The following is a 56312-nucleotide window of genomic DNA, read 5'->3' as shown; positions in this document are numbered from 1 at the left end:
GCTGGTCCCCGGTCTTCGACGGGTCGATGGTCATGGTCCTCTGAGCTTCGCCCGTCCGATAACACCGGGCATAGTGCCGAAAGGCCCCTCGGATGCATCCGCGTGAGGCGTCCGCCGCCACGCCCCGGATGCCGCGTGTCCGCCGAACGGCGGGAGAATGGACTGGATCCGGCCGCGATCGGCGGTTCCGACCACCCCAGCGCCCGCCTGAGGATCGGAGCAGACGTCACGACGAGGTGATGCACGATCGAGGAGTTCCCCCATGACCGACACGCTGGCCCGACCGCCGTTCGATCCCGAGTTGGAGGCCGTGCTCGGCCTCCTCGGTGAGACGCTTCCGCCGTCCATCACGCCCGAGATGATCCCGTTCATGCGAGACGCCACCGTGGTCGCGCCCGTCGACGACCTGCTGACCGAACGCGGGATCTCCCGCCGCGATGTCACGATCGCCGGCTACGAGGGCGCGGACATCGTCGTCTCGGTGCTCGCCCCTGAGGGCCACACCGGCACCGGGCCCGGCATCTATCACACCCATGGCGGGGGCATGATCGTCGGCGACCGTTTCGTGGGCATCGCCGCCATCTTCGACTGGATCGAGCGGTTCGACGCCGTGTGCGTGACCGTGGAGTACCGGCTCGCCCCGGAGTTCCCCGACCCGTTCCCGGTCGAGGACTGCTACGCCGGCCTCGTCTGGACCGCCGAGCACGCCGAGGAGCTCGGGATCGACCCGGCCCGCCTGATCATCGCGGGTGGGAGCGCCGGCGGCGGTCTGGCCGCGGGGGTCTCCCTGATGGCCCGCGACCGCGGTGGTCCCGCGCTCGCCGGGCAGGTGCTCATCTGCCCCATGCTCGACGATCGCGACGCCTCAGTCTCGACGCGCCAGATCGACGGGGTCGGCGTGTGGGACCGCACGAGCAATGTGACCGGCTGGAGCGCCCTGCTGGGCGACCGCCGCGGCACCGACGCCGTGTCGATCTACGCCGCGCCCGCCCGCGCCACAGACCTCTCGGGCCTTCCGCCTGCGTTCATCGACTGCGGCAGTGCCGAGGTGTTCCGCGACGAGGACGTCGCGTACGCCTCTCAGATCTGGGCCGATGGCGGGCAGGCCGAGCTGCACGTGTGGCCCGGCGGATTCCATGCCTTCGACATGATGGCCCCGCACGCGGCGATGTCGCAGGCCGCGCTGGCCGCGCGCGACAACTGGGTCGCCCGCATCCTCGGCGCCTGAGCTTCCGCGGCCGCGGGCGGGCCCCCCGCAACGCCTGCCCACCCGTCCGCGGCCGCGGAGACATCGCGCCCCCGCTCGATTAGGGTGGGGCGCAACAGGTGCGATGGAGCCCCGGCATGCAGGAACTGGTCGGTCGACTGACCGCGCTGGACCCAGAGGCGAGCGAGACCCTGAAGGTCGTCTCGTACTTCGACACGCTCGTCGCAGGCGGCGTGGGCATCGAGACGCTGCTCCGCGGGGCGGCGGTGCTCTCGGGCACGGTCGCCGGCCACGCGGTCGCAGGGCGTGCCCCGACGCGCATCGGCCCTGCAGGCGACCGCCTCGACCCGGGCACGGATGACGCGGCATCCGCCTGGCCCTCGCGGGTCACGAGCGACGGATCGCGCGTGTGGATCGAACGCGACGGCGCCGCCCACGCCAACGACGCGATGGTGCTGGAGCGGCTCGCCCTCGCCGTGGCGATCACCACCGCGAGGCGCGCGAGCACCGCGGATGCCGCGGTCGAAGTCGTCATCACCGCGAGCGCGTCCGTCGATGAGCGTGCCGTCGCCGCCTCGCGACTGCGGCTCGATGGGACTCGCGACGTACGTGCCGTCGCCTTCCATCCGGATGCCGCGGCGCTCACCCCCGGCCCGACCGCGGTCGTCGCGACGCCCCGCGGGCTCGCCCGCGTCGTGCTCGTCGACGGCGTGTTCCACGTGCCGCCCGGGATACGTGCCGGCATCGGCATACGCGGCCCGGCGGAGCGGTTGCCCGAGTCGTGGGCGTCGGCGCTCATCGCCCTGCGGCTCGGCACCGCCCGGGAGCCCGTGGTCGACGCCGAGGGCCTCGGCGCGCTGCTGCTCGTCGCAGAGGCGGCCGACCGGCCCGGCGCGGCGCATCCCGATGTCGCCGCGCTCGACGCGCTCGATGCACGCTCGCGCCAGGTGCTCGAGGCGTTCGCCGATGCGGGCAGCGTGCGCGCCGCGGCATCCGTGCTGGGGATGCACCACTCGAGCGTGCAGGCCCGGCTCGACGCCCTCACCGCGCAGCTCGGCTACGACCCACGTTCGCCAAGCGGACGCACGCGTTATGCGCTCGCACGCGCGCTCGCCGCGCTGGAGCAGCCGGGGCTCGGCTGAGCGGGGCCGTGTGTCAGTCGTCGCCGCGCAGGCCGAGGGATCGGCCGCCGTCGACGGCGAGTTCCTGCCCCGTGATGAACCGGGCACGGGGACTCGCCAGGAAACCTACCGCTTCGGCGACGTCTTCCTCGTGACCGATCGCCCCGAGAACATTGGTTCGCTTCAGGCGCTCCAACTCTTCCTGAGTCGGCCGGCCTCTGGGCACGATGCCGGGAGACACCAGGTTGACGGTCACGCCGAATGGGCCGAGTTCGATGGCTGCGGACTTCATGTACCCCGTCAACCCAGCTTTCGCTGCCGCATAGTCGGCGAAACGCGCCTTGCCGGCGCTCCCGATGATCGACCCGACACTGATGATCCGACCTGAACGCTGCGCGATCATCTTCGGCGTCGCTGCGCCGACACAGGTGATGGCCGCCCGAAGGTTCACGGAGAGGACGCGGTCGATGACCTCAGGGGATTGATCCCAGACCGGGGCGTGGTCGGCACGGGCGCTTCCACCAGCGCAGTTCACGAGGATGTCGACCGTCGGGAGGGAGGCGAAGAACCTCGTCACGGCCTCGTCGTCCTCGAGGTCGACCTGCGCGACATGCGCCGTGCCGCCGTGTTCGCGGATCTCACCGACCACCGCGTCCAGCCGTGCGGTCGAGCGTCCGAGTACGTGGACCTCGGCTCCACTGAGTGCCAGTCGGAGCGAGATCGCCCGGCCGACGGCTCCGCTTCCGCCCGTCACGACCGCGAGCAGGCCAGCCAACTCTGGCGGCGGATCGACACGGACCACGTACGGGCGCGCCATCTCGACCTTCGTCAGTCGCCTTCTGACCCTCGTCAGCACCCGATTCGCCAACGCTCTCACCCCGCTCATGTGTCCCCTGCTACGAGAACGCTAGAAGACCCTGCCGCTAGCGCAAGCCGAGCCGTCGCAGGACCCGGCCGCCGCGACGTCGGATCCGTTGGTAGGCACTCGGCTCGACTGCGCCACCGGTCAAGGTCGAGTAGTAGGCCTTCAGCTGTGCGATGTCCGTGATCTTCTTCGAGAACACCTCGAGCACCCGCGGTCCGTGCTCGTCCAGGTCCGTCAGCCAACCGATCCCGGTGGCCGTCTCCTCGGAGGTATGGGCCGCCGAATACCCGATCCCGAGCGACTCCACCCAACCGCGGGCGCTCATGCCGTGCTCCGCGCTGACGTGGCGACCTGCGACGGTGTTCGAGTACTCCTGCGGCAGTGGCACGTGCATCACCGCACCGCCCTCGTTGTTGAGCAGGAGGATGCGCAGATTGTCGGGCAGGTTGCGGATCCACAGTGAGTTCATGTCGTAGAAGAAGGTGAGATCTCCGATGATCATGAACGTCGGTTTCGCGGTCGCCGCTGCATAGCCGATCGCCGTCGACAGGCAGCCATCAATGCCGTTGACCCCCCGGTTGCAGAAGACGTCGATCGAGTGATCGATCGCGTGGAGCTGGGCCATCCGGATAGGAGCGCTATTGGCGATGTGGAGGGAGCTGCCATGGGGAAGTGCTCGCATGAGACCCCCGATTGCCGCCAGTTCGCCATGTTCCGACGACGGCGCCGGTATCGAGTCCGCGGCCTCGAGCATGCGACCCGCGTACGTCCCGCCGGCCACTGGATCAGCGTGGGCCGCGACGATGCGTTCGAGGAAGTACTCGGGTCGGCACTGGATGACGTCGGTGAGCGTTCGGAAGGGGTCTGCGATCGCGCCGTCGAGGTCGACACGCCAGTGTTCGTGATCCGACCCGTTCAGGAATCCCTTCAACTCGTCCTTGAACACGACGTTGCCCCCGAACGTGATCACGACGTCCGGCTTGAGTTCGGGGCGAGTCGCCCCGGCGACGCGCAGGAATGCCAGTGGGTTGTCGATGCGCCCGTCGAGGTGCAGGTTGGCGAGGTGGTCGGCGATGACGGCAACGTCGAACGACTCGGTGAAGGCGGTGAGCGCGGCAGCGGCGCGTTCGCTCGGGCGCGCTCCCTGCCCCCAGACGAGGAGGACGCGCTCGCGTCCGAGGCGTTCCGCGAGCGCGGTCCAGTCGGGTTCCCCGAGCTCGAGACGATGCCGGGTGATCACGCGGACGTCAGGAAGCTGCGGCTCGGTGAACCGCACGCCGCTGTGGCTCTCGATCGGTATGTTGAGGTGGACCGGACCGCCGCCGCCCTCCCGGGCTGCGACGAGCGCTTCGTTGATCACCCGATTGCAGTACCAGCGGTCGCGCTTGTTCGCGATCGGGCGGAGATCCCCCGCGTAGCGAACGAACCCGTCGAAGAGTCCGCGCTGATCGATCATCTGGTCTTCCATCTGACCGAGGAACTCAGGAAGCCGGTCAGTCGTGATCGCCACCAGTGGGAGCTTCTGGGAGGCGGCCTCGGCAATGGCTGAACCGTAGTTGAGTGCGGCCGTGCCGGAGGTGCAGATCGTCGCAGCTGGCTCGCCGGTCGCCTGGATGAGGCCCAGGGCGAAGAACGCCGCTGACCGCTCGTCGACCACCGAATGGAGGCTGAAGTCCTGGTCGTTCTCGAAGGTCCGCGTGAAGGCGTAGTGGCGGCTGCCCGGGGAGATGACGATGTTCCTGACCCCGTGCGCCTTGAGCAGCGCCGTCAGTTCCAGAACGAGCGGTTCACTCGCGTACATCGATCGGCCCCACTTCAGTCCGAGGTTCAAAACCGGCCCCGCGTTCGAGCCGAGGCGGCTCGCGCGATCTCACCGGTTGTGCTCTGCCGGATGTGACCTCTCGAGTAACGAACGAGAGCCCACCGAGATACCGTGATCCAGTGTCTCGCAAGGTGCTGATCACGACGTTGCCGCTCAACGCGAATTATGGCGGAATCCTGCAAGCGTATGCCTTGCAGCGTGTCGTGCGTGATCTCGGATTCCGGCCGGTGACGGACACCTCGAGGCCGAAGCCGCTGCTGAAGCGTCTCCGGTGGCGACTGTTGCGGCATCCCTACCGGTGGGTTCGGCTGGCGTCTCCAGCACGGGTCGACTGGAATTGGAGGATCTCGAGGCGTGTCACCGCGCCGTTGCGCACCTTCATCGCACGGAACATCGAGACCGGATCGTTCATGGAGGTCGGGGGGACGCCTCGCGGCAGCGTCAGGCTGGCGAGGCGGTTCCGCACGTTCGTCGTAGGCAGCGACCAGGTCTGGCGCGCCGCCTATGCGAACATCCCGGCGCAGTTCCTCGACGTACTCGAACCCATCCAGGGGGATCGGCCTCGTCGGATCTCGTTCGCGGCATCGTTCGGCGTCGATGACATCGCGGAATACAGTGACGACGACCGCGCTCGCGCCGCCGCACTGATCCGGCGATTCGACGCTGTCTCGGTGCGCGAGAAGTCGGGCGTGCGCATTTGTCACGACGAATTCGGCGTGCACGCCGAGCACCATGTCGATCCGACGATGCTGCTGACCGCCGAGCACTACCTGCAGCTCGTCTCGCGCGCAGGCGGCGCGATGTCTCCCGCGGCCGGTCGACTGCTGATCTATCGACTCGACGCGAACGCCGAAGTCCCCCGCGTCGAGGGAGCGCTCCGCGAGCGACTGGGGATTCCTCCGCTCGATCTCCTCACCCCGTGGCCGCCGTCCTATCGTGCGTACACGGCGAATCCTGCCGATTTCGTGAGGCCGTCGGTCGAGCACTGGCTCGCCAGCTTCGCCTCGGCCGACTTCGTCGTGACCGACTCCTTCCATGGCTGCGCGTTCTCGATCCTGTTCAACCGTCCATTCGTCGTGTACGCCAACGCAGACCGCGGCGCGGACCGCTTCGACTCGCTCCTCGGAGTCTTCGGGCTCGAGCACCACCGAATCGGTGCGGAATCGCCGCTGATCGACGACCGGGTCTTCACACCCGACTGGACGAGGGTGAATCGCGTGCTCGACACCGAGCGCGCTCGCGGCTTTTCGTACCTCAGGGCGCACCTCTAGCGGCGGACGTGCGGGGCCGACGTGCTCGCCAGAGCGCTCGAACATCCGGAACCGGACAGAGCGGGAGGCGTAGGATTCGGCAGACGTCACACGGAGAGGGGGTGCGGTGCCCGACATCATCCTCGCCCACGACTACCTCGTGCAGGTCGGCGGAGCCGAGCGCGTCGTCGCCGAATGGGCCGCCGGATTCGGCTCGCGCACTGTGGTCACGCTCGCCTACCGGCCAGAGGCGACCTTCGAGGAGTTCCGGGGGCTCAGGGTGCAGGCGACCATCCCGCACGCGCTCGCGACGCAGGTCGAGCGGATGCTGCCCCTGCTGCCCTCGATCGCGGCGCGCACGAGCGTGTCGGGGGGCGATGTCGCGCTCGTCTCCAGCAGCGGGTGGGCGCACCGCTTCCGCTTCGCGATCCCGCACGTCGTCTACGTCCACAGTCCCGCCCGCTGGCTCTACGCCGCCGACGACTACCGGATGCGACTCAGCCCGCTGCGTCGCGCTGGTCTCCGCGTGAGCACGCCGCTCCTCCGGCGCGGCGATGCCGAGGCGATGCGGCGGGCCCGTGCCATCGTGGCGAACTCGGCGGCGACCCGGGATCGAATCCGCGCCGCCTACGGCCTGGACTCGATCGTGGTGCATCCGCCGGTGGAGCCCGTCGCCGCCGATGCCGCTCCGCCTGCGCGCGCGCTGCCCGACGCGTTCGCTGTGGTCGTCGCGAGGGACCGCGGCTACAAGAACGTGCCGCTCGCCGTCAAGGCGGCCCGGGACGCCGGCCTGGCCATCGTGGTCGTCGGCGCCGGGTCGGAAGCGCTCGACGATCCCGGGCAAGGCGTCCACGGGCTCGGACGGGTGGCAGACGACGAGCTGTGCTGGGTGTACCGCAACGCCGTCGTCGTCGTCGGGGCCGGACGGGAGGACTTCGGGCTCACGGTCCTCGAGGCCGCGCTCGAGGGCACGCCCGCCGCGACCGTGGCCGAGGGCGGCTACCTCGAGACCGTCAGCCCGGGGGTGAGCGGAGCCCACGCGGCATCAGCGACGCCCGACGACCTGGCACGCGCGATCCGGAGCGCCCGCGAGCTCGACCCCGAGTCGACCCGGGTGTGGGCGCGCGGATTCGGACGCGACGCGCACGTCGCCCGCCTCGCTAGAGTGATCGAAGGGGTGGTGCAGCGGGCGTGAACGGATCACAGGTCAGCGTGCCGCTCTCGGTGCGCCTGCGGCTCGGACACGCCGCCGTGCAGCACCTCGCCGACCAGATCGGGGTCGACCTGCTGCACATCAAGGGCGCAGCCGTCGATCCGTCGCTTCGCCCTTCGACTTCGTTCGGTTCCGACGTTGACGTCTTGGTGCGGCCCGACCACGTCGCGCGGCTCGACCGGACGCTTCGCGACCACGGCTGGCGACTCTACAGCACCTTCGAGTTCGGCTCGCCGTTCGGCCACGCGCAGACCTATACGCACGACGCCTTCGGCTACGTCGACATCCACCGGTTCTTCCCCGGCATCCGCCTCGCTCCCGGGCCCGCGTTCGATCGGCTTTGGTCCGATCGCGGGGTGGTCGACATCGCAGGCGTCGGATGCGCCGTACCGAGCGTGCCCGCGCAGGCTACGCTGCTCATCCTCAACGCGGCGCGATCGAGCCGCGTGCACCAATGGGACTTGCCTGCCGTGTGGAACGACGCGACAGACGAGCATCGCGCAGAGATCGAGGCGCTCATCGCCGAGCTCGACGCGCCCGTCGCGTTCGCGGCGGCGACCGGTGGCCTTGAGCGCTACCGTGGCGAGCGCGACTACCGCCTGTGGAAGGTCATCTCAGAGGGCGGGAGCCGATCGGCGGAGTGGAGGGCGCGGGTGCGCGCCGCCCCAAATCTCATCGCGGCGGCGGCAGTGGTGGCCCGGGCGCCCCTCGTGAACGTCGACCATCTCGCCCACCGGCTCGGGCGCCGTCCCACCCGACTCGAGATCGTGGCCGAGTTCTTCGTCCGGCCCGCCCGCGCGATCGGCGAGGCCTGGCGAGCACTCCGCCGTCGAGGGGCGAGCGGATGACCCGCCTGCGGCCCGCGTCGGGAGTGGCCGTCGTCGAGGAGGGCGGCGTGGTGTACGCGGCATCCCTGCCCGACGGCCCGATCGTCGTGCTCGATGGCGGCGCGGCCGCCATCTGGGTCGAGGCGTTGGATGGGCCGCGGTCGACGCTCGCAGATCGAGTGGCCGCCATCACTGATGCCGCAGTAGGTGACATCCGTGCCGATGTGGAGTCATTCGTCGACGAACTCGTGCGACGTGGCCTCCTGACGGAGCGGGAGCCTGATCGCGACCGCTCCGCAGCCGCGCGGGGATGAGTCAGTCGCGCGGCTATGATGCCGAGAGGCCCGCCCGCCCGAGGTTCCGGGCGCCTGCGGTGCGGAGGAGAACGATGGCACGTGCGGAACGCGAGCGGAGCCTGAGCGAGCAGCTGCGGATGATGCTCGCCATGGCGGGTGCAGACCCGGCGCGATGGGTGTTCGGCACGATCGCAGCGTCGCTCGTGCTCGCCGGCCTCGACACGCTCGGCGTCGCCGCCATGGTGCCGCTCACACAACTCCTCACCGGCGACACCGACAGCTGGTTCGTCACCTGGATCTCGGAGACGCTCGGTACGACTGAGCTGTCCACACTCATCCCCGTTGTCGCGCTCTTCATCACTCTGGTGTTCATCGTCAAGAGCATCGGGTCCATCATCTTCCGCTGGTGGCTGCTTGGCCGTACCACGCGCGTATCGGCGCTCTCATCGGCGGAACTGGCGCGTCGGTACGCGCTCGCACCGTACGCCGACCATCGTTCGCGCCGAATGAGTGAGGTATACCGCAATATCAACGACGCCACGAACCAGTCTGCGAGCGTCCTGCTCGGCGTCGTCAGCATTGCCACCGACGGGCTCGTGCTCATCGCGATCACGGCCGTGCTCGCGATCGTCTCGCCCGCGGTAACGCTTTTCACGGTCGTCCTGTTCGGTCTGTTGGTCTTCGGCGTGCAGCGGCTCCTGCGCCGCCGGCAGTACCGAATCGGCGAGGAGATGGCGGAGGCGGGGCTGCAAGCGTGGCAGTTCCTCCTGCCGGGACTCGACGGCTTCCGCGAGGCCCGGCTCACGTCGAGCGCGAATGCGTTCATCGACGGCTTCCGACGCGCCCGGCTGCGGCGGGCCAGAGCGGCGCGCCAGATGGGCATCGTCTCCGACGCACCGCGATACCTGATCGAGATCGGCTTCATCTTCGCGATCATGGGGATCTCGGTGTTCCTGTTCACCACGACCACGCCCGCGGCCACGCTCACGGTGCTGGGGGTCTTCGCCGCCGCCTCCTTGCGAGCGCTCCCGACGCTGACCCGCATTTCTGCGAACCTCGCCACGGTCCGCACCGGTCGTGCGGGTCTCGAGATCGTCTCCGACGTGGTCGACGAGCTGGACGCAGGAGGCACGCACGAAGAGCGCCCACGGGGCGACACGAGCTACGCGGGCGACATCATGCTTCGCGAGCTGAGCTTCCGGTATCCGGACGCGGAGCAGTACGTGTTGCGCGGGATCTCGCTCCGTATCGCTGAGAACCGCACGACCGCGTTCGTCGGTTCGAGCGGCGCCGGCAAGAGCACGCTGCTCGACCTGGTGCTCGGCCTCCTCGAGCCTACCGAGGGCTCGATCGAGTGCGGCGGGCGATTGATCTCCGACGACCTCGCTGCGTGGTACTCCGAGTTGGGTGTCGTGCCGCAGGACGTCTTCCTGCTCAACGACACCCTTACGGCGAACATCGCCTTCGGCGTGCCCGCAGAACGGGTCGATCGGACGCGCATCGACGAGGTGCTGACCATGTCGCAGCTCGACGATCTGTTGGCGGAGCTCCCCGAAGGTCTAGACACCGTGGTGGGTGAGCGTGGCGTGCGCCTATCGGGCGGGCAGCGGCAGCGCATAGGGCTCGCCAGAGCGCTCTACCGCAGGCCGAGCGTGCTGGTGCTCGACGAGGCGACGTCCGCGCTCGACAACGTGACCGAACACGAGATCGCCACGACGCTCCGCGGGTTGCAAGGCAGCATGACGATCCTGATCGTCGCCCACCGTCTGTCGACCGTCCGGCATTCTGACACCCTCGTGTTCCTGAAGGACGGGCGCATCGAGGCGGAGGGCAGCTTCGCGCGGGTGCGGGCGGAGAGTGCGGACTTCGCCCGCTTGGTCGAGCTGGGTGAGCTCGACTGATGATGCGGCATCCGCCTGACATACTGGAGCCGATTCCGAGAGGGCTGGCGATGGACTACACGCATCCGCTCCGTCGGCGGGCGCGCGGGCTTCGGCAGATCGCCATCGCGGCGACCCAGCCGGCAACCCTGAGGCACGGCGTGGTCGTCGGAGCGCACTGGTGGGTGGGGCATCCGAACTTCGGCGACGACATGACGCAATGGCTGCTCCCGCGGTACGGCGTCGTCCCGGTGCACCGCAGGTCGGCCGAGGCGAGCCTGGCCGGAGTTGGCAGCATCCTGGAGTCCCTGCCGCCGAACTTCGACGGCGCGATCTGGGGAAGCGGACTCATGCACGACCGCCCGTACCCGCTCCCGAGGGCAAAGGTACTGGCGGTTCGCGGACAGCTCACCCGCGAGCACATCGGCGCCCCCGACCGCGTTGCGCTCGGCGACCCGGGCCTCCTCGTCGCCAGGCGGATCCGACGGCCAGCGTTGCGCTGGGACGTCGGGCTCGTCCCTCACGCCGACCATCGCTCACAGGCGGCGTTCCTGGCGCTCGCCGAGACGCCCGGCCTCAGGGTGCGGATGATCGACGTGCACCGCTCGGCTTCGCGCACCGTGCGCGAGATCGGGGCGTGCGCGGCGGTAGTGACGACATCGCTGCACGGTCTCGTCACCGCTGACGCGTTTGGCATTCCGGCCGTGTGGACGAGTCCGGAGCCACCGCTCAGCGGTGGTGCCTTCAAGTTCCTCGACTACGAGTCGGTGATCACCCCGAACGACTCCCGTTTCCTCGCGTTCGATAAGCGCATGAGGCTGCCGGAACTGCTGGCCCACGCCGCCCCGGCGCCGCGGGCGACCGTCGAGACCGCCGTCGACGCGCTCGAGGCTGCGATCGGCCGCCTGACCGAGGTGCTCGGCGAGCTGCCTCGATTCCCACAGGGCGTCTCGCAGGTCATCGCCGGCCGGGCAGGAGGGGGGAGCCGATGATGGCGCGGCCCACCGCGAGCGTCGTGATCGCCACGTATCAGCGCCCGGAGTACGTGCGCGAGTGCCTCGAGCATCTGGCTCGCCAGACCGTGCCGCCGGCAAGGATCATCGTGGTTGACGCCTCGCCGGACACGCGTACGCAAGAGGTCGTCGCGGGCTTCACCGGGGTCGAATTCCGACGCAACGAGCGGGGGATCGGCTCGACCGCCACCTCTCGGGCGATCGGCATCTCGGATGTCGCAGAGGACATCGTTGCATTCGTCGACGACGACGCCTACGCCGAGCCCGAATGGCTGGAGAAGCTGCTCCGTCCCTACGCGGACGAGCGGGTGACGGCAGTCGGCGGCCGCGCCCGCAACGGGCAGCCCGGCGAAGAGCGTGAGGGAATCGGGCAGATCGGCCAGTTGCTGCCCGACGGGCGGCTCACCGGATTCTTCGCGGCCGACCCGGGCAAGGCGGTGGAGGTCGACCATCTCCTCGGTGCGAACATGTCCGTCCGCATGAACGCGGTCCGCGAGCTCGGCGGCATTCGCGACTTCTATCCCGGGACCTGCCTGCGCGAGGAGACCGACATCGCGCTCCGGATGCGGCGCGCCGGCATGACGATCGTGTACACGCCCGACGCAGTGGTCCGTCATGTGGCAGGTGATTATGCACGAGGCCGTCGCTTCGACGCCCGCTACCGATATTACGGAGCCCGCAACCATGTCGTCCTGCTTGCGACGACGCTCGGGTACCGTGATCCTCACCTTCGCCGCTACCTTCGCAGGGTGGTCTCCGGCGCGGGCCGCGATCTCGCGCTCGGGTTCCGCTCGATCGGCGACCCGAAGCGTCGTGGTCTGGGTTCGAAGGCACGCGGCGTCGCGGGCGGTGTGCGGCGCGCCGGTCTCGACCTCACCGGCACCGCCGCCGGCCTCGTCGCAAGCCTTCGAGCCGTCGCACAGCTGCGCAGATCACTGCGTGAGGCCGCGCGGTGAACCAGGGCACGGTGGATGTCGTCGTGCCGACGAACCGGGTGAGCCGCTTCCTCCCAGCTGCTCTCGCGTCGGTGCGGGAGCAGCGGTATCCCCTGTGGCGGATCGTGATCGTCGACGACGGTTCGGGTGCTCCCGAGGAGCTCGAACGGCTGGCATCCGATCTGCCGTCGACCACGGTGATCCACCAGCAGCACGCAGGAGTGTCGGCGGCTCGCAACGCCGCGATCCGCAGCGGCTCCGGCGAGTTCGTCGCCTTCCTGGACGACGATGACCTCTGGCCGCCCGAGCGGTTGGGCCAATTGGTCGCGACGCTCCAAGCCAGCCCCGACGCAGCCGGGGTGTTCGGCAACGGCCGGTACATAGACGCCGACGGGCGTGTCTTCGGGCAGTGGACGACCAAGCCGGCTACGCGTGAGGAGTTCCTCAGCCGAGCGACGCCGATCCCGAGGATCGTCGCACTTCTCGTACGACGGTCGGCGCTCGAACGAGTCGGCCTCTTCGACGAGCGGCTCGCCTTCTCGGAAGACGATGAGCTCATCCTGCGCCTCCTGCGCGACGCCCCGCTCGTGAGTTCGATGACTGTGGTGGTCGACTATCGGCGTCATGACCATAATGTGACGCGCGCGGACTGGCGTGCCAGGCACCGGTCAGCGCGGGCTGCCATCCTGGCGAACATCGCCTCGGCGCACCAGTTCGGACACGAGGAACAGGTCACGCTGCTCCAACGGTATCTCCGGCGTCAGGATGCCTGGACCGCGGAGGGTTCCGCCGGCCGGGTTATCGGCGACCTCAAGGCGCGACGATTCCGAGCCGCGGCACTCGACTTACGGGACTCGGTGCGCATCGCGCCGCTGGGCTTCCTGCGTGGCGCAATTCAGACGGTCGTGTCGAAGCTACGCTCGCGGGTGAGGCGCCGACGCAGCTGACGTCGGCGGACAGACGCCGGTGTGAGCATAGGGCAAACGGCCAGCGAAGTAGTACCGGCCGATGGCTCCCCCAGGAGAGAAGCCGCGCGTTCGAAGGGTGCGGGTCGTCCTCTCACGGCGTATACGCGGCTTCGACTCCGCGGCTATGCCTTCGCGGCGCCGGTCATTGCCGATTCGGGCGGCTCCTGCCTGCGGGGACGCTTCGCCCAGTTGATGCACGGGCGTTCCACCGTGACGAAGAGCAGCTGTCCGACGGCGAAAACGACCCCGAAGCCGAGGGTCCACAGGAGCAGGAGCAGCGTGGTCCCTTCGGGGACACCGGCGAACTTCTGGAGGAACTCGGAAACGTACCAGGCCGTCGGCTGGTGGATGAGGAACATGCTGTACGACCGATACCCGAGATACGCCAACGGCTTCCACGCGAAGAGGTGTCCCGCGGCCGGAACGTTCAAGACGATGACTATGAGGCTCCCGAAGAGGGTGCCCAGGCTGAGCTCGCGGATCGGCAGCACCGAGGTCTGGAAGAAGGGGATCGTCGCGACCGTGTAGGACACGGCCATCACGGCCAGGAGGAGGACGATGTGCGGCCTGCGGATGCGCTCGCTTACGCGGAAGGCGATTATGGCCGCCAGCATTCCTGCCGCGAACTCCATCAGGCGACCCATGCCGGATGCGCTCCAGAGGAACTGGTCCGGGAAGTCGGAGCCAGGTACGAAGATGACGACAAGGACGCGGAAGACCACGGACAGGCCGATCGCCCACACCAATGCCCGCGCTCCCCAGCGGTTGGCCGCGATCAGCAGCAGCGGGAACAGAAGATAAAGCTGCATCTCCAGGGACATCGTCCACAGGCTTCCGTTCACGGAGGCCCAGTGGTCCTCGAAGAACAAGTGCGTGAACGTGAGGTGGCTAAGCATGTCACCCAGGGTTGGAATCGGCTGCCACGATGCCTCGCGCCCGAGGAGGCGTATCAGCACCACGAGCAACTGCGGCAGGAAGATGGCATAGGCCAGTGCGACGTAGTACGGCAGTACGATCCTTCGCATGCGCCGCCACAAGTAGGAGCGGGTCTGGAAGCCGTCCATTCGCTCGGGGCGGCGAGCGAACGGCAGGAAAAGCACGAACCCCGTCAGCACCACGAAGAAGTCGGGACGGATGTTCTGGCTGACCATGAACGAGAGGACCGGAATCTCGGGACGGCCCGCGAATTCCCAGGTATGGAAAGCGAACACGGCGAGGAAGGCCAGGGCCCGCAGGCCGTCAACGGAATGGATGCGCACGCTTGCGCCCGCCGTCGCCTCCGAACCACTCACAGCCATCAGCGTAGAGTGCCGCCGCCGCATCGGGTCGCTGAGTGAATTGAGGGCGACTCTGGCAATTCATTGTGCGCGACCGGACATCGGGCAGCGGAAGTCGACGGACCGGCTTGCGGAGTGCGGAGTGCCGCCCTCCAGCCGCCTCGGCGCCGAAGCGCGCAATTGATCATTGCGAAGCAGCGTGGATAGTCCTATAGACGCTGACGGACAAGGCTGGTTTCTCACTCGGCTGCGGAGGTGGCGGAGGTTCACCCATACGCTGAGGCTCGTGTGAGAAGCCGGTATGTCGGCCACGATTAGCATCTCTCGACCCGGGTGCACTGGTTTGCCATGCGACACTGGCCGGGCCACGGTACTGCGCGTCGTGGTGCCAGCCGCGGTCGGCGAGGTCTCGATCGCCCTGCCCGCACCTGCGATACTTGAGCGAAATCCCACCGAAGGACCGGTCATGAGTTCGACGAGCACGCGCAGGGAGCTCTGGCGTGAGCGGATCGTCGACTGGTGGGCGAACGCGTGGCGCTGGGTGCTCATGGCTACGGGGGCCGTTGCCGCCGTCTACATCGTGCTCGATCAGGGCATCCAGAACGGGTCGATGACCGCGACCGCGTTGGCTGCGCTCGTGATCGGCGCGGCGCTCTCGGGCTCCCAACCACTCGCGATCGCACTCATGTCGATGCCTGGCTTGCTGATCGTGCAGCGAGTCGGCCTGGGCGGGGGCGACCTGTCCGTGTCGGATGTCGCGCTCGCGGCGGCATTCGGGACTGCGGTGCTGCTTGCGAAACGTCCGTTCAGTCGGCCGCTGCGCCAATTGCTCTGGCTGAACTTCTTCTACCAGTTCACGACGCTCTTCACGGTCATCGTGAATCCGTACGTGGCGAACACGGTCGAGTGGTTCCACGCGTGGCTGCTGATCTCCGGTGCGCTCATCGTCGGCTGGGCGCTCGGCGCCGGCGGATACGCGCGCCTCGCCCTGTCGCTCGTCGTCGTCAGCGCATGCGTGATCGCCGGGCTGACCATCGTGCAGGGGGTGATCGAGTACGCAGCCGGCAACTTCGGGCCGGTGTATCCGACCTGGCCGTTCCCGATGCACAAGAACTTCGTAGGCACGACCCTCGCATTCGCGGCCGTCGTCGTCTACGTCAACCCAGACTGGGTGGGCTGGACGAAGGGCTGGGCGTGGTCGGCGTTCTGGCTGTTGACCGCGGCCGTCGTCATCTCCCAGTCCCGCCAGGCGCTCATCGGACTGATCGCGGCGGTCCTCATCGTGGTGATCCGGCGCAAGGTCACCGGCCGCTCCCGCTTCGTGTTCCTCCTGATCATTCCTGCGGTCTGGCTCATCGTGATCATGGTGATCGAGCAGATCGAGTCGCAGGAACGGCACAATTCGGTGTTCCAGCGACTCGACTGGTTCCGCGAGGTCTTCCGATACTGGCGCGAGGCGCCAGTCTTCGGACACGGGCTGCGCTACTGGTACAACGATGGGTCGCTTCCCTACCAACCGCCTCAGGCGGAGATGGAGGTGCTGGCGTCCGCAGGCCTCTTCGGCCTCGTCGGCTTCATCGTCATGTGGATCGGCGTGATCGTCGTGCTGTGGCGTGTCGACCCCCGGTTCGGTACGCTCGCGGTCGCGGTCGTGTGCTGTCGGATCGTGCAGGCGCAGTTCGACCTGTTCTGGGTCGCAGCGGGAGTGTCGATCCCATTCGTCATCGCGGGCATCTGCCTGGGAGCGATGGCGCGGGAACAGCGCGCGGGTCCTGATGAGCTCGCCGACGAGCATGCCCCGGATGCCACGCCGGAGCGCGTTCCGTCCGGCTAGCGTTCAATCTCCCCGTCCCCGTCCCCGTCGCCGTCGCCGTCGCCGTCGCGTCGTCGCGTGAGGAGCTGCGCGCTGGTCATCTCCTTGAGGGCCCTGGCGACGGCCTCTGCCGGATCAACGCCTTCCGGCGGAGCAGGGAGCTGTCGCAGCACCGCCTGCCGGATCTCGTCTTCCGTCGAGCCGCTCGCGGCGAGCCACGCGGTCGGCCCGACGCCCTCGAGCACAAGCACCTGGTGACGGCGGAGCACAAGGAGCAAGTCGTCGACGAGGAGCGCGTCGGTGTGGTCGGTGCGCCAGTACGAGTCTGCATACCCCCCGTTGGTCGGGACGCCAGCGAGGATCGGTGTGTCGGGCAACAACTCGGCGAAACAGTCGCAGTCCCGGCGGTAGGTGCTTGTGACATCCGAGAGAGTGTGCGCCTCAGTACTCACGTCGGCGAGGATCTGATCGACGAGGCCGGGAAGCGAGTCCGCCTCTGAATAAACGACGCGGCGTACGCCGCCGGTTGACCGCACACGCTCCGCCAGCGTGCGGAGCGGTCGGTGCATTGCCGCGAGGTAGCTCGTGTGCGGAACGAGCTCGGGCAATGCCTCGGTGATGCTGAGGGACTCGACGTAGGGTTGCACGACGTCGGAACGGCGATCGAGCAGCACGAGCGCGGCGATTTGCAGGCCGTCGCCGGAGACAGGACGGAGCCCCATGCCTGAGGCGGGTGTGGGCTGCTTCGGCCCGGGTCGCGCGCCGATCGACAGTGGCTTGGGGTACGGGACGACGCTCCCGTCGGGACGGATCGCCAAGGTCTCGTCGGTCACGTAACCGAATGCTCGACCGAGCGCCTTCGAAGCCGTCGTCTTGCCCCGGCCGGACGGCCCGACGAAGCCGATGACCCTGCCGTCGTCGAGCGCGACGGCGGCAGCATGCAGCATGAGCGCCTTGCCCTGCAATGGCCTGATCCCGCTGAGCGTGACTTCAGTCGTGATCCGGTCGGCGAGTTCCGCCGCGGTTCGGAGGGTGATGGACCTGGCCGCTCGAGCCCTGACGTCGGCGATGGCCGCGGAAACGCTGCCTCGGATGGTCGTCGTTGGTTCGTCCGACTCCTCGACGAGGAGGTCGGCCCACTGCGACTTGATCGTTTTCTGCTCGCCAGCACTCAGCGTGTCGTCGAGCTCGATTCGAACCGTCGAGGTGAGCGCGCGCACGTCAAAGGCGGTTGGCATACCATGGAGCCTACTCGTTGAGTGCCTGCCGCGCCGCGGCGTTGGGCCGGAGTCACGACCGGAGGTTGCATGGAGCTCCGCGACTACCTGCGTGGTCTGCGCAGGCACTGGATCGCCATCCTCCTGATGACGCTGCTGGGCATCGGCGCCGGATACGGCTGGACGCTCTTGCAGACCCCGGTGTACACGGCAGGCGCCAGCGGATACGTGGTGTCGAAGCAGACCGCCGACGTGGGGACGTCCTCACTCGGCGACTCCCTGGCGCGATCGCGGGTGCAGTCGTACCTCGACATCGCCGGCTGGCGTTCCGTAGCCGAGAACGCGATCGAGGATCTCGAGCTCGACACGACTCCCGAGGCGCTCGTCCAGCGGGTCACCGTCACCAACACCCCCGACACAGTGATCATGAAGATCAGTGCGGAGGCCGACAAGCCCGAGAGCGCACGCGACCTGGCCTCGGCTTGGATCCGGGCGATGAAGGTCGAGATCGACAAGATCGAGGGTGACGGCACACTGGGCTCCGCCCCCGTCACCGTGATTCCCGGCGACTCGGCGTCGTTGCCGACAACCCCGTCCTTCCCCGATGTCCAGACCGCCGTGATCGTCGGCGGCATCCTCGGACTCGGCTTTGGCATCGCATTCGCGATGATCCGCACCGTCTCCGACCGGCGGATTCGCACGGCCGAGGACGTTGAGCAGAAGACGGGCGTCGCCGTCGTCGGCACGATTCCGATCGTGCCCGGCCTCAACGCCGACAACCGGCTGGTCGACCTGTCCGACAACGGCGGCGGCAAGACGTCGAAGTTCGCGGTCGCCGAGGCGCTGCGAGCTCTTCGAACCAACCTGCAGTTCATGGACGTGGACCACCCGCCGAGGACCATCGTGGTCACGAGTCCATTGCCGGGTGACGGGAAGTCGACGGTCGCGTGCAATCTCGCCCTGACGTTGGCAGCCGCCGGAACCACGGTCGTGCTCGTCGACGGCGACCTGCGCCGGTCGATGGTTGCCAAGACTATGGGACTCCCCGGCGGCGCCGGTCTCAGCGATGTGCTCGCAGGCCGGGCGGCGCTCGCCGAGGTCCTGCAGCGCACTCCGAAGTCGAACAACCTGCTCGTACTCGCGGCGGGAAGCCCGCCGCCGAACCCCAGCGAGGTGCTCGGATCCGAGCGGATGCACGTGCTGCTCGGCGACCTCACGAAGCACGCCACCGTGATCATCGACGCGCCGCCGCTCCTGCCGGTGACCGACGGCGCCGTGCTGACGCATCAGGCCGATGGGGCGCTCGTCGTCGTGACGCTCGGCAAGACGACGGACGATCTGCTCGACAAGGCGCTCGCCACGCTCCGGAAAGCCCGGGGTCGTGCACTCGGCATCGTGCTGAACAAGGCGCCCCTGCGCGGCGTCGACGCATCGCCGTACTCCTATGACTACCGCCGGGAGTACACGGCCAAGGAGCCGGTGGCCGAGGCGCCGGCGCCAGTGGTCCCTGCTGGCCTCGACAACGCGTCGGCCGGCGGGCTCGATGAACTCGCCGGCGAGGAGGACGCGGCGGCCACCCCGGTCGGAGTGCAACGCCGACAAGGGCGGCGAGGCTGACCTCCGTGGCCGAATCCACGATGCCCGCCGCATCGCAGGTCGGCGCGACCGGCGAGTCGCGGCATCCGCTCGTCTCGGTCGTCGTGCCGCTCTACAACGGCGGCGCATATATCGCGGAGACCCTGACGTCGATCGCGCTACAGGCAATCGACAGGGTCGAGGTCATCGTCGTCGACGACGGGTCCGACGACGACGGCCCCGATCTCGTGCGGGCCCATCCTGTCGGCGCGCGACTCGTCGAGCAGTCGCACCTGGGTGTGGCGGTCGCACGAAACCGCGGGCTCGCCCTGGCCAGGGGAGGGTGGGTCGCTTTCGTCGACCAGGACGACCTGTGGCATCCGACGCATCTGGCACGCGCCGTCGGGTGGCTCGATGCGCACTCCGGTGAACGCATCGTGTTTCTGCGCGAGACCACGTTCGCGGTCGGCGATGAGACCGACCGGCTCCGAAGCATGGACGAGGCGGTCGCGGGATGGGCCACAGTCCTCGTGGGGCGGGAGCGCACGCTCGAGGAGCTCGTGGAGAGCGCCGATGTGAGCGGGTCCGACGAACTCGAGATCCACGATCTCCGAGCCCTGCTCCGCGGACCGATCTCGGCGACGACCAGCTTCGTCGCCGACCCCGAGCTCCTGCGCTTGGCCGGCGGATTCGCGCCGCACGCCCTCGCGATGGACGACTACTGGATGCTCGTGAACGTCGCCCGTCTCCAGCCCGTCACGCAGGTCGACCAACCGACGGTGTTCTACCGTGTTCACGTGGGGGCGACGTCGCGCACCACCCGGCTCGGGCTACCCTTCCTGTCATCGGCGGTGGCCCTCCGCCTCGGCGGCGGCCTGATCGGCGTCGACGAAGGGCTGGCCGGCGGAATCGAGGGCAAGCTCCACCGCCACCTGTTCCGCGAGCTCCTCGCAGCACCTGGATACGCCGACGCGCGGTTTCGCGGAGCTGTCGGGCACCTTGCCGCGATCCTCTGGCCCCCTGACGGGCGACGGCGCGAGCGTCGTCGTGCCCTCCTCGCCGCGCGCTTGCCGTGGCTCCGGCGGGCGACGCGCTCGGTGCGGACCCGACTCGCGGCGGGCACGAGACAGCGCGTCACCAGCCAGTAGGATTCATCCTGCTCGCCTGATGCTTCGAGAATTGGCGGTTCCCGTGATCGAGACCCCCTCGACGGCCCCTGGAGCCGCCGCGGCTCCTGGCCCGGCTGCGCCTGCCGTCAGAGCTCGCACTCTCGCGTTCTACCTTCCACAGTTCTTCCCGATCCCTGAGAACGACGAATGGTGGGGCCCCGGTTTCACCGAATGGACGAACACCGCCCGCGCCCGTCGGCTGTATCCGGGACACCAGCAACCCACGCTGCCGGCCGACCTCGGGTTCTACGATCTGCGCGTGCCCGAGACGCGGCAGGCGCAGAGCGACCTCGCGCGCAGCTACGGCATCGAGGCCTTCGTCTACTGGCACTACTGGTTCGGCGACGGCGACCGCATCCTCGAGCGTCCATTCCGCGAGGTGCTCCAGAGTGGGGAACCCGAGATCGGGTTCTGCCTCGCCTGGGCGAACCAGTCGTGGACGGGGGTCTGGCACGCCGCCGCCGATAAGGTGCTGAAGGAGCAGACCTACCCCGGGCCCGAGGACGACCGCCGGCACTTCGAGACCCTGCTGCCTGCCTTCCGCGACGAGCGATATTTTCGCGTGAATGGGCGCCCGCTCTTCTATGTCTTCCGGCCCGAGGACCTCCCGGATGCCGCGGACTTCGTCGATCGATGGCAGGCTATGGCCCGTGAGGCCGGCCTCGGCGGGCTCTACCTCGTGGCCGAGGCGAGCGACCTACTCGGCAAGGGCGTGAGGTACAGGGACGCCGCGGTCGACGGCTTCGACGCAAGCGTTTACATGCGACTGCCCGCTCGGGTGACCAGGGCGTCCAGGTTCCGGATGCGGGCGTTGCGCAAGCTCATGGGCGGCCCCGAGGTCTGGCCGTACTCTGACACGATCGTGGCCGACTTCCCGGACGCGCCCGACGTGCAGCCGTGTATCTATCCCAACTGGGACAACACCCCGCGGGCAGGGCGGCGCGGCCTCGTGGTGGAGGGCGCCACGCCGGAGCGTTTCCGACGCAATGTCGAGCAGGCGGTCGAACTGCTCGCCGGCCGGCCCCCCGAGGAGCGGCTGCTCTGGATCAAGTCGTGGAACGAGTGGGCCGAGGGAAATCACTTGGAGCCCGACCTCCGCGAGGGCCACGCATGGCTTCGAGCGCTACGGGCGGGGTTGTTGTGACGCCTGGCCCGAGGCATCCGGCTGACGGGCACCGCCGACCGCTCCGCATCGCGATGATCTCGTACTACCTGCCCAGCGAGAGCAAGATCGGCGTCGGGTACCAGGTGCACGCGCTCGCAAACGAGCTGGCGCGACGGGGTCACACGGTCGACGTGTTCAGCCCCTGCGCCCCGGTCGACGGTGCCGAATACGGCAACGTGCACCTGCCTCTCCGGGGATCCTTGCGCACGTTCCGGTTCGCCTTCGTGATGCGTCGGCAGGACTTCTCGACCTACGACGTGCTGCACGCGCACGGGGAGGATTACTGGATGTGGCGCCGGCGCGTGCCGATGCACGTTCGCACCCTGCACGGGTCGTGCTTCGAGGAGGCGCTGCGGATCCGCGGCCTGAAGGAGCGGGCCCGCATGGTGCTCCTCGGGTTCACCGAGGTACTCGCGAGTCTCGTCGCCGACCGCACTGTGCTCATCTCGCCACAGACCCGCAAATGGACGCCCTGGGTGAGGACGGTGATCCCGAACGGTGTCGACGAATCCCGGTTCGGCGCGGGAGGCGGCGAGAAGTGGCCGCACCCGACCGTGCTGTTCGTCGGCACGTGGCGAGGCCGCAAGCGCGGCGCAGAGCTCGCGGCGTGCTTCGCCGAGGTCGTGCGGCCCCGCGTGCCCGGGGCCCGGCTGCGGATGGTGACCCAGGATGCCCCGGCCGATCTCCCCGACGGCGTGGTGGCCCTCGGCCGGCTGACCGACGACGAGCTCGCCGAGGAGTACCGCAGGGCGTGGGTGTTCTGCCTGCCGTCGACCTACGAGGGGTTCGGCATCCCGTATGCCGAGGCGATGACCGCCGGGCTGCCAGTGGTCGCGACGCCGAACGTCGGTGCGCGATACGTCACCGACGAGGGCCGGTATGGCGTGCTTACCGACCTCGACGGACTCGGTGATCGCCTCGTCGAGCTGCTCACCGACGACGATCTCCGCTCACGGCTTGGTGCCGTAGCCCGAACACGTGCGGTGGAGTTCGAGCTCGGGAGCGTGGTCGATCGCTACGAGCGCCTCTACACGACGGCGAACGACAAGAGACCGATATGACGACGCCCAGCTCGAGCGTCGTCCTCGCGACATACAACACGCCCGCGTTCGTCCAGACCTGGTTCGTCGTCGGCGGCGTAGCGCATCTTCGCGATCGACTTGCGCCGGAACTCCGCGACGCCCACCGCGAGCACATCGTCGATCACGTGAGGCTGCGGAGACGTCGAAGAGCTAGACATCGCCGCGCCGGAGCGAGTGGCGGAGGCACTCGTCGACAGCTTCGGTGGCGCGGCTGGCGCGGTGCTGGTGGCTGATGCAGTAGGTCTTCGACAGGTTAGAGACCGCGACCGCCGTGCCGTTCGTCATGCGTTCCGTCGTTCCTCGGGTGGCTTCGGAATGTGCTCCGACGGGTGCGTCACACGCCGCCATTCCCGCGCGTGTCACCCGAATGTGGGGGTCTCATAGTTCGCATGTGGAATGCCCTACCCCTAGAGTTGGCTGTGAAAACCCGATAGCCTGCGCAGTGACCCGCAACACTTCGCGAAATCAGAATCCGTACGACCGCCGGGGTGGTCGGCGACACACACAGCATCCAATCAGGAGGAACCACGCATGAGCGACCTCGAAGAACCGAAGGCCGGCGTCAGTCGACGCACGGTAACCAAGGCGATGGCGTGGTCAGTGCCCGCGATCGCCCTCGCTGTCCCGGCGCCCGCCTACGCGGCATCCGGCGGTGGCCCGGACATCGAACCTGGGGTGGCATTCAAGCTGCCTGGCAACAGCTGCGCCCAGAAGCTCAACTTCCCGACGCTCGATCCGGACAAGGGCTACCTGTTCACGTTCCTGGTGACGAACAACACGGACAAGCCGATCATCATCTTCGCCTCGCCAGCGCCTACCATCACCACGACCGCTGCGGGCCTCACGTTCTCGCTCGTCGGCACCGTGCCGGTGTTGCCGTTCACGCTCGCGCCCGGTGACGACGTCACGCTCGGTCTGTACGCGAATGGCAGCAACAGCGCGAACACCACGTTCGACGTGACGGCGACGATCTACTGGGGCCACTCGATTCCCGACCCCGACAACCACGATCCGATCATCGTTTCGTGGACCGTGCCGAGCACCCCGACTCCGCAGTCCGAGGGGTTCACCGGAGACGAGGCCTGCGTGCCTCCCTTCGTGCCGCTCGACTAGGAGTACGCATCAGTGTTGGCGGCCGGTCCGCCTTGGTGAAACCAAGGCGGACCGGCCGTCCCCGTCTATTGCGATGGAACACGATCGCTCCGGCGATGCACGCAGCCGATGTCGCAGTAGCGGACCATCCCATGTCGATACCGTCGGCCCGGTTCCGAGCGCGAGTATTTTGCAGAACATCCCGACGGGGAGAGCAGCAATACGTCCGATCAGACGGTCGAGGTTCCGCTGGTCGACATGTGAACCTGCATCAGCCCGCCAGTGGCTAGCATTGCCCCATGTTCGAGGTGGTGGTGCACTCATGATCGACGTCATCCACGTGATCACGCCTGGCGATCACTACTCGCCTCGGACGGGCTCCGCGATCCCCACTGTCGTACACGGGCTCGCGAGCGCTGCGGCGAAGGATGAAGATGCGGTCCGGCACTCGGTCGTCGTCGAGGCGTCCACTATGCGGCCGCGCTACGAGAGTGCAGCCGCGATCGAGTATCGTGGAGTCCCCGGCCCCTCCCGGCGGGACCGATACCTCGATCTCGTCCGTGGAACGCTTGGCTGGCCACGGAGCGCCGTCGGCCGGTACTACGAGCCGATCGCCGAGACGATCCGCCACCTGAAGCCGTCGATCGTGCTCGCGCACAACGCACCGATCCTTCCCTGGCTCCTTCGCGACTCGCCGCACAAGGTGCTTCTCTACGCGCACAACGACCTGCTGCGTACCTTCACCAAGGCAGAGGTCTCGAGGATGCTCGGGAGCGTCTCGGCGATCGTCTGCGTCAGCGAATCCCTGGCGGAGCAGACACGGCACCGACTGCCACGCAATCTCGCCCATATCGTTCACGTCGTCGGGAACGGCGTCGACGTGGCGCAGTTTACGCCGGCCTGGACGGCGGGCGATGACGAGCCGGCAGCGGAACGGGCTTCACGTGGGAAGCCGCTGCGGATCTTGTTCGTCGGGCGGATGATCCCGAATAAGGGGGCCGACGTACTCGTCCGAGCGGCCACGATGCTCGAACGAGACGACCTCGAGTTCGTCGTCGTCGGCAGCCACGGATTCGACCGGAGCGCCCCACTTTCGCCTTATGAGCGGCGATTGCGTGGTCTTGCAGGCGAGAGCCCTGCACGCATATGCTTCGAGCCGTTCGTCGATCGCGCGGCGCTTCCCGAGCTCCTCAGCAGCGCGGGGATCCTCGTCGTGCCCTCACGGTGGGCGGACCCTTGCCCGCTGGCGGCGGGCGAGGGGCTTGCAACGGGGCTCCCGATCGTCGCAAGCCGTGTCGGCGGCCTTCCGGAGGTCATCGGCCCGGCCGGTCGGTATGTCGCACCCGATGACCCTGCCGCGCTCGCCGCGGCACTCGCCGACCTCGTCGGCGACTGGCAGCTGCGCCGCCGGATGGCGGCGGAGGCGCGAGCCCGCGCCGCCGCCCACGACTGGTCGTGGGCCTGGGCGAACCTGCGCGGCATCCTCGAGACGCTCTGAAGGGGTCCCGGCCGGTCAGGCCACGGCGTCGCCCGCCACGCGCTGGACGACCTCCGCCAATCGCTCGACGCGTTCGCTCCAGCTCGCAACCTCGCCGTCGGCGCCGTCGGGGAACGCCGTTGCCGCGGGCACAGCGGCCACGACCGCGGTGACAAATGCCTCACTGTCGGCGATGGTGATGCGCGGGTCGACGGCATCACGGAACCCCGCGACCGGAGTCGACACGACCGGGCGACCGACCGCCTGGTACTCGTAGAGCTTGATCGGATCGAGGCTGTCGGTGAAGGCGGTCACCACGTGCGGCACCACGAGCACGTCGGCGTGCTGCAGGTAGCCGATGACCTCGTCACGGCGCCGTGGGCCGAGTATGCGCGCACCGGCATCCGTCAACCGCCGCACCTGCTCGGCCGCCAGCAGGTTCGGTCCCACGAGCGTCAGTGTGCCGCGCGACCCCAGCGCGCGCGCCGTCCCCTCGCAGAGGTCGACGTCGAGTCGGTCGGGGTGCGCAGTGCCGAGGTAGAGCGCGACCGGCCCGCTCGGCAGGTCGCCTGGGCGCAGCGTGGGCCGGCGGTAGGCGTCGACGTCGACCGCGTTGGGGATGAGCACCACCGGGCGTGCAACGCCCTTGCGGCGCCGAAGCTCCGCCGAGCACACGACCACCTCGCGTGCAGTCGCGAGCAGGCCCGCCTCGTTCGCGGCGACCCGCTCGCGTTCGCCGGCCGATCGGTCGGCCGTGAGCCAGTCGTCGGTGATGTCGTACATCGTCGGCCAACCCGATCGATCCGCGAGCGTCGCCGCACCGGGGTCGTTGATCCAGAGCACTGGGTTATGCATGCCGAGGGATGCCGCGGTCCGCATGACCGCACGCGCGAGGCGCTCGTCGGTGCGCGGATCGACCCGGCGCGGCAGCCACTTCACGGGTCGGACGGTGAAGAGCCGGCCGGGCGCGACGTCCGGGACGTCGCGGATGCCCCTCCCGAACGACGGCCGGCGGCGCGAGCGGAGATCGTGCGTCGGGTCGGCGGGCGGCTCGACGAAGAGCACGCGCAGCGTGGGATCGGCGCCCAGCAGGCCCGCAACGAGGTGCTGGTTGCGCCGCCACACGTCGTCCCAGCCCTCGAGCGACATCACCACGAGATCCGTCACAGCACACTCCGGTAGACCGCTTCGGTGCCGTCCGCCTGGGCACGCAGCGAGAACTCGCGCTGCTGCCGCTGCCGGGCGGCGAGCGCGAGCGCGTTGCGCCCGGCGTCGTCGTCGGCGAGCGACCGGAGGTGCCGGGCCGCCTCGTCGACGTCGTCGGGCGTGAAGAGTGCTCGGGGGTCGAGCCCCGCGAGCAGGTCGAGGTGGCCTGCAGCGCCCGCCGCCACGACCGGGAGGCCGCCCGCCATCGCCTCGAGCAGGGTCAGGCCGAGGCCCTCGACCGGGCACGGGGCGATCAGGATGCCCGCACGATCCATGACTGCCGGGAGATCGCTACGGTACCCAAGGAACCGTATTGCCGCGTCGACTCCGAACGATCCGGCGAGCGCGCCGATCATCTCGCGTTCGGGTCCGGCACCGGCGATCTCGAGGCTCCAGCCGTCATCGGCCAGCCCGGATGCCGCGAAGGCACGGATGCCGATGTCGGTGCGCTTCTCGGGCTGGAGTCGCTGCGCCATGAGGACGACGCGCTCCCGCAGCAGCCCGTCGCGAAGAGGTCGGGCGTCGATGCCCGAGTGGACGACCGTGCTCGGGCCGTCGACCGCGTCGGCGACGGCCGTGCTGATCGCGATCTGCGCGTCGATGCGGCGACGGATGAGCGCACCGATCGGCAGCGGGCCCAGGCGGCCACGCGGCCTCGCGAAGTGGCGGGTGGCGACGACGGCCGGGCGGCGCGATCTGCGCTGATACCAGAGCGCGGCGACGGTTCCCACGTCGGCCGCGGTCATGTGCGTGTTGATGACGTCGACGCCGCGGGCGAGCCGCCGGACCGCCCGCGTGACCTCGAGCGTGCGTGCGGCCGGCGTGTGCGGGATGCCGGCCGGGTCGAGGCCGGCCCGCATCCGCTCGGTCGCCCCGCCGATGACCGCGACGTCGTGGCCGTCGGCCGCCTGCGCGACTGCGAGCCGCAGCGCGAACTGCTCGACCCCCGAGAACCCGTCGGACCGGATCGCATGGAGGATCCTGATCCGCCCGCCGGTCATGCGGCGCCCCGCTCGACCAGGATGGACTCGACGAGGTCGAGGTACTGCCGCGCGACCAAGGGCCAGGAGTGTCGCTCGGCCGTCTGCCGCGCGCGGATCCGCCACGCCTCGAGTCCGAGCCGCGAGAGCTCGTCGAGCCGCGCACCGACGGATGCCGCGTCGTGTTCGACGAGGAACCCGTTCTCGCCGTCGACGACGATGTCGGGCGCGAAGCCCACCCTCGTCGAGACGACAGGGAGGCCGCACGCCAGCGCCTCGAGCACGACCAGCGCGTTCGCCTCGTAGGCGCTCGGCAGCACGAGCACGTCGGACGCCCAGAGGAAGGGGATCGGGTTGGCGTGCGTGCCGGCGAAGTGGACGCGCTCGCCGACGCCCGCATTGCGTGCCTGCGTCTGCGCCCTGCGGATCATGTCGGCTGAGCCGCCGACGACGAGCAGGGCGACGCCGGGGGCGCTGGCGAGCGCCTCCATCGCGATGGGCAGGCCCTTGCGCTCGAACTCGTGACCGATGAAGACGGCAACCGTGCGGTCGTCGACGACACCGAGCGCCGCGCGAGCCGTGGCGCGCTCGGCGGCGCCGGGTGGCCGGAAGCGATTGATGTCGACGCCATTCGGGATGACGTGGATGGGCGCCCGTACTTTGCCGAACGTCGAGACGAGCAGCTCGGCTTCCGTGGTCGTGAGCGCGACGATCGCCCGGTGCGTGCGACCGCGATACCGGATGCGATCGCGGACCGCTGTGAACAGGTGCACCGGGTTCCGCACCATCCGCCAGGCGTAGTTCCCCCGCGCCCGCATCGCCGCTTGCAGGAGGCCGTGGTTGACGTAGATTTCACCGGCCATCACGTCGTTGTGGCAGATGGCCACAGCATCGGGGCGGGCAGAGAGGAACCGACGCGCGCGCCTCGTGCCGACCGTGCTGAACCACATGACATTGCGGGCTCGCGTGAGGTGCGTGGCGATCGCCGACCGTCGACGTGACCTCGCGTGCGGGCGTCCGGCTTCGGCGGCGGTGAACCGCTCCACGGTGACGCCGGCCGCGCGGAACTCGCGCTCGAGGTTGAACGCGACGCCGGCGACGCCGCTGCCGGGAGCGATCGCCGGAGCGATTTGGACGATGTGCGTCATCCGCTGGCCCTGGCGACAAGATGACCCGAACTGCCGTGCTCGCGCTCGGCGAGCAGCTCCTCGGCGAGGTCGAGGTACCGTTGGGCGATCCCGTGCCATCCGTACGGCTCGGCGGATTCACGTGCACGACGACGCCATTCGGCGATCTCCGCGTCATCGAGCGCCGCCAGCTGCGCCATCCGCTCGCCCACTGCGCGCGCGGTGCGGTCGATCAGGAATCCGTTCACGCCGTCGACGACGACCTCGGGCGCGATGCCTACCGGAGTCGCGACGACGGGCAGCCCCGAGGCGAGCGCCTCGAGCACGACGAGGGCGTTCGCCTCGGAAGCGCTCGGTAACACGAACATATCGGCCCCCCTCAGGAACGGGGTCGGATCGCCCCTCGGCCCGATGAAGAGAACACGTTCGGCGACGCCGTGCGCCTCTGCTTCGGCTTTGCCTGCCGCAATGATGTCGTCGGAGCCTCCCACCACCAGGAGAAGCACGGACTCCGCGTACGGGAGCCCTTGGATCGCGAACGAGACACCCTTGTTGTGGAACTCGTGCCCCAAGAACATGGCGACCCGCTCGTCGTCGCCGAGACTCAGCAACTGCCGCGCCGCGGCCCGCTCTTCTGGCGTCGGCGGGTGGAACCGTTCGAGGTCGACGCCGTTCGGGATGACCACGACTCTCGGGCGGATGCGGTGGTACGTCGAACGCAACTCCACGGCACCCGCGTCTGAGAGGGCCACGACCACCCGATGCGTGCGACCGCGGTACCGGATGCGATCACGGAGGTAGATGAAGACGTGGACCGGATTGCGGTAGATCTCCCACACCGAGCGACCCCGCGCCCGCATCCAGGCGAGCAGCACCCCGTGGTTGATGTACACGTCTCCGGCAAGGACGTTGTTGTGGCAGAACACGACGGCGTCGGGCCGCGCAGCGATGAACTCACGGGCGCGTTTCGTTCCCACCGTGCTGAACCACACCTGCCGCCATCCACCCACGAGCCGAGCCCGGATGCGACTCTTCGGCCATGGCCGCCCCTTGCCGCGCCGCGCGTCGTAGTACGTGAACCGCTCGACGGTGGCGCCGAGTGCGCGCAGTTCGCGCTCGAGGTTCCACACGACACTGGCGATGCCCGTGCCGGGGCCGATGCGCGGTGCGATCTGCACGATGCGGGTCATGCGGCAGCCTCCCGTTCGAGGTACCGAGCCTCCACGCGCACCGGCCCGAGCCGGTACAGCGCCGCCCGCTTGCGCGCCGCCCGGCCCCGTTCGCCCGGCAACACGACCGAGCGGACCATCGACCCGAGCCATTGTGCGACGCGCGCGGACTGCCAGCCGAGGGTGCCGTAGTGCTTGCGCAGGTAGTGCTCCTGCGAGGCGTGGAAGTGCGCCTCGCGCCGCGAGGGGTCGCCGCTCGTGGCCGCACCGGCGTGGACCGCCCGCGCCTCGGGCACCGACGCATGGCTCCAGCCGAGCCGGTGGGCACGGTAGGCCCAGTCGGTCTCCTCGGCGTAGAGGAAGAACCGCTCGTCGAATCCGCCGACCTGGTCCAGTGCCTCGGCCCGGAGCAGGAGCACCGAGCCGATCACGAAGCGGGAGCCGCGGCGCACGCGGGCGAGCCCGATCGCCTCGAGCCACGTTGCGCTCGGCGAGGGGAACTGCCACTCCACGCGCGCAGGCGTGCCGTCGTCGTCGACCTGCAGCGGGCCGACGCTTGCGAGGTCGGGCCGGGCACGCAGTGCCGTGTGCAGCACCGCGACGTCCCCGGCCGAGATGACCGCGTCGGGGTTGAGCAGCAGCACGTCGGTGCCCGGCCGTAGGCGGTCGGCGAGCGCGACGTTCACGCCCGCCGCGAAACCGCCGTTTCGCCCCGGGTCGAGGTAGCGCAGGCCGAGCTCGGCGCAGAGCGCGGCGATCTCGGGCAGCGACGAGTTGTCGACCACGGTCATCGGCAGCGCCGTCAGCGGCTCCAGCGCCCGCCGCAGCAACTCGGGCGCGCCGTACGCGACGACGACCACCTCCAGGTCGGGCAGCGGGGCTGCGGATGCCGCGTGCACGACCGATCGGTACAGGTCGAGGTAGTCGCGGCCGACCGCGGTCCAGCTGCACTCGGCGGCGCGCGCCAGCCCGCTGACGCTGAGCTCCGCGGCTCGTGGCCCGCCGGCCTCGGCCAGCGCGTCGGCGAGGGCTGGCGCTTCGCCCGCCGGCACGACGAGGCCCGCACCCCCCACGACGTCGGGGAGGGCGCCGGCGTCGCTGGAGACGACCGGCACGCCGCACGCCATCGCCTCCACGGCGACGCGCCCGAACTGCTCGGTCCACGAGGGCGTCGGCAGCGAGGGCACGGCGAGCACGTCGAGGCTGCGAAGGAAGGCGACCACGTCGTCGGTGTCGATCGGCCCGACGAGCTCGACGCGGTCGGCGATGCCGGCGGTGGCCGCGCGCTCCGCGAGATCGTCGGCGAGCGGCCCCGAGCCTCCGATGCGGAGCCGGAGGCGCGGGTCGCGCGCGACGGCGTCCAGCAGCACCAACACGCCCTTCTCCGGGACGAGGCGGCCGAGGAAGCCGACGGTGATGGGGTTCGCGTCGCCAGCGGCATCCGGGTTCGTGGTCGAAGGCTCGGTCGCGGCATCCGCCGGGCTGAACCGATCGACGTCGATGCCGAGCGGGATCACCCGCGAGCGCCCTGGGAAGCCCTTCGCCTCGACGATGCGGGCCGCCTCGGCGTTGCAGGCCGAGATGCCGGATGCCTCGCGCAGCGCCCATCGTTCGAGCCACCGGAACGGCACCGGGTACCGTTTGCGCAGGTTCTGCGCGGTGTAGAACACGACGGGTGTGCGGCGGGCGCGGGTGCGGAGCGCACGCAGCAGGAGGATCTCGGCGGTCGCGAGCGCGAACGGCTCCTCGTGCACGTCGATGACGTCCCAGCGCTCGCCGAGGGCACGCCAGATCGGACGCGGGTCGTAAAGGAAGAGTGCGGGGTGCTGCCCGGCCGTCGGAACCCCTGTCACCCGCTCGCCGGGACGCGGTTCGAGCGACACCGGCGTGCCGCCGGCGTGCCACCGACGCGCGCTTAACAACGTCACGTCGACGCCGAGATCGGCGAGTGCGCGCTCACGTCCGCGCCACTCGTCGACGACGGCGCTGTGCGAGACCCTCAGTGCGCGCACGATACCCCCTCTAGACTCCTATCGGAAACCCTATCCGTGGTGTGCTCGGGTTTCGGATGGGATCTGGAAGGTGGGGTGGCGTGGAACCAGGCTCGTTCACGGTGCTCGTCGTGTGCACGGGCAACGTCAACCGCTCGGCCCTCGGCGCGGTGCTTCTACGCGAGTGGGCGGGGTGGTACCTGCCCGCATTGCTCGCCGCCGGAGTGCGCGTGACGAGCGCGGGCCTGCGCGCGCCCGTCGGGAACCGGATGGGCCGCCGCGCGCGCGCCATCGCCGCGGCGCTCGGCGCCGACGGGTCGGGCCACCGGGCGCAGCAGCTCACCGAGGAAACCGTCCGCGCCGCCGACCTCGTGCTCGTGTCCTCGACCGACCAGCGCGACGACGTGCTCGCCATGGTGCCCGGCGCGGTGCGATCGACGTTCACGATCCGCGAGGCCGGGCGGATCGCCGGCGAGCTGCCCGCGATGCCGGCTCCGGCGTCGGCGGACGAGATGCGAGCCCGGGTCGGTGCGTTCGCTGAGCACCGCATGATCGCCCAGTCGGGAGGCGACGACGACGACATCGTCGACCCGCAGGGCAAGGACGATGACGAGTACCGCCTCATGGCTCGCCAGGAGGTTCCCCCGCTCGCCGCGCTCGCCGGCGTGCTGCTGGGGATGCCGCCCGCCGAGGTCGCCGCGTACACCACCGCGGGTGAGGCGGCCGACTTCGACGTGGCGACCGAGGCGCCGCATGCGGCATCCGCCCCGCGCGTGCTCCCACGAGGACGGCGAGAGGCATGACCCAGCTCGCGGGGGTCTCGGCTCGCGGAACGGCGATGAAGCGCCGCCCCCTCCGGATCCTGCACCTCGACCACACCAGCGTGGTCGGCGGCGCCGAGTTCGCGTTGCTCCGAATGCTGCGCGCCGAGCCGAGATGGGCGCCGTTCCTGCTGCTCGCGCCGTCGTCGGGTCGCGGACTCGGGATCTACGACGGCGTGCCGGCCGGGATCCCTCGCCGGGTCTCCGGATTCAGCCAACCCGCCGGTGCGAGCACCGGCGGCGTGCGCGCCGCGCTGGGCGTCGGAACGCGGGTGATCGCGCAGGCGATGAGCGTGCGGCTCACGCGGGCGTTCCTGCGCGCCGACCTGGTCGACGCGAACACCGCCCGAGCGGCCGCCTACGGCGCGATCGCCACCCGGTGGTCGCGCAAGCCGTTCGTGGTGCACCTGCGCGACCTCGTCGACCCCGATGCACTCGGTCGTTCCGGACACACGCTCATGGTGCGCCTTGTACTGCCGCGGGCCGACGGCGTCATCGCCAACTCGCATGCGACGCTCGAGTCCGCACGGGCGTACCTGCGCGACGGGGTGCCGTCCGAGGTCATCCCGAGCGCGTCGGGCCTCCGACGTGGCGGTGCGGGCGCCGCGGTCGACGGGCCGGTCCGGATGATCGGGATGCTCGCGCGCATCGACCCGTGGAAGGGCCAGCACGTGCTGCTCGAAGCCTTCGCCCGGGTGTTCCACGGACGCGACGTGCGCCTCCAGCTCGCGGGTGAGGCCCTGTTCGGCCATGAGGACCACCTCGACGACCTGCGCCTGCGCGCGCAGGAGCTCGGCGTCGACGGCCAGGTCGACTTCCTCGGGCACGTGAACGACGTCGACGCGCTGATCGCAGGGTGGGATGTCGCGGTGCAGGCGTCGACCCGACCCGAACCCCTCGGCCAGAACGTGCTGCAGTACCTCGCCGCAGGCCGCGCGGTCGTCGCGGTCGACGAGGGCGGCCCGGCGGAGTGGATCACCGATGGCGTGAACGGGCTGCTCGTGCCGCCGCGCGACGTCGACGCCCTCGCCGCGGCGCTGGAGCGCCTCGACACCGACGCCGAGCTGCGGGCGCGTCTCGCGGCATGGGCCGCAGCGACGCCGGGGCTCCTGGACGACCACGCCGTCACCCGGGCGCACGAGGTGTTCTACGAGACCGTCATGCGGTTCGTGGCGGACTCGCGGGGCGTGACCATCCGCGCCTGACGACTTCGGGACGTCCGCGGCGTTCTACGAGCGCGTCACGCGTCTGTGTCGACCCCCGTGGGTTGAGGAGGCCGCGCAGCGGCCGTCTCGAAACCCGACGTACGGCCAGCGGGTTTCGAGACGCGTCCGCCTTCGGCGGTCGCTCCTCAACCCCGGAACAGAGACCCGCGAACTATGCCTGCGGCGGGAGCGCAGCCACGACCGGGTGGTCGTAGCTGAGCGCGCCGACCTTCGCGGCGCCACCGGGCGAGCCGAGAGCTTGGGTTGAGCCTGTCGAAACCTCGAAGAACTCGACGTTGGCCTTGTAGTAGTCCGCCCAGACGTCGGGGAGGTCGTCCTCGTAGTAGATCGCCTCGACCGGGCACACCGGCTCGCACGCGCCGCAGTCGACGCACTCGTCGGGGTGGATGTAGAGCGAGCGCTCACCCTCGTAGATGCAGTCGACCGGGCACTCGTCGATGCACGCGCGGTCCTTGACGTCCACGCATGGCAGCGCGATGACGTACGTCACGAGCCGACCAGGGAGCCTGCGCGCGAGAGCTCCACCTGCTCGTCGCGGGGCACGACCTTCACGCGCTCGCGCACGACGTCGCCCTCCCACGCGTCGCCGAGGCCGCGCTCGTGCGCGTCGAGTTCCAGCCAGCCGGCCCAGGTGGTGAAGCGGATGCCGCGGGCCTCGAGCAGCTCGAACACCTCGTCGCCGTCGGGCCCTGCCGAGACGACCGGTTCGGGCAGCGCGCCCGCCGCGGCATCCGCAAGGAGGTTGGTGATCGTCTCGAGCGCGTCGCCCTTCGTGTGACCGATGAGGCCGACGGGGCCGCGCTTGATCCAGCCGGTCGCGTACACGCCGGGGAGCGCCGAGCGCGCGGCATCCGTCACCCGGCCGCCGTCGTTCGGGATCACGGCGGCGCGCTCGTCGAACGGCACGCCGGGCAGCGGCGAGCTCGCGTAGCCGACCGCGCGGTAGACCGCCTGCACTGGCACGTCGACGAACTCGCCGGTTCCCTCGACCGATCCGTCGCCAACCGGGCGGGTGCGCTCGAAGCGCACGCCTTCAACGCGCCCGTCGCCGAGCACCTCGACCGGGGTGTGCAGGAAGTGCAGGTGCAGGCGCCGTGAGGCTGTCGGCTGCCAGTCGGCGGGCTTGCGCCAGCCGTTCAACGTTCGGGTCATGACCTTGACCTGGTTGTTCGAGGCGTGCAGCTGCTCGGCGTGCGGGTCGTTCGCTGCACGTTCGAAGTCGTCGTCGTAGACCACGATGTCGACGTCGGGCACCTCGCCGAGCTCGCGCAGCTCGATGGGGGTGAACTTCACGTGGGTGGGCCCGCGGCGGCCGAACACGTGCACGTCGGTCACGGGCGACGCCTCGAGGCCCGCGACGACGTTCGCCGGGACATCCGTCGAGAGCAGGTCCTTCGGATGCTTCGCCAGCACCCGGGCGATGTCGAGGGCGACGTTCCCGTTGCCGATGACCGCGATCTGCTCGGCTTCGAGCGGCCACTCGCGCGACACGTCGGGGTGCCCGTCGTACCAGGCGACCAGGTCGGCGGCACCGTAGGAGCCGGGCAGGCCGATGCCGGGGATGTCGAGCGGGGCGTCCTTCAGCGCACCGGTCGCGAAGACGACCGCGTCGTAGCGTTCGCGCAGCTCGTCGACGGTGAGGTCGCGGCCGACCTCGACGTTGCCGATGAGTCGGATCGTGCCCGCGTCGAGCATCTCGTGCAGCGAGTTCACGATGCCCTTGATGCGCGGGTGGTCGGGCGCAACGCCGTAGCGGATGAGGCCGTACGGCGCGGGGAGCGACTCGAACAGGTCGATCGCCACCTCGCCGCCGGCCTCGGTGACCTGGCGGTTGAGGATGTTGCCGGCGTAGATGCCGGCGGGGCCGGCGCCGACGATCGCGACGCGGAGGGGACGGGTCATTCTGCGGGGCCTTTCGGTGGGTGGACCGGGGTCTCGGGGTTCAGAGGGACTGGCTGGTCGGCTCGGCGCGCCCGCTGATTTCGACAGGCTCAATCAGCGAGAAGGGCGCGTACGGGCTGAGGGTCACGACGTCGCCGACCACGACGACGGCGGGCGAGCGGATGCCGCGCCGCGCCGCCTGCAGCGCGATCGTGTCGAGCGTGCCCACGGTGACGCGCTGGCCGGGTCCGTAGCCGTCCTCGATGATCGCGACGGGGCAGCGGCCGCCGCGCTCGCCGCGGGCGAGCGTGATCGCCGAGTTGGCGAGCGTGCCGATGCCCATGAGCAGCACGACCGTGTGGTCGCGGCCGCCGCCGAGCGCCTGGATCTGGTCGTGGCCGGTGACGACGGTGAACGTGGTCGCGAGGCCGCGGTGCGTGAGCGGGATGCCCGCGATGGCCGGCACCGAGATGGCGCTGGTGATGCCGGGGATCACCTCGACGTCGACGCCGGCATCATGGCAGAACGCGACCTCCTCGCCGCCGCGGCCGAAGACGAACGGATCGCCGCCCTTCAGGCGCACGACTTGCCTGCCGTCGCGGGCGAGGGTGACGAGCAGCTCGTTGATGGCGTCCTGCGGCACAGCGTGGTGGCCGGGCAGCTTGCCGACGTCGACGATCTCGGCTTCGAGGTCGACGCCCTCTGCGGCGAGCCCGTCGAGCACGCCGCGCGCGCCGAGCCGGTCGGCGACGATGACGTCGGCGGCTTCGAGTGCGCGGAGCCCGCGGAGGGTGAGCAGGCCCGGGTCACCCGGGCCGGCGCCGACGAGGGTCACCTTGCCGCGGGTTGAGGAGCGTTCGTCAGCGCGCGTCTCGAAACCCGGTGTGTGCGCAGGGAGGGTCTCGAGACGCGTCGCCTGCGGCGTCGCTCCTCGACCCGCAGAGAGTTCGGCGGTCATCGGGTGCCTCCCTGGAGCAGGCCGCGGCGGCGGAGCATCCGACGCTCGAGCGGGGCGAAGAACACGAGCTCGATGAGGATGCCGATGGCGAGGATCACGAGGATCGTCGCGAGCACGCTCGCGATGTCGGCGAGCTCCCGGCTCTGGTTGAGCATCGAGCCGAGGCCGAAGCCGATCGTGCCGCCCACCGTGATGATCTCGGCAGCCATGAGCGAGCGCCACGAGAACGCCCAGCCCTGCTTGAGTCCGGCGACGTAGCCGGGAAGCGCGGCCGGCAGCACGACGAGCGTCGCGAGCCGCGTGCGTCCGGCGCCGAGCACGGTGCCGACACGGCGCAGCTGCGGCGGGACCTGCTCGACGCCCGCGATGAGGCCGTTCACGATCGACGGCACGGCGCCCATGAGCACGACGAAGTACACCGTGGCATCCGTGAGTCCGAACCAGAGGATGGCGGCGGGCACCCATGCGACCGACGGCAGCACCTGCAGGCCCGAGATGATGGGGCCGACGGCCCGGCGCAGCGGCTTCACCTCGGCGAGCAGCAGGCCGAGGGGCGTGCCGATGATCACGGCGATGAGGAACCCGACGACACCGCGCTCGAGGCTCGTGACGACGGCGAGCTGCAGCCGGCCCGACTCCCACGCCTGTGCCATCGCATTGAACACGTCGACCGGGCCGGGCACGATGTCGGGCCGCGGCTGGGCGACGACGACGTAGAGCTGCCACGCGGCGACGAGCGCGACGACGAAGACGATCGGCGGCACCACGCTCGTGGTGAACCGGCGCCAGGCGCTCGGGGCGCGGTCGGGGGAGGTCTGCAGGCGGTCGAGGCCGGCCTCGAGGCTGCGGAGGTCGTCGTGTTCGGAGGCTCCGCGGGTTGACGAGCCGGGCAGCGGCGTCTCGAATCCCGGCTGCGGGTTACTCGCATCGGGGTTTCGAGACGGGTGCTGCGCGCCCTCCTCGACCCGCGACAGTTCCGTGACGGTGTCATGCGGCATTTCGGCGGATCTCCTTCCGGAGCTGCTCGGTGATCTCGATCGAGAGCGCCGCGACCTCGGGCGACTCGATGCGCCGGCCCTCGGTCGAGTCGATACGCCACTCGCCGGCGACCCGGCCGGGCCGGCTGGAGAGCAGGACGACGCGCTGGCCGAGCCTGGCCGCCTCGCGCACGTTGTGCGTGACGAACACGATGGTGCGGCCGGTTCGCCGCCACACGCGCTCGAGCTCCTCGTGGAGCAGGTCGCGCGTGATCGCGTCGAGGGCGGCGAACGGCTCGTCCATGAGGAGCACGGGCCGGTCCTGCGCGAGGGCGCGGGCGAGGGCGACGCGCTGGCGCATGCCGCCCGAGAGCTCGTGCGGGCGCTTCTCCGCGGCATCCGCGAGGTTGACGACGTCGAGGAGCTCGAGCGCCTCGCCGCGCCGGGCCGACCGCGCGACGCCGCGCAGCCGCAGGGCCAGCTCGACGTTCTGCCGGGCGGTCAGCCACGGCATGAGCGCCGACTCCTGGAACATCACGGCGGCGCCCTCGGTCGGCACGTCGATCGACCCGGTCGTCGGCCGGTCGAGCCCCGCGATGAGATTGAGGAGGGTCGACTTGCCGCAGCCCGAGGCGCCGAGCAGGCAGACGAACTCACCCGTCTCGATCGACAGGTTCACGTCGTCGAGCACGAGCGGCCCGGCGCCGAAGCGCTTGCCGAGCTGCTCGATCCGGATGGCCGTCTGCCCGCTCATGGTGCTCCTACTCCTCGCCGAGGCCGCCGGCGGAGACCGGCTCGGCCCCCTCGGCCTCGAGCAGCCCGTTCAGGAGGCGCAGGTCGAACAACCCGTCGATCGAGCCGTCCTTCTGCGTACCCGCCTCGAGGCCGTTCTCGACGAGCGTCTCGAACGTCTCGGCGTGCGGGTCGACCGAGAAGGCCACGTGCTCGAGCGCACGGGTGATCACCTCGTCGGCGAGCGGCTTGCCGGTCTCGGCCTCGAGGGCCGCGTTGATGACGTCGGGTGCCTCCTCGGCGTGCTCGTCGAGCCAGGCGACGGATGCCACGTGCCCCTCGAGCAGCGCCTCCACCGTCTCGGGGTGCTCGGCGAGGAACTCCGCCCGTACGAGCAGCACGGTCGTCGGGAAGGCGCCGTCCTCCCAGAGGTCCGCCTCGTCGACGAGCACGTGCGCGCCGGCGTCGACGATCAGGCGCGAGACCCACGGCTCAGGCAGCCAGGCGCCGTCGAGGCCGCCCTGCTGGAAGAGGGTCAGGGTCTGCGCGTTCTCGGTTGGCGTGATGTGCACGTCGCCGCCGCCCGTGGTGTCGGTCTCGTAGCCCTCGTCGGCGAGCCAGGAGCGCAGCGCGACATCCTGCGTGTTGCCGAGCTGCGGCGTCGCGAGCGTGGTGCCCTCGAGGTCGGCTGCCGAGTCGATGCCGTCGCGCACGACGAGGGCGGCGCCACCGGTCGCCGCACCGGCGACGATGTGCGCCGACTGCCCGCCCGACTGGATGAACGTGTTGATCGACGGGTTCGGCCCGATGTAGGTCGCGTCGATGGCGCCCGCCGAGAGCGCCTCGATCGCGGCCGGTCCGGCGTTGAAGACCTGCGTGGTGAGCTTCGTGTCGCCGAGCGCATCGGCGAAGAGGCCCTCCTCGAGGCCCACCAGCGCGGGCGCGTGGGTGACGTTCGCGAAGTACCCGAGGCGCAGCTCCTCGGCAGGCCCGGTCGACGCGGATGCCTCGGCGTCCTCTCCGGCCGCGGCCTGCGGCGCGCAGCCGCTCAGCGTCAGCATGGCGACCGCGACGATCGCCGTGGCCATCATCATGCCGCCCACCAGGCCGAGGCGGGAATTGACGCGGGACGTTGCGGTCATGCTGCTGCTCCTTCGGTGTCGGTGGTCGTGCGGATGATGCCGGCGGAACCGGCGGTCGCCACCTTCAGGTCGTTGACCGGTGCGGTGACGATCCCGGCAGCGAGCGTGGCGCCCGACTGCGGGTCGATGACGAGGAACGCGCCCGCGCGACGGTGCGCGGCGTACTCCTCGACGGGCAGGTCGGCCGCGAGGCGCACGCGCACCTGGCCGATGTCGTTGATCTCGAGGCCGTCTGCGGGCTCGAGTGCGAGCGAGTCGAGGTCGCGGCGCCCGACGATCTCGGGCACGAGGGCCTGCACGGTGGTGGTGCCCGACTTCACGAGCACCCGGGCGCCGGGCCGCAGCGGTCGGTCGCCGAGCCAGAAGAGTGCGGCGTCGAGCTCGCGGCGCGGGATCGGCAATGCACCCGCGGCCACGACGACGGCGCCACGCGCGGCGTCGAGCTGGTCGGCGAGCCGCAACGACACCGACTGGGGGGCGGATGCCGCTTCGAGCTCCCGTGGGCCGGCGTCGATGCCCGTGACGGTCGTGGTCGCGCCGCCGGGGAACACCTGCACCCGGTCGCCGACGCGCACGGTCCCCGACGCGATACGACCCGCGAAGGCGCGGTAGTCGCGGAAGGGCTCGGGGTCGTCGACGTCGTGCGCCACCGCTCCCTGCGGCCGGATGACGAGCTGCACCGGCATCCGGAGTGCCTCGAGCTCGGTCTCGAGCTCGTCGAGCGACGGGAGGGTCTCGAGCAGCTCGAGCAGGCTCGGTCCGTCGTACCAGGGCGTGTTCGCCGAGCGCTCGACGACATTGTCGCCCGCGAGCGCGGAGACGGGGATGACGTGCGCGTCGGGCAGACCGAGCTCGCCCGCGAGCGTGGTGACCTCGTCGGCGACCGACGAGAAGGCGGCCTGCGAGTAGCCGAGCAGGTCGATCTTGTTCACCGCGACGATGACGTGCGGCACGCGCAGCAGCTGCACCACGGCGAGGTGGCGGCGGGTCTGCTCGAGCACGCCGTTGCGCGCGTCGACGAGCACGACGACCGCGTCGGCGGTCGTGGCGCCGGTGACCATGTTGCGGGTGTACTGCACGTGGCCCGGGCAGTCGGCGAGGATGAACGACCTGCGGCCGGTGGCGAAGTAGCGGTAGGCGACGTCGATCGTGATGCCCTGCTCGCGCTCGGCGCGCAGGCCGTCAGTGAGCAGCGCGAAGTCGATCGCACCGGGCTCGCCGCCGAAGCCGCGCTCGGCGGAGGTGCGGGCGACCGACTCGAGCTGGTCCGCGAGGATCGCCTTCGAGTCGTGCAGCAGGCGGCCCACGAGGGTCGACTTGCCGTCGTCGACGGAGCCGGCGGTCGCGAACCGGAAGAGCGTGCGGTCGGTGCTCGTCATCAGAAGTACCCGTCCTTCTTGCGGTCCTCCATGGCGGCCTCGGAGATGCGGTCGTCGGCGCGGGTCGCGCCGCGCTCGGTGAGGGTCGACGTGGCGACCTCGCGCACGACGTCGCCGACGGATGCCGCATCCGACTCGACCGCGCCGGTGCAGCTCATGTCACCCACCGTGCGGTACCGCACCGTGCGGCGCTCGACCGCCTCGTCGGCGCGCGGCGGCGAGACCTCGGAGACCGCGCGCCACATGCCGTCGCGGCGGTACACCTCGCGCTCGTGCGCGTAGTACAGCGGCGGCAGCTCGATGCCCTCTCGCTCGATGTAGCGCCACACGTCGAGCTCGGTCCAGTTCGAGATCGGGAACGCGCGCACGTGCTGGCCGACGGTGTGGCGGCCGTTGTAGAGGTCCCAGAGCTCGGGGCGCTGGTTGCGCGGGTCCCACTGGCCGAACTCGTCGCGGAGGCTGAGGATGCGCTCCTTGGCGCGGGCCTTGTCCTCGTCGCGGCGGGCGCCGCCGAACACGGCGTCGTGCCGGCCGGCGGCGATCGCGTCGAGCAGCGGCAGCGTCTGCAGCGGGTTGCGGGTGCCGTCGGCGCGCTCCCGCAGGCGGCCGTCGTCGAGGTAGTCCTGCACGGCGGCGACCTCGAGCCGGAGGCCCAGGCGCTCGACCGTGCGGTCGCGGAAGTGGATGACCTCGGGGAAGTTGTGGCCGGTGTCGATGTGCAGCACCGGGAACGGCACCCGCGCCGGCCAGAAGGCCTTGGCGGCCAGGTGGAGCACCACCACGGAGTCCTTGCCGCCCGAGAACAGCAGCACCGGCCGCTCGAACTCGGCGACGACCTCGCGGATGATGTGGATCGACTCGGACTCGAGGGTGTCGAGCGCGTCGAGGCCCTTCGCGGGTTGAGGAGACCGCGCAGCGGTCGTCTCGAAACCCGCCTGCGCGGAGTCCGGGTTTCGAGACGGGCGCTGCGCGCCCTCCTCAACCCGCTCGACCTCCGTCTCGCGGTTTCGAGACGCGGCCTGCGGCCGCTCCTCAACCCGCAGATTCGGTTCGCTCATAGGTGCAGCCCGCATTCCGTCTTGGCGAGGCCGGCCCAGCGACCCGACCTCGGGTCCTCGCCCGCGGCGACCGGCTTGGTGCACGGCTCGCAGCCGATCGAGGGGTAGCCGTGCGACATCAGGAGGTTCACGGGCACCTGGTGGGCGCCCGCGTAGTCGAGCAGCTCGTCGAAGGTCCACGCCGCGAGCGGGTTGACCTTCACGAGGCCGTTGCGTTCGTCCCACGTGACGAGCGGCGTGTTCGAGCGGGTCGGCGCCTCCTCGCGGCGCACGCCCGTGAACCACACCTCATAGCCGGAGAGCGCCTGCTGCAGCGGCGCGACCTTGCGGCGGGCGCAGCACAGGCCCGGGTCGCGCGCGAACAGCTCGGCCCCGAACTCCGCGTCCTGCTCGGCCACGGTCTGCTCGGGCAGCACGTCGACGACGCGCACGTCGAGGGCGCGGGCCACCTCGTCGCGCGTCACGTACGTCTCGGTGAAGTGGTACCCCGTGTCGAGGAACAGCACGTCGACGCCGGGCAGCTGCTCGGCGACCACGTGCGGCAGCACGGCGTCGGCCATCGAGCAGGCGATCGCGGCGGCATCCGTCGTGAAGTTCGCCGCCACCCAGGCGACGACCTCGGCAGCGGATGCCTCGTGGTCGGCGAGGTTTCCAAGCAGCTCGTTGCCCGCCGCCGCGAGTGCGCGAAGCTCGTCTGCGCTGCGGCGGGAGCTGCTGGTCGAGGAGCGCGCGTCAGCGCGCGTCTCGAGACCCGACCGCGTCGCAGAGGTCTCGAGACGCGGCTGCGCCGCTCCTCGACCCACATTCCTGGCGCTCATCGCAGTGCCTCCTCGTCGACGCGGTGGGCCCAGTTCGCGAACGTCTCGTCTGCCGCCTCGTCGCGCTGGTCGAGGAAGCGGCGCACGAGCAGCTCGACGTAGTCGGCGAGGCCCTCGGCGGTGACCTTCAGGCCGCGCACGGTGCGGCCGAGGCCGGCCTCGTCGCGGTCCTGCGAGGCGAGCCCGCCGCCGAGGTGGACCTGGAAGCCGGGCGTCTGGCCGCCGTCGCCGTCGGGCAGGAGCTGGCCCTTCAGCCCGATGTCGGCGGTCTGGATGCGCGCGCAGGAGTTGGGGCATCCGTTCACGTGCAGGCTGATGGGCGCAGGAAGGCGGTCCTCGAGGCCGGCGAGGCGCTGCTCGAGCTCGCGCACCGCGTCGGAGGCCGTCTGCTTCGTCTCGACGATCGCGAGCTTGCAGAACTCGATGCCCGTGCACGCGATGGTCGAGCGGCGGAAGAGGCTCGGCCGGGCGGAGAGTCCGAGCTCGTCGAGACCCGCGATGAGCGGCTCGAGCTCGGTCTCATCGACGTCGAGCAGGACGAGCTTCTGGTGCGGCGTGGTGCGCAGGCGCCGGGAGCCGTGCGCCTCGAGCATGTCGGCGAGGCGGGTGAGCATGGTGCCCGAGACGCGCCCGACGAGCGGGGTGACGCCGACGTAGTGGCGGCCGTCGCGCTGGCGGTGCACGCCCACGTGATCGCCGGGGGTCGCGGGGGTGGGCGCCGCGGGCCCGTCGGGCAGCGGCGCGCCGAGGTACTCCGTCTCGAGCACCTCGCGGAACTTCTCGGTGCCCCAGTCGGCGAGCAGGAACTTCAGGCGGGCCTTGTTGCGCAGGCGCCGGTAGCCGTAGTCGCGGAAGATCTGCGCGACGCCGTGCCAGGCCTCGGCGACCTTGTCGGGTGCGACGAACACGCCGAGGCGCTCAGCGAGTCGCGGCGCCGTGGAGAGGCCGCCGCCGACCCAGAGGTCGTATCCCACACCGAGCTCAGGGTGCTCCACCGCGACGAAGGCGACGTCGTTGATCTCGTGCACGACGTCCTGGCTGGGGTGCCCGGTGATCGCGGACTTGAACTTGCGGGGCAGATTGGCGAGCGACTCGTCGCCGATGAACCGGGACGTGATCTCGGCGATCTGCGGGGTCGGGTCGATGAGCTCGTCCGCGGCGATCCCCGCGACCGGCGACCCGAGGATGACACGCGGCACGTCGCCGCACGCCTCGGTGGTGCAGAGCCCCACGGCCTCGAGCCGGCGCCAGATCTCGGGCACGTCCTCGACACGGATCCAGTGCAGCTGGATGTTCTGGCGGTCGGTGAGGTCGGCGGTGTCGCGCCCGAACTCGGTCGAGATCTCGCCGACCACGCGGAGTTGGTCGGTGGTGAGCTGCCCGCCGTCGATGCGCACGCGGAGCATGAAGTACTCGTCCTCGAGCTCGTGCGGCTCGAGGGTGGCGGTCTTGCCGCCGTCGATGCCCGGCTTGCGCTGCGTGTACAGGCCCCACCAGCGGAACCGGCCGTGAAGGTCGGTCGGGTCGATGCTCTGGAAGCCGCCGGTCGCGTAGATCGACTCGATGCGCTCGCGAACGGCGAGGCCGCCGTCCTCCTGCTTCCACTGCTCGTTGGCGTTCAGCGGCTCGGTGCCGTCCACCTTCCACTGGCCGTGCGGTCGCGAGGCCGGGCGGGTGGGCCGGTCGCCGCGGGCCGGTGCCGGTCGGGCGCCGCCCTCCGGTCGGGCGGGCCGCTCGGCGCGAGCCGGGCGTGCGGGCGTGGCATCCGTCGTCGTCGGGGTGGTCACTGGCTGCCTCCTCTCCTCGGCCGGCGCCGGGTGCGCGTTGTTCCGTGTTCGGTCGAAGCTAGGCGAGGTCGGCCGTTGCCGACAGGCGGCGTGTCACGCCCGGTCACGCCGTGTCGCATTGCGTCACACAAGGTCGTGTTTCGCCATCAGGGGTTGCGCACCGGCGTGAGGCGGTACCGCGGTCGAGAATCGGCGAACGGATGGCCCACCGGGCTCAGGCGAGGTTGCCGGATGCCGCGTCGTACCGGTCGAGCACGACGGCGACGAGTTCGGGCGGAGCGGCCTCGCCGGGCACGAGCAGCGGTCGCGCCGTCACGTCCGCGCCGGCCGCCCGCGCGAGGTCGTCGAAGTAGCCCGGCGCGAGCAGGTAGTTCGCGACGATCACGCGACCGCCGCCGCTGCCGCGTCGCTCGTGGCTGGCCGCGGCGACCGCGGCGGGCAGGCGCGGCTCCGCGGCCGCGAGGAACCCGAGCGACACGTCGCGTGCGGATGCGACGGCGAGCCGTGCCGCCATGTCGCGGCAGTCGTCGACCGCACGTCGGTCGCTCGATCCGGCGACCGCGAGCACGATCCGGTCGTCGTCACCCAGGCCGGCCTCGCGTAACCGCCGCAGCAGCACGGTCGTGAGCCGGTCATCGGGCCCGAGGGCGCCTGCGAGCACGACGGGCCGGGCCGTCCGCTCGGTCTCCGCCTCGACCGCCTCGGTGAGGTCGACGTACACGTGGTACCCGGCCGAGAGGAGCAGGGGCACGACGACCGCGGGCTGATCCGGCTCGAGCGAGGCGAGCGTCGTGGGCACGTCGGGCTGCTCGACGTCGACGTGTCCGAGCCGCACCGACGGCGTGGCATCCGGATGCAGCTTCGCCACCGCCGTAACCACCGCGTCATGCAGCCCGCGCACCGCACGGCGCCCCTCGGGCGACGAGGTGCCGTGCGAGATGCCCACGAGTGCGGGCAGCCGTGCGCTCATGCGCCCATCGTCGCAAACGACGAGGGCACGTCGCATCCGTGCGACGCCACGTGACCCCGCGGCGGGAGGCGAGGGAGGCATTGCCGGTACCCCGTTCGCGAGGGCCTCCCGGATCGGCGCGAATGGGTGTTGGCTGGCAGCGAAGGGCCGCGACCGCACAGGGCCCGGAGGGGAGCCACCGATGGAGTACGCACGACTCGGCCGGACGGGCCTGAAGCTGAGCCGCATCGCGCTCGGCTGTATGAGCTACGGCGACCCCGGCAGAGGTCTGCACCAATGGACGCTCGACGAGGACGCGGCGCAGCCGTTCTTCCGCCAGGCCGTGGAGCTCGGCGTCACGTTCTGGGACACCGCGAACGTGTACCAGCTGGGCAGCTCGGAGGAGTTCGTCGGCCGCGCGATCGAGCGGTACTCCCGGCGCGAGGACATCGTGCTCGCCACGAAGGTCTCCGGCCGCATGCACGACGGACCCGGCGGGGCCGGCCTGTCGAGGAAGGCGATCATGGAGCAGGTCGACGCCTCCCTCGCCCGCCTGGGGACCGACTACATCGACCTCTACCTGATCCACCGCTTCGATCCCGAGACCCCGGTCGAGGAGACGATGGAGGCGCTGCACGACCTCGTGAAGGCCGGCAAGGTGCGCTACCTCGGCGCCTCGTCCATGCACGCGTGGGAGTTCGCGAAGCTCCAGACCGCGGCCGCGGTGCACGGCTGGACGCCGTTCGTCGCGATGCAGGACCAGGTCAACCTCCTCAAGCGCGAGGAGGAGCGCGAGATGCTGCCCATGTGCGAGGACATGGGCGTCGGCGTCATCCCGTACTCGCCACAGGCCAAGGGCAGGCTCACGCGTCCGTGGGGCGAGCAGACCGGCCGCTCATCGGTGGATGCGGTCGCGAAGGCCTTCGACTCGCCCGCCGACGAGCCCATCGTCGACGCCGTGCAGCGCGTCGCGGAGGCACGCGGGGTCACCATGGCGCAGGTCGCCCTCGCGTGGGTGCTGGGCAGGCCCGTCGTCACCGCCCCGATCGTAGGTGCGACCAAGCCGCACCACCTCGCGGATGCCGTCGCCGCCCTCGACCTGACCCTCACCGACGACGAGGTGCGAGAGCTCGAGGCGCCCTACGTGCCGCAGGCCCCGTTCTGGTACTGAGCGGCGTATTTCCGGTGCCGTTCGCATCGAGTCACGCGAATCGGCCGCTCCACTCCGCGGCGTGCGGCCGTTCGGCGTGACTCGATGAGACAGGTCTCCCCGAGCGCCCCGATCACGCGGATGCTGCGGGCACCTCGATCGCGCCGAATCCCGCCCGGTCGAGTGCGGGCAGCCCACCCGTGGCGAACGCCGTAACGGCGTCGAGCGTCGCGTCGGCGCCGAGCACGCGGGAGTGGCCCGCACCGTCGGTGAGCACGAGCCGCGAGCGTTCGCCATGCGCGGCGTGCAGGCGAAGCGCCTCGGATGCCGAGACCTCACGGTCGCTGCGGTCGTGCACGACAAGGAGCGGCACGGCGGCGGGGAGCGGATCGGCGACGGCATCGAAGCGCGCGTACGGCTCCTGCACGTCTGGCAGCACCCGCCGTGCGAACTGGCGGGCCAGCACGTCGGCGGTCGCCGCGCCCACGCCGACGCGGGACGCGAACGAGTCCACGAGGAACCGCGCGTCGGCCATGCCGGCGATCGCGACCACACCGCCCGCGGCGGTGCCCTCTCGCACCGCGGTGAGCGCCGCGAGCGCGCCGAACGAGTGCCCGACAATCAGGTGGAACAGGCCGTGCCGGCGCTGCAGTTCCTCGATGGCGGCGAGGTAGTCGCGGATGTCGGTGCGGCGCCCGGCGGAGTCGCCGTTCGCCGGGGCGTCGAAGCCGACGACGCGGTACCCCTCGGCCCGTAGCTCGCGCACGATGGGGCCGAACTGGGAGGCTCGGCCGCGCCAGCCGTGCACCACGAGCACGGTCTCGGCGCCGCGGCCCCACGCGTACGTGACGATCTCGCGGCCGCGGATGGTGATCGTGCCGCGCTCGGCGTGCTCGTGCACGGCGCGGTCGCCGGGTCGCACGGGCAGCGTCGGGCGCACCTGCCGGAACAGCGGCAGCGCGAGCCGGCCCGCGAGCTCGGGGGAGACCCGGTCGGCGGTGCGCAGCATGGCGAGCGGGACGGTGGTGGCGGGGTGCATCTCGGCCTCCATTGGCGATGCCTCGCGGCATCCGATAAGAATACGAACGGTCGTACGTACACTATACGAACGATCGTGCGTATAGTAAAGAGCATGAACCAGATCGACGGTCGACGCGTCCGCGGCGACGCCTCGCGCCGCGTGGTCCTCGAGAGCGCGGCCGACCTCGCGTCGGTCGACGGACTCGACGGGCTCTCGATCGGCCGCCTCGCCACCGCAGCGAGGGTGAGCAAGAGCGGCGTCGCCACGCTGTTCGGCACGAAGGAGCGGCTGCAGCTCGCGACCGTCGAGGCCGCCGCGCAGCGATTCCGTGAGGCCGTCCTCGAGCCGGCGCGTGTCGAGCCGCGCGGCCTCCGTCGCATCGCCCTCCTGCTCGACCTCTGGATCGCGTACTCCCGCGACCGCGTCTTCCCGGGCGGCTGCTTCTTCGCTGCTGCTGCCGCCGACCTCGACGCGAAGACCGGCCCCGTGCACGACGCCGTCGCCCTCGCGTTCGAGAGCTGGGGCGACTACGTGCAGGTCTCACTCGGCTACGCGATCGAGCTCGGCGAGCTCGCCCCCGACGCGGATGCCGCCCAGCTGGCGTTCGAGTTCACGGCGCTCCTCGACGGCGCCAACTCGCGCTCGGTGCTGACCGGGTCGAATGAGCCCTACGTCCGGGCGCGGCGGGCACTGGTCGCACGGCTCGTCGCCGCGGGCGCGGACCCAGAGGCGATCCGGGTGCTCGCCGAGCAAGACGACCTCGGCTGACGCCGATCAGGCCTCGAGCACCAGCGCCAGTGACGTGTCTCCGCACGGCACGACCGCTTCGCCGCCCGGGAGGCTCGCGGCATCCGTGGCCGTGACGGCGTCGCGCAACGGCGTGAGCGCCTCCGCGAGCCCGTCGATGCGCAGCAGTGCGCCGGTGGCCCGCCGCGCGTCGGTCGACGCGACGATGCGTCCCGACGCATTCACGAGCGTGCACGGATGCCCCGCCTCGCGGATCACCGGCAGGAGCACTTGCTCGAGGCGCGCCACGTAGAGGTCGGTGCCCACGAGGCCGGCCATCTCGCCGCCAACGCGCACGGGGGTCGTGATCGTCACCGTGTAGTCGTCGGTGCAGAGGTAGTCGACGTACGGTCCCGTGAGGTGCCGGGTGCCGGTGCGGGCGGGCACGCGCCACCACTCGAGCGTCGTATAGTCGCGGAACTGCTCGGAGTCGGGGTCGCTCACCGCCTCGAGGCGGCGGAGCCTCGGGTCGGGCCCCGCGCCGAACGTGTTCGAACCGCTCAGCCACCAGGCGAGGTGCCAGGGCGCGTCGGCGAGGAATCCGGGTGCCGCGACGAAGCCGGCGCCCGTGATGAGGGCGTCGTCGCGTTCGAGCTCGGGGCTGACGAGCGCGGCCACCACGGGGTCGAGGGTCGAGGCGGTCTGTTCGCCCTCGCCGGTGAGGGCGCCCGCGAACGGTCCTTCGAGCTCGCGCTCGAATGCGTCGCGCCAGCCGTCGATCATGGTGAAGACGGGGTCGATCGTGGAGGCGATGCGCTGCGCGATGTGCTCGGCGTCGACGTCGACGGTGATGGTCATGGCCTCCCTCCTTCCGGTGTTGCGGCCGCGGATGCCTCGTGCGCCTCGACCAGGGACGCCTGCTCGAGGCGCACCTTCTCGTCGATGAGCCACTCCACGGCTGAGGCGATGTGCTGGGTGGTCGCACGACGTGCACGTTCGGGTTGCACCTCGCGGATCGCCTGGATGACCTCGAGTCGAGCCGTGCGGCTGCGGTCACGTGAATCCTGCTCCCTCAGGCATAGCCAGAGCAAGGGCCCGGCCTCGGCCTGCATGCGCAGCTCCTCGTGCACGAGCCGCGGCGACTGGCTGACGGCGGCGATCTCGAGCTGGAAGCGGCCGACCGCGCGCCGCGCTCCGCCCGGGGTGGTGAGGTCGGCGCGGGCGTCGATCTCGACGAGGCTCGCGAGGTCGTCCTCACTCGCCCGGTCGGCGGCGACCTCGGCCGCCGTGCCCGCGATGGCGGCGTAGAGCAGCGAGAGGTCGCGGAGCTCGCTGCGGCTGAGCGCGCGAACGCGCTCGTCGACCATGCGCATCGAGGCGTCGCGGTCGTGGGTCACGAAGCTGCCGCCGTCGCGCCCGCGCCTCGTGTGCACGAGCCCCTTGTTGCGCAGCGCGACGAGCGCTTCACGGGCCGTGACGACCGCGACCCCGAGGCTGCGCGCGAGCTCCGACTCGCTCGGCAGGCGCTCGCCGTCGCGGAGCACCCCGGAGACGATCGCGTCGGTGAGCCGCTGCTCGACGAGCTCGGCGCGACCGGCGCCGTCGAGGGGCGAGAAGACGACCGCGCGCGTCGCGTCGGCGCGGCCAGTGGCCTGCGGCATCCGACCTCCCGGCATCCGATCTCGTCCGACCTCGGAACTGTGACACGACCGTAACACGCAGGGCTGGAAATAGACATCTGGGTCCATATGATTTAGACACGCACATCGAAGGAGACGTCATGACCGACCAGCAGCCGGCCATTCGGCTGGCCGGGCTCACGAAGGAGTTCGGCGCCGTCACCGCCGTCGACCACGTCGATCTCGAGATCGCGGCGGGCGAGTTCTTCTCGATGCTGGGGCCGTCGGGCTCGGGCAAGACCACCGTGCTGCGGCTCATCGCCGGGTTCGAGCAGCCGACGTCGGGCACGATCGAGCTCTTCGGCGAGGACGTCACGAAGCGCGCGCCGTTCGACCGCGACGTGAACACCGTCTTCCAGGACTACGCGCTCTTCCCGCACATGAACGTGCTCGACAACGTGGCCTACGGGCTCCGCGTGCGCGGCATCGGTCGCAAGGAGCGAAACGAACGGGCCATGCGGGCCCTCTCGTCGGTGCGCCTCGAGCAGCTGGCCGGCCGCAAGCCCTCGCAGCTCTCGGGTGGCCAGCGCCAGCGCGTCGCGCTTGCGCGGGCCACCGTCGTGCAGCCGAAGGTGCTCCTGCTCGACGAGCCGCTCGGCGCCCTCGACCTGAAGCTCCGCGAGCAGATGCAGGTCGAGCTGAAGCAGATCCAGCGCGACCTCGGCATCACGTTCATCTTCGTCACCCACGACCAGGAGGAGGCGCTCACGCTCTCCGACCGCATCGCTGTGTTCAACGACGGGCGCATCGAGCAGCTGGGCACCCCGACCGATCTCTACGAGCGGCCCGAGTCGCGCTTCGTGGCCGACTTCGTGGGCACGTCGAACCTCTTCGACGAGGAGCGCTCGCGCAGCATCCTCGGGCGCGATGGCCACCACTCCGTCCGTCCCGAGAAGATGACGGTGACCCGCGACGGCCTCGTCGGCGACGGCGTCCGCAACGTGCCGGGCACGGTCGTCGAGGCCATCTACCTCGGCAGCGGCGTGCGGCTCGTCGTCGACCTCGACGACGGCACGCGCGTGACCGTGCTCGAGCAGAACGTCCGCGACCGCGCGCACGACGACGAACGCGGCGACCGGGTGGTCGTCTCGTGGCACGACGACGACGTCGTGCCCCTCGGCGCCGCCGTGCTCCCTGGGATCTCAGGCTGAGGCATCCGCCCGCCGATCCCCCCACCCAACGACCCGCACCACACTGCATCACACACACACGAACAGGAGAGAACCATGACACGGAATCCGCGCACGGTCCGCCGTGGCGCCACCGTCGGGCTCGCGATCGCCTCGGTCGCATTGCTCACGGCCTGCGGCACGACCCAGGGCGGCGGCTCGGACGGCGGCGAGGCCGCCACTGAGCTCGGCGAGATGGAGGGCCAGGTGTCGCTGCTCGCGTGGCCGGGCTACGTCGAGGACGGCTCGAACGACCCCGCGGTCGACTGGGTCACGCCGTTCGAGGAGGAGACCGGCTGCGAGGTCAGCTCCAAGACCTTCGGCACCTCCGACGAGGCGCTCAACCTCATGAAGACCGGCGACTACGACGTCGTCTCCGCGTCGGGCGACGCCTCGCTCCGCCTCGTCGCCGCCGGCGACGTCGCGCCCGTCAACACCGACCTCATCCCGAGCTACGAGGGCGTCTACGACTTCCTGAAGAACCAGTCGTGGAACTCGGTCGACGGCGTGCCCTACGGGGTGCCCCACGGCTACGGCGCCAACCTCCTGATGTACAGCACGGAGGTCTTCCCGACGGAGCCCACCTCGTGGGAGGTCGTGTTCGAGGGCTCGGGCGACTACGCCGGCAAGGTCACCGCGTACGACTCGCCGATCTACATCGCGGATGCCGCGATGTACCTGATGGCCCACAACCCCGAGCTCGGCATCGAGAACCCCTACGCGCTCGACGAGGAGCAGCTCGCCGCGGCGGTCGACCTGCTGAAGACGCAGCGTGCCAACATCGGCGAGTACTGGTCGGACTACCTGAAGGAGATCCAGGCGTTCACCACCGGCGACAGCGTCGTCGGCACGAGCTGGCAGGTCATCCAGAACGTGCTCGAAGGCGAGGGTGCGGCCACGGCAGTCACCCTCCCCGAGGAAGGCGTGACCGGATGGTCGGACACCTGGATGATCTCGTCCGAGGCGAAGAACCCGAACTGCGCGTACGCGTGGCTCGACTACATCGCGAGCCCCGAGGCGAATGCGGCGGCCACGTCGTACTTCGGCGAGGCGCCGTCGAACGATGCCGCGTGCGACTTCCGCGAGGACTGCGAGGCCTACCACGCCGGTGACGCCGACTACGCGTCGCAGATCTGGTACTGGACGACCCCGATCGCCGAGTGCCTCGACGGCCGCACCGACGTCGAGTGCGTCGACTACGCCGGCTGGACCGAGGCCTGGTCGGAGATCAAGGGCTGACGCCCCGCTATCCCGGGGCGGCCCGGCCCGACGAGCCGCCCCACCCCGTGGGTTGAGGACGCCGCGCGGCGGCCGTCTCGAAACCCGGGAGCCTGTGGAACCGGGCTCCGAGATGCCGCCCGCGGCGGCTCCTCAACCCACCGCCACCCCGCTCGACACGACAGGACACGCATGACGACGCACGCCCCCGCACCGCCCGGAGCGCCCGCGCCCGACCGCGCCCGCGATACCGTGCCACGGCCCCGCCGCACGCCGGCGCGCGCGGCATCCGTCTTCCTGAGCACGCACCCGCGCACGCGGCTCGCGCTGCTGCTCAGCGCTCCTCTGTTCTGGCTGGGCGTCGTCTACATCGTGGCCCTCGTGCTGCTGCTCGTCACGGCGTTCTGGACGGTCGACAGCTTCACGGGCGAGATCAGCCAGGAGTGGACGCTCGACAACATCATCACGGTGCTCACCGGCTCGCTGTACCAGACGGTGACCCTGCGGACGGTAGGGGTCGCCCTGCTCGTCACGCTCATCGACGTGGTCCTCGCGCTGCCCATCGCGTTCTTCATGGCCAAGGTCGCGACGCCCCGGATGCAGCGGATCCTCGTCATCGCGGTGCTCACCCCGCTCTGGGCGAGCTACCTTGTGAAGGCGTACGCGTGGCGCTCGGTGCTCTCGCAGGACGGCATCCTCGAGTGGCTCGTGACGCCGTTCGGGGGACAGACGATCGGGTACGGCCTGCCCGCGACGATCATCACGCTGTCGTACCTGTGGCTTCCCTACGTGATCCTCCCCATCTACGCGGGACTCGAGCGCGTGCCCGACTCGCTCCTCGAGGCCTCCGCCGATCTGGGCGGCCGCACCTGGCCCACCGTCCGGTTCGTGGTCTTCCCGCTTGTGCTGCCCGCGATCATCGCCGGCACGATCTTCAGCTTCTCGCTGTCGCTCGGCGACTACATCACCGTCAACATCGTCGGCGGCGCGAGCCAGATGCTCGGAAACCTCGTGTACACGAACGTCGGCGCGGCGAACAACTTGCCGCTCGCCGCGGCGATCGCGCTCATCCCGATCGTGATCATCTTCGGCTACCTGTTCCTCGTGCGCCGCACCGGCGCCCTCGACAACCTCTAGGGGCGACGGATGCGACTCTCCAGACTCTCCCGGACGACGCTCGGCGTCGTGACCGGGCTGATCCTCTTGGTCGTCTACGTACCGCTGTTCGTCGTGCTCGTGAACTCGTTCTCCACGTCGAAGTCGCTCACTTGGCCGCCGCCGGGCTTCACGCTCGAGTGGTGGACCAGGGCGTTCCAGAGCGCCGGCGCGATGGAGGCCGTGTGGACGAGCGTGCAGATCGCGGTGATCGCGACGATCATCTCGCTCGCGCTCGGCACCCTCATCTCGCTCGCGCTGCAGCGGTTCTCGTTCTTCGGCCGCGACGCGATCAGCCTCCTCATCATCCTGCCGATCGCATTGCCGGGCATCATCACCGGTATCGCGCTGAACAACTTCTTCCGAACGATCATGGGGGTGCCGCTCTCGATATGGACGGTCGTGATAGCGCACGCCACGTTCTGTATCGTCACGGTGTTCAACAACGTGATCGCGCGCCTCCGCCGCCAGGGCACGAACCTCGAGGAGGCGTCGGCCGACCTCGGCGCGGGCGTGTGGACGACGTTCCGGCTCGTGACGTTCCCGCAGTTGAGCTCGGCGCTCCTGGCGGGCGGCCTGCTCGCGTTCGCCCTCAGCTTCGACGAGATCATCGTCACCACGTTCACCGCCGGGTCGGGGGTGACCACGCTGCCGATCTTCATCCTGAACAACATGTTCCGGCCGAACCAGGCGCCGATCGTATCGGTGATCGCGGTGGTGCTGGTGGTCGTGTCGATCATCCCGATCTACATCGCGCAGCGGCTGTCGGGGTCGCAGCAGGAGCGGCGTTGAGGGATGCCGCGGGCGTGTCGGGAGGGCATCCGCAGGAGCACCACCTCTGTCCTGCACAGGGACCGGTCGTGCTTGCCGGCTTCGAGTCGACTTGTCCTCCACAGCCCCGTGGTTCGCGTTTCTATTCACACCCTGATCGGGCATTTTGCGACGGTTCGGATGTCGGTGGTTCGCGTAAGAATGGACCCATGACCGGCACCCGCGACGCACTCGAGCAGCTCCGCTCGACACTCGCCGGCGTGCTCGGGTTCGACGAGGCCTCCGGGTGGTCCGACGACGAGCTGCTCGCCACCCTGCGCGCCCTCGAGGGGCTCGGCCGGCTCGTCGACGCGCACCGCGCCGCCTGCGCGGGCGAGGTCGCCGAACGGTCCCGGGTCGAGCTCGGCGACCAGCGCCTCTCCACCCGCAGGGGGTGCCGCTCCGCCGTCGAACTCGTCGAGCGGGTCACGCAGGTCTCCGCGTTCGAGGCGCGCCGGCGCATCGCCCTCGGGTCCGCCACCCGGGCACGGTCCGGGTTCGGGGAGCCGATCGCGGCGGTGTTCCCGCTGGTCGCGGCGGCGCTGGCCGGAGGTGAGCTGGGCGCGGATGCCGCGGGCACGATCATCCGCGAACTGGACCGCACCCGCACGGTCGCCGACCCGGCCGCGCTTCAGACCGCGGAGCAGGCACTCGTCGCCGAGGCCACCGGCGCCGGTGACGGCACGCCGGTGCGGTGCACCGCCGACGAGGTGCGGGTGCAGGCGCAGGCGTGGTCCACGTTCCTCGACCAAGACGGATCCGAACCCGACGATCAGCGCGCGATGCGCCGCCGCGGGTTCCGGCTCGGTCGAGCCCGGGACGGGCTGATCCCGGTCACCGGGGAGCTGATCCCCGAGGTCGCCGCGAAACTCACCCGGCTGTTCGACGCGCACCTGTCCCCCCGGTCGGGCGGTGGGTTCATGACCGACGAAGAGCGGGCGCAGATCGCCGCGGTCGGTGAGACCCGCACCGCCGACCAGCAACGCCACGACGTCCTCGCCGCCGTCATCGACACCGCCGCCCGCTCCGGGGAGCACCTCACGATCGGCGGCGCCGCACCCACCGTCCTGGTCAGCGTCAGGAACTCCGACCTCGCCGCCGGGCGGGGCGTCGCGCACGCCGATGGCGTCGAGATCCCGATCTCGCTCCGAGCCGCACGCCACATGATCTGCACCGGCGGCACCCAGACGGTCGTGTTCGACGATACCGGCCGCATCCTCGAGCTCGGCTCCCCCGAACGGTGCTTCACCCCGCACCAACGCCGCGCGATCACCCTCCGCGACGGCGGATGCCTGATCCCCGGATGCTCCATCCCCGCCGCCTGGTGCGAGATCCACCACGTCACCCCCCCGCACCAACGCCGCGCGATCACCCTCCGCGACGGCGGATGCCTGATCCCCGGATGCTCCATCCCCGCCGCCTGGTGCGAGATCCACCACGTCACCCCCAACACCCACGGCGGACCCACCCACCCCGACAACGGCGTGCTCCTCTGCTTTTTCCACCACCGCACCATCGACACCTCCGGCTGGGGCATCCGGATGCTCCACGGCGTCCCCCACATCCGCCCACCCGCCTGGCTCGACCCCGGCGGCAACTGGCGCGCCATCACGAAATCACCCACCCGACTCGCCGACCGACACGACCGCCCGACCCAGCCCCGCCAGGGGGCCCGGCTTGACGGGTTTGACGGGGTCGATGGGCAATCGGAAGAGCCCGCAGCATGATCAGCAGCGGCACTCAGGGCGCTCGCATGCACCGATCGCGCAGGGCGCGGCTCGTGCACTGCCCACCGCCGTGGCTCGGGGTCTGTCAGATTAACGGTGGATCTGGGCTGGCGCATGGTTAGTTGATGCGGCCTTCGAAGGTGATCGCGAAGGCGTTGAGCGCGGGCTTCCACCTGGCGGGCTTCCACCTGG

The 56312-nt window shown here is 70.3% G+C and carries 51 protein-coding genes (1 of these 51 running past the window's edge); 26 read left to right on the top strand and 25 right to left on the bottom strand.

Annotation, left to right across the window (positions count from 1 at the left end; translation table 11 throughout):
- A protein-coding gene (locus tag ASG80_RS12325) for a hypothetical protein (protein ID WP_235508297.1) crosses the window boundary here: on the bottom strand, window positions 1-34 show its start. It extends 461 nt beyond the left edge of the window; the window shows 34 of its 495 coding nt (coding positions 1-34); its start codon is at window positions 32-34; its stop codon lies beyond the left edge, outside the window.
- Between the two features lie 228 nt (window positions 35-262).
- Here ASG80_RS12325 and ASG80_RS12320 point away from each other — a divergent pair, with 228 nt between their 5' ends.
- Both ASG80_RS12320 and ASG80_RS12315 read left to right on the top strand, forming a co-directional pair.
- Window positions 263-1228, top strand: coding sequence for an alpha/beta hydrolase (locus ASG80_RS12320; RefSeq protein ID WP_056731096.1), 966 nt, complete (start codon window positions 263-265; stop codon window positions 1226-1228).
- Window positions 1229-1344: 116 nt separating this feature from the next.
- Complete coding sequence (locus tag ASG80_RS12315; RefSeq protein ID WP_056731095.1) at window positions 1345-2349, top strand: helix-turn-helix domain-containing protein; 1005 nt, start codon at window positions 1345-1347, stop codon at window positions 2347-2349.
- Between the two features lie 13 nt (window positions 2350-2362).
- On the opposite strand, the gene ASG80_RS12310 is transcribed toward ASG80_RS12315, so the two are convergent.
- Together ASG80_RS12310 and menD are read right to left on the bottom strand one after the other, a co-directional pair.
- Window positions 2363-3145 (bottom strand): SDR family NAD(P)-dependent oxidoreductase, encoded by a 783-nt coding sequence (locus tag ASG80_RS12310; protein ID WP_056731093.1) that lies wholly within the window; start codon window positions 3143-3145, stop codon window positions 2363-2365.
- A 106-nt stretch (window positions 3146-3251) separates the two neighbouring features.
- Complete coding sequence (gene menD / locus ASG80_RS12305) at window positions 3252-4994, bottom strand: 2-succinyl-5-enolpyruvyl-6-hydroxy-3-cyclohexene-1-carboxylic-acid synthase (RefSeq protein WP_156401823.1); 1743 nt, start codon at window positions 4992-4994, stop codon at window positions 3252-3254.
- A 140-nt stretch (window positions 4995-5134) separates the two neighbouring features.
- Between menD and ASG80_RS12300 the strand changes: the two genes are divergently transcribed.
- The 8 genes from ASG80_RS12300 (at window position 5135) to ASG80_RS12265 (ending at window position 13376) form a co-directional block, all read left to right on the top strand.
- Window positions 5135-6286, top strand: a complete 1152-nt coding sequence (locus ASG80_RS12300) for a polysaccharide pyruvyl transferase family protein (RefSeq protein WP_056731089.1) — start codon at window positions 5135-5137, stop codon at window positions 6284-6286.
- Between the two features lie 106 nt (window positions 6287-6392).
- Window positions 6393-7460, top strand: coding sequence for a glycosyltransferase (locus tag ASG80_RS12295; RefSeq protein ID WP_056731087.1), 1068 nt, complete (start codon window positions 6393-6395; stop codon window positions 7458-7460).
- A complete protein-coding gene (locus ASG80_RS12290; RefSeq protein ID WP_056731084.1) occupies window positions 7457-8326 on the top strand; it encodes a nucleotidyltransferase family protein in 870 nt (289 codons plus the stop codon). The genes ASG80_RS12295 and ASG80_RS12290 overlap by 4 nt, the downstream gene beginning before the upstream one ends.
- Window positions 8323-8619, top strand: coding sequence for a PqqD family protein (locus ASG80_RS12285; protein ID WP_056731082.1), 297 nt, complete (start codon window positions 8323-8325; stop codon window positions 8617-8619). The genes ASG80_RS12290 and ASG80_RS12285 overlap by 4 nt, the downstream gene beginning before the upstream one ends.
- Window positions 8620-8693: 74 nt before the next feature.
- Window positions 8694-10502 carry an ABC transporter ATP-binding protein gene (locus ASG80_RS12280; RefSeq protein WP_056731080.1) on the top strand — a complete coding sequence of 603 codons (1809 nt, stop codon included), beginning with the start codon at window positions 8694-8696 and terminating at the stop codon, window positions 10500-10502.
- A gap of 50 nt (window positions 10503-10552) precedes the next feature.
- The gene (locus ASG80_RS12275; protein ID WP_056731077.1) at window positions 10553-11473 is read left to right on the top strand and encodes a polysaccharide pyruvyl transferase family protein; all 921 of its coding nucleotides are present in this window, start codon (window positions 10553-10555) and stop codon (window positions 11471-11473) included.
- Window positions 11473-12450, top strand: a complete 978-nt coding sequence (locus tag ASG80_RS12270; protein WP_056731076.1) for a glycosyltransferase family 2 protein — start codon at window positions 11473-11475, stop codon at window positions 12448-12450. Before ASG80_RS12275 ends, ASG80_RS12270 begins: the two co-directional genes overlap by 1 nt.
- A complete protein-coding gene (locus ASG80_RS12265) occupies window positions 12447-13376 on the top strand; it encodes a glycosyltransferase family A protein (protein ID WP_056731073.1) in 930 nt (309 codons plus the stop codon). Before ASG80_RS12270 ends, ASG80_RS12265 begins: the two co-directional genes overlap by 4 nt.
- 143 nt (window positions 13377-13519) lie before the next feature.
- Here ASG80_RS12265 and ASG80_RS12260 read toward each other — a convergent pair whose 3' ends face one another.
- On the bottom strand, window positions 13520-14689 hold the full coding sequence (locus ASG80_RS12260) for an acyltransferase (protein WP_162256626.1): 1170 nt from the start codon (window positions 14687-14689) through the stop codon (window positions 13520-13522).
- Between the two features lie 451 nt (window positions 14690-15140).
- Between ASG80_RS12260 and ASG80_RS12255 the strand changes: the two genes are divergently transcribed.
- Window positions 15141-16508: an O-antigen ligase gene (locus tag ASG80_RS12255; RefSeq protein WP_056731070.1), complete on the top strand. Its 1368-nt coding sequence runs from the start codon at window positions 15141-15143 to the stop codon at window positions 16506-16508.
- Here ASG80_RS12255 and ASG80_RS12250 read toward each other — a convergent pair.
- Entirely contained in the window at window positions 16505-17725 is a 1221-nt protein-coding gene (locus ASG80_RS12250; protein ID WP_156401822.1) for a hypothetical protein, read from the bottom strand. The two genes, ASG80_RS12255 and ASG80_RS12250, sit on opposite strands and share 4 nt — an antisense overlap.
- Window positions 17726-17794: 69 nt before the next feature.
- Between ASG80_RS12250 and ASG80_RS12245 the strand changes: the two genes are divergently transcribed.
- From ASG80_RS12245 to ASG80_RS12230, 4 genes are read left to right on the top strand one after another with little or no spacing between them, the layout of a single operon-like run.
- Entirely contained in the window at window positions 17795-19321 is a 1527-nt protein-coding gene (locus tag ASG80_RS12245) for a polysaccharide biosynthesis tyrosine autokinase (RefSeq protein WP_056731066.1), read from the top strand.
- Window positions 19322-19326: 5 nt separating this feature from the next.
- Entirely contained in the window at window positions 19327-20427 is a 1101-nt protein-coding gene (locus tag ASG80_RS12240; RefSeq protein ID WP_156401820.1) for a glycosyltransferase family A protein, read from the top strand.
- 43 nt (window positions 20428-20470) lie between these two features.
- Window positions 20471-21592: a glycoside hydrolase family 99-like domain-containing protein gene (locus tag ASG80_RS12235; RefSeq protein ID WP_200952554.1), complete on the top strand. Its 1122-nt coding sequence runs from the start codon at window positions 20471-20473 to the stop codon at window positions 21590-21592.
- The gene (locus tag ASG80_RS12230; RefSeq protein WP_082590236.1) at window positions 21559-22674 is read left to right on the top strand and encodes a glycosyltransferase family 4 protein; all 1116 of its coding nucleotides are present in this window, start codon (window positions 21559-21561) and stop codon (window positions 22672-22674) included. The genes ASG80_RS12235 and ASG80_RS12230 overlap by 34 nt, the downstream gene beginning before the upstream one ends.
- Before the next feature lie 171 nt (window positions 22675-22845).
- Here ASG80_RS12230 and ASG80_RS24730 read toward each other — a convergent pair whose 3' ends face one another.
- Window positions 22846-22980: a hypothetical protein gene (locus ASG80_RS24730; protein WP_255355595.1), complete on the bottom strand. Its 135-nt coding sequence runs from the start codon at window positions 22978-22980 to the stop codon at window positions 22846-22848.
- 246 nt (window positions 22981-23226) lie between these two features.
- On the opposite strand from ASG80_RS24730, the gene ASG80_RS12225 reads away from it, so the two are divergent.
- Window positions 23227-23808 carry a hypothetical protein gene (locus tag ASG80_RS12225; RefSeq protein ID WP_056731059.1) on the top strand — a complete coding sequence of 194 codons (582 nt, stop codon included), beginning with the start codon at window positions 23227-23229 and terminating at the stop codon, window positions 23806-23808.
- A gap of 301 nt (window positions 23809-24109) precedes the next feature.
- A complete protein-coding gene (locus ASG80_RS12220) occupies window positions 24110-25285 on the top strand; it encodes a glycosyltransferase family 4 protein (RefSeq protein ID WP_056731056.1) in 1176 nt (391 codons plus the stop codon).
- Window positions 25286-25300: 15 nt separating this feature from the next.
- Here the strand turns inward: ASG80_RS12220 and ASG80_RS12215 are convergent, their stop codons facing one another.
- The 5 genes from ASG80_RS12215 to ASG80_RS12195 are packed head-to-tail and all read right to left on the bottom strand — an operon-like array spanning window position 25301 to window position 31758.
- Complete coding sequence (locus tag ASG80_RS12215; RefSeq protein WP_235508296.1) at window positions 25301-26431, bottom strand: glycosyltransferase; 1131 nt, start codon at window positions 26429-26431, stop codon at window positions 25301-25303.
- Complete coding sequence (locus tag ASG80_RS12210) at window positions 26428-27471, bottom strand: glycosyltransferase family 4 protein (protein ID WP_056731054.1); 1044 nt, start codon at window positions 27469-27471, stop codon at window positions 26428-26430. The genes ASG80_RS12215 and ASG80_RS12210 overlap by 4 nt, the downstream gene beginning before the upstream one ends.
- Window positions 27468-28598, bottom strand: coding sequence for a glycosyltransferase family 4 protein (locus ASG80_RS12205; RefSeq protein ID WP_056731052.1), 1131 nt, complete (start codon window positions 28596-28598; stop codon window positions 27468-27470). Before ASG80_RS12205 ends, ASG80_RS12210 begins: the two co-directional genes overlap by 4 nt.
- Window positions 28595-29767 carry a glycosyltransferase family 4 protein gene (locus ASG80_RS12200; RefSeq protein WP_056731050.1) on the bottom strand — a complete coding sequence of 391 codons (1173 nt, stop codon included), beginning with the start codon at window positions 29765-29767 and terminating at the stop codon, window positions 28595-28597. Before ASG80_RS12200 ends, ASG80_RS12205 begins: the two co-directional genes overlap by 4 nt.
- Entirely contained in the window at window positions 29764-31758 is a 1995-nt protein-coding gene (locus tag ASG80_RS12195; protein ID WP_235508295.1) for a glycosyltransferase, read from the bottom strand. The genes ASG80_RS12200 and ASG80_RS12195 overlap by 4 nt, the downstream gene beginning before the upstream one ends.
- Before the next feature lie 80 nt (window positions 31759-31838).
- On the opposite strand from ASG80_RS12195, the gene ASG80_RS12190 reads away from it, so the two are divergent.
- The gene (locus ASG80_RS12190) at window positions 31839-32540 is read left to right on the top strand and encodes a hypothetical protein (protein ID WP_056731048.1); all 702 of its coding nucleotides are present in this window, start codon (window positions 31839-31841) and stop codon (window positions 32538-32540) included.
- A complete protein-coding gene (locus ASG80_RS12185) occupies window positions 32537-33763 on the top strand; it encodes a glycosyltransferase (protein WP_056731047.1) in 1227 nt (408 codons plus the stop codon). The genes ASG80_RS12190 and ASG80_RS12185 overlap by 4 nt, the downstream gene beginning before the upstream one ends.
- Before the next feature lie 172 nt (window positions 33764-33935).
- On the opposite strand, the gene fdxA is transcribed toward ASG80_RS12185, so the two are convergent.
- The 11 genes from fdxA to ASG80_RS12130 form a co-directional block, all read right to left on the bottom strand.
- A complete protein-coding gene (fdxA, locus tag ASG80_RS12180) occupies window positions 33936-34274 on the bottom strand; it encodes a ferredoxin (protein WP_056731045.1) in 339 nt (112 codons plus the stop codon).
- Entirely contained in the window at window positions 34271-35686 is a 1416-nt protein-coding gene (locus tag ASG80_RS12175; protein WP_056731043.1) for an FAD-dependent oxidoreductase, read from the bottom strand. Before ASG80_RS12175 ends, fdxA begins: the two co-directional genes overlap by 4 nt.
- 40 nt (window positions 35687-35726) lie before the next feature.
- A complete protein-coding gene (cobA, locus tag ASG80_RS12170) occupies window positions 35727-36623 on the bottom strand; it encodes a uroporphyrinogen-III C-methyltransferase (protein ID WP_082590226.1) in 897 nt (298 codons plus the stop codon).
- Entirely contained in the window at window positions 36620-37621 is a 1002-nt protein-coding gene (locus tag ASG80_RS12165; protein WP_082590224.1) for an ABC transporter permease, read from the bottom strand. The genes cobA and ASG80_RS12165 overlap by 4 nt, the downstream gene beginning before the upstream one ends.
- Complete coding sequence (locus ASG80_RS12160; protein ID WP_056731041.1) at window positions 37611-38354, bottom strand: ABC transporter ATP-binding protein; 744 nt, start codon at window positions 38352-38354, stop codon at window positions 37611-37613. The genes ASG80_RS12165 and ASG80_RS12160 overlap by 11 nt, the downstream gene beginning before the upstream one ends.
- A 7-nt stretch (window positions 38355-38361) precedes the next feature.
- Complete coding sequence (locus ASG80_RS12155) at window positions 38362-39474, bottom strand: ABC transporter substrate-binding protein (RefSeq protein ID WP_082590222.1); 1113 nt, start codon at window positions 39472-39474, stop codon at window positions 38362-38364.
- Complete coding sequence (locus ASG80_RS12150; RefSeq protein ID WP_082590220.1) at window positions 39471-40853, bottom strand: sulfate adenylyltransferase subunit 1; 1383 nt, start codon at window positions 40851-40853, stop codon at window positions 39471-39473. Before ASG80_RS12150 ends, ASG80_RS12155 begins: the two co-directional genes overlap by 4 nt.
- Window positions 40853-41911, bottom strand: a complete 1059-nt coding sequence (gene cysD / locus ASG80_RS12145) for a sulfate adenylyltransferase subunit CysD (RefSeq protein ID WP_082590218.1) — start codon at window positions 41909-41911, stop codon at window positions 40853-40855. The genes ASG80_RS12150 and cysD overlap by 1 nt, the downstream gene beginning before the upstream one ends.
- The gene (locus ASG80_RS12140; RefSeq protein ID WP_056731039.1) at window positions 41908-42729 is read right to left on the bottom strand and encodes a phosphoadenylyl-sulfate reductase; all 822 of its coding nucleotides are present in this window, start codon (window positions 42727-42729) and stop codon (window positions 41908-41910) included. Before ASG80_RS12140 ends, cysD begins: the two co-directional genes overlap by 4 nt.
- On the bottom strand, window positions 42726-44516 hold the full coding sequence (locus ASG80_RS12135; RefSeq protein ID WP_056731037.1) for a nitrite/sulfite reductase: 1791 nt from the start codon (window positions 44514-44516) through the stop codon (window positions 42726-42728). The genes ASG80_RS12140 and ASG80_RS12135 overlap by 4 nt, the downstream gene beginning before the upstream one ends.
- Window positions 44517-44730: 214 nt before the next feature.
- A complete protein-coding gene (locus tag ASG80_RS12130; RefSeq protein ID WP_056731035.1) occupies window positions 44731-45486 on the bottom strand; it encodes a sirohydrochlorin chelatase in 756 nt (251 codons plus the stop codon).
- A 181-nt stretch (window positions 45487-45667) separates the two neighbouring features.
- Between ASG80_RS12130 and ASG80_RS12125 the strand changes: the two genes are divergently transcribed.
- Window positions 45668-46636: an aldo/keto reductase gene (locus ASG80_RS12125; RefSeq protein ID WP_056731033.1), complete on the top strand. Its 969-nt coding sequence runs from the start codon at window positions 45668-45670 to the stop codon at window positions 46634-46636.
- Between the two features lie 112 nt (window positions 46637-46748).
- Here ASG80_RS12125 and ASG80_RS12120 read toward each other — a convergent pair whose 3' ends face one another.
- Complete coding sequence (locus tag ASG80_RS12120) at window positions 46749-47654, bottom strand: alpha/beta hydrolase (RefSeq protein WP_162256625.1); 906 nt, start codon at window positions 47652-47654, stop codon at window positions 46749-46751.
- 93 nt (window positions 47655-47747) lie between these two features.
- Between ASG80_RS12120 and ASG80_RS12115 the strand changes: the two genes are divergently transcribed.
- The gene (locus tag ASG80_RS12115) at window positions 47748-48404 is read left to right on the top strand and encodes a TetR/AcrR family transcriptional regulator (protein WP_056731029.1); all 657 of its coding nucleotides are present in this window, start codon (window positions 47748-47750) and stop codon (window positions 48402-48404) included.
- A 6-nt stretch (window positions 48405-48410) separates the two neighbouring features.
- Here the strand turns inward: ASG80_RS12115 and ASG80_RS12110 are convergent, their stop codons facing one another.
- Window positions 48411-49220, bottom strand: coding sequence for a PDC sensor domain-containing protein (locus ASG80_RS12110; protein ID WP_056731027.1), 810 nt, complete (start codon window positions 49218-49220; stop codon window positions 48411-48413).
- A complete protein-coding gene (locus tag ASG80_RS12105; RefSeq protein WP_056731025.1) occupies window positions 49217-50023 on the bottom strand; it encodes a FadR/GntR family transcriptional regulator in 807 nt (268 codons plus the stop codon). The genes ASG80_RS12110 and ASG80_RS12105 overlap by 4 nt, the downstream gene beginning before the upstream one ends.
- A gap of 119 nt (window positions 50024-50142) precedes the next feature.
- Between ASG80_RS12105 and ASG80_RS12100 the strand changes: the two genes are divergently transcribed.
- The 5 genes from ASG80_RS12100 to ASG80_RS12080 all read left to right on the top strand — a co-directional run bounded on the left by ASG80_RS12100 (window position 50143) and on the right by ASG80_RS12080 (window position 56120).
- Complete coding sequence (locus ASG80_RS12100) at window positions 50143-51192, top strand: ABC transporter ATP-binding protein (RefSeq protein ID WP_056731022.1); 1050 nt, start codon at window positions 50143-50145, stop codon at window positions 51190-51192.
- Window positions 51193-51267: 75 nt separating this feature from the next.
- Window positions 51268-52449: an ABC transporter substrate-binding protein gene (locus ASG80_RS12095; RefSeq protein ID WP_056731020.1), complete on the top strand. Its 1182-nt coding sequence runs from the start codon at window positions 51268-51270 to the stop codon at window positions 52447-52449.
- 171 nt (window positions 52450-52620) lie between these two features.
- Window positions 52621-53565, top strand: a complete 945-nt coding sequence (locus ASG80_RS12090) for an ABC transporter permease (protein ID WP_082590214.1) — start codon at window positions 52621-52623, stop codon at window positions 53563-53565.
- A 9-nt stretch (window positions 53566-53574) separates the two neighbouring features.
- Window positions 53575-54375, top strand: coding sequence for an ABC transporter permease (locus ASG80_RS12085; RefSeq protein WP_056731018.1), 801 nt, complete (start codon window positions 53575-53577; stop codon window positions 54373-54375).
- 188 nt (window positions 54376-54563) lie between these two features.
- The gene (locus tag ASG80_RS12080; protein WP_056731016.1) at window positions 54564-56120 is read left to right on the top strand and encodes an HNH endonuclease signature motif containing protein; all 1557 of its coding nucleotides are present in this window, start codon (window positions 54564-54566) and stop codon (window positions 56118-56120) included.
- Window positions 56121-56312: the final 192 nt, after the last annotated feature.

This window comes from Agromyces sp. Soil535 (assembly GCF_001428255.1).
In the GTDB taxonomy this organism is placed as follows: Bacteria; Actinomycetota; Actinomycetes; order Actinomycetales; family Microbacteriaceae; genus Agromyces.
The sequence above is the reverse complement of the archived record's forward strand: the minus strand, read 5'-3'. Positions and strand labels throughout refer to the sequence as shown.

What these genes read in the sequence shown, in the direction of transcription:
- ASG80_RS12080 (WP_056731016.1), top strand. Translation starts at nt 54,564, where the DNA reads ATGACCGGCACCCGCGACGCACTCGAGCAGCTCCGCTCGACACTCGCC.
- ASG80_RS12100 (WP_056731022.1), top strand. Translation starts at nt 50,143, where the DNA reads ATGACCGACCAGCAGCCGGCCATTCGGCTGGCCGGGCTCACGAAGGAG.
- ASG80_RS12095 (WP_056731020.1), top strand. Translation starts at nt 51,268, where the DNA reads ATGACACGGAATCCGCGCACGGTCCGCCGTGGCGCCACCGTCGGGCTC.
- ASG80_RS12185 (WP_056731047.1), top strand. Translation starts at nt 32,537, where the DNA reads ATGACCCAGCTCGCGGGGGTCTCGGCTCGCGGAACGGCGATGAAGCGC.
- ASG80_RS12245 (WP_056731066.1), top strand. Translation starts at nt 17,795, where the DNA reads ATGGAGCTCCGCGACTACCTGCGTGGTCTGCGCAGGCACTGGATCGCC.
- ASG80_RS12250 (WP_156401822.1), bottom strand. Translation starts at nt 17,725, where the DNA reads ATGCCAACCGCCTTTGACGTGCGCGCGCTCACCTCGACGGTTCGAATC.
- ASG80_RS12160 (WP_056731041.1), bottom strand. Translation starts at nt 38,354, where the DNA reads ATGAGCGGGCAGACGGCCATCCGGATCGAGCAGCTCGGCAAGCGCTTC.
- ASG80_RS12205 (WP_056731052.1), bottom strand. Translation starts at nt 28,598, where the DNA reads ATGACGCACATCGTCCAAATCGCTCCGGCGATCGCTCCCGGCAGCGGC.
- ASG80_RS12230 (WP_082590236.1), top strand. Translation starts at nt 21,559, where the DNA reads ATGGCTTCGAGCGCTACGGGCGGGGTTGTTGTGACGCCTGGCCCGAGG.
- ASG80_RS12310 (WP_056731093.1), bottom strand. Translation starts at nt 3,145, where the DNA reads ATGGCGCGCCCGTACGTGGTCCGTGTCGATCCGCCGCCAGAGTTGGCT.
- ASG80_RS12200 (WP_056731050.1), bottom strand. Translation starts at nt 29,767, where the DNA reads ATGACCCGCATCGTGCAGATCGCACCGCGCATCGGCCCCGGCACGGGC.
- ASG80_RS12090 (WP_082590214.1), top strand. Translation starts at nt 52,621, where the DNA reads ATGACGACGCACGCCCCCGCACCGCCCGGAGCGCCCGCGCCCGACCGC.
- ASG80_RS12275 (WP_056731077.1), top strand. Translation starts at nt 10,553, where the DNA reads ATGGACTACACGCATCCGCTCCGTCGGCGGGCGCGCGGGCTTCGGCAG.
- ASG80_RS12255 (WP_056731070.1), top strand. Translation starts at nt 15,141, where the DNA reads ATGAGTTCGACGAGCACGCGCAGGGAGCTCTGGCGTGAGCGGATCGTC.
- ASG80_RS12320 (WP_056731096.1), top strand. Translation starts at nt 263, where the DNA reads ATGACCGACACGCTGGCCCGACCGCCGTTCGATCCCGAGTTGGAGGCC.
- ASG80_RS12270 (WP_056731076.1), top strand. Translation starts at nt 11,473, where the DNA reads ATGGCGCGGCCCACCGCGAGCGTCGTGATCGCCACGTATCAGCGCCCG.
- ASG80_RS12225 (WP_056731059.1), top strand. Translation starts at nt 23,227, where the DNA reads ATGAGCGACCTCGAAGAACCGAAGGCCGGCGTCAGTCGACGCACGGTA.
- menD (WP_156401823.1), bottom strand. Translation starts at nt 4,994, where the DNA reads ATGTACGCGAGTGAACCGCTCGTTCTGGAACTGACGGCGCTGCTCAAG.
- ASG80_RS12210 (WP_056731054.1), bottom strand. Translation starts at nt 27,471, where the DNA reads ATGACCGGCGGGCGGATCAGGATCCTCCATGCGATCCGGTCCGACGGG.
- ASG80_RS12155 (WP_082590222.1), bottom strand. Translation starts at nt 39,474, where the DNA reads ATGACCGCAACGTCCCGCGTCAATTCCCGCCTCGGCCTGGTGGGCGGC.
- ASG80_RS12125 (WP_056731033.1), top strand. Translation starts at nt 45,668, where the DNA reads ATGGAGTACGCACGACTCGGCCGGACGGGCCTGAAGCTGAGCCGCATC.
- ASG80_RS12130 (WP_056731035.1), bottom strand. Translation starts at nt 45,486, where the DNA reads ATGAGCGCACGGCTGCCCGCACTCGTGGGCATCTCGCACGGCACCTCG.
- cobA (WP_082590226.1), bottom strand. Translation starts at nt 36,623, where the DNA reads ATGACCGCCGAACTCTCTGCGGGTCGAGGAGCGACGCCGCAGGCGACG.
- ASG80_RS24730 (WP_255355595.1), bottom strand. Translation starts at nt 22,980, where the DNA reads ATGACGAACGGCACGGCGGTCGCGGTCTCTAACCTGTCGAAGACCTAC.
- ASG80_RS12285 (WP_056731082.1), top strand. Translation starts at nt 8,323, where the DNA reads ATGACCCGCCTGCGGCCCGCGTCGGGAGTGGCCGTCGTCGAGGAGGGC.
- ASG80_RS12150 (WP_082590220.1), bottom strand. Translation starts at nt 40,853, where the DNA reads ATGACGAGCACCGACCGCACGCTCTTCCGGTTCGCGACCGCCGGCTCC.
- ASG80_RS12105 (WP_056731025.1), bottom strand. Translation starts at nt 50,023, where the DNA reads ATGCCGCAGGCCACTGGCCGCGCCGACGCGACGCGCGCGGTCGTCTTC.
- ASG80_RS12110 (WP_056731027.1), bottom strand. Translation starts at nt 49,220, where the DNA reads ATGACCATCACCGTCGACGTCGACGCCGAGCACATCGCGCAGCGCATC.
- ASG80_RS12315 (WP_056731095.1), top strand. Translation starts at nt 1,345, where the DNA reads ATGCAGGAACTGGTCGGTCGACTGACCGCGCTGGACCCAGAGGCGAGC.
- ASG80_RS12280 (WP_056731080.1), top strand. Translation starts at nt 8,694, where the DNA reads ATGGCACGTGCGGAACGCGAGCGGAGCCTGAGCGAGCAGCTGCGGATG.
- ASG80_RS12220 (WP_056731056.1), top strand. Translation starts at nt 24,110, where the DNA reads ATGATCGACGTCATCCACGTGATCACGCCTGGCGATCACTACTCGCCT.
- ASG80_RS12140 (WP_056731039.1), bottom strand. Translation starts at nt 42,729, where the DNA reads ATGAGCGCCAGGAATGTGGGTCGAGGAGCGGCGCAGCCGCGTCTCGAG.
- cysD (WP_082590218.1), bottom strand. Translation starts at nt 41,911, where the DNA reads ATGAGCGAACCGAATCTGCGGGTTGAGGAGCGGCCGCAGGCCGCGTCT.
- ASG80_RS12115 (WP_056731029.1), top strand. Translation starts at nt 47,748, where the DNA reads ATGAACCAGATCGACGGTCGACGCGTCCGCGGCGACGCCTCGCGCCGC.
- ASG80_RS12085 (WP_056731018.1), top strand. Translation starts at nt 53,575, where the DNA reads ATGCGACTCTCCAGACTCTCCCGGACGACGCTCGGCGTCGTGACCGGG.
- ASG80_RS12175 (WP_056731043.1), bottom strand. Translation starts at nt 35,686, where the DNA reads ATGACCCGTCCCCTCCGCGTCGCGATCGTCGGCGCCGGCCCCGCCGGC.
- ASG80_RS12120 (WP_162256625.1), bottom strand. Translation starts at nt 47,654, where the DNA reads ATGCACCCCGCCACCACCGTCCCGCTCGCCATGCTGCGCACCGCCGAC.
- ASG80_RS12165 (WP_082590224.1), bottom strand. Translation starts at nt 37,621, where the DNA reads ATGCCGCATGACACCGTCACGGAACTGTCGCGGGTCGAGGAGGGCGCG.